This window comes from Heyndrickxia sporothermodurans, from assembly GCF_003055045.1.
GTDB classification, from domain to species: Bacteria; Bacillota; Bacilli; order Bacillales; family Bacillaceae_C; genus Heyndrickxia; species Heyndrickxia sporothermodurans.
In genome coordinates this window covers 57,672-115,342 of the sequence record NZ_NAZB01000023.1, presented here as the reverse complement: position 1 = coordinate 115,342, position 57,671 = coordinate 57,672, and the positions used below count along the sequence as shown (strand labels likewise).

Genomic DNA, 57,671 nt, shown 5'->3' with positions numbered 1-57,671 from the left:
TGTTGTACACGCCCAAATTTCTTCTTCGGTAATGACGTCTCCGATAAGATTTGGAGAATAATTTAAAGCAGCAGCTGATTCTTCTGCCCCTTGTCCAGCACTTGCTAATGCAATTTGATTTCCTTTTGTATTAGAAAATGCGAAAGTTGGTACCCACGGTTGTTTCGATGTTACTGCCGCACCATGATTCGTTAAATGATCCCTTAATTTAATTATTAAATCCATTGGGGATAGCATTTTTCCTGTCCCTGTTGCCGGACACATATTTGTACAACGTCCACATTCCACACAAGCATATAAATCAATCAATTGTAATTGGGAGAAGTCTTCGATCTTTCCTACACCGAATGATTCTTGGGACTCATCTTCAAAATCAATTGAATTCAGTTTTCCTGCACCATCTAAACGATTAAAGTACACATTTGCTGGTCCGGCAATTAAATGTGCATGCTTCGATTGTGGTACATAAACAAGGAATGAGAGTAGGAAAATTAAATGGATCCACCAAGCGATATAGAAAATAACGATCGATGCTGTTTCACCTATCCACCCAAATGCTTGTGCGATAAGTGATGCAATTGGCTCCGTCCACGATACTTCTTCACCGTGCCAAATTATTCCCATCCCATTTCCTATTAGCACAGATACCATTAAACCACCAATAAATAAAAGAACAAGTCCAGATTTGAAGCCTCTTTTTAAACGAACTAATTTCTCAATATAACGACGGTAAAATGCCCAAACTACTGCAACTAAGATGACGAGTGTGACAATTTCCTGGAAGAATGTAAATCCTGCATATAATGGACCTAACGGTAAGTGTGATTCAGGTGCAAGACCCTTCCAAATAAAATCAATTGCCCCAAATTGTACAAGAATAAAGCCATAGAAGAACATCACATGGATCGCGCCACTTTTCTTATCCTTCAAAAGCTTTTTCTGACCAAACACATTGACCCAAATCTTTTGTAGACGTTCTTTGACCCGATTATCGAATTCAACTTTTTTGCCTAGCTTAATATATTGAATTCTAGTCTTTACTACATAAACAAATAACGAGATTGCGTAAACGGTTACAAATAGAAAAGCAATCCAATTTACCCAAAGTAACCAAGACATATAATAAACTCTCCCCTCCAAAGAATAACTTTAGGATTTAAAACCCCTAATTTTCTGAATGTTACTTACTTACATTATATAATGAATGAGCATTCAGTCAATGACTTTATTCAAAGTTTTTTGACTTTTGCAATGTAATTTTTTCTTTTTATGTATAAGAGCGATGATATTCCCTTATTTTATTATACGCCGTGAAATTTGAATTTTTCAAAAATATTATAAATCGGCTATTTTTTATGTTTCTCTAAATTATGGAGATACTATTGAAACATTATTTTTTTGTTAGGGAGGAACTTATGCTGACATGGCTTTGGATAGTGTTTCTATTCATTCTACTTATCATCGCTTTATGTACAGCTGACTATGTTTTTGGGAAAAGAAGTTATTTACGTCATTGTAAAAAAAGAGAATATCCTAAACGAATGGGAGAAATTCATCTAATTACTAGGGGAGATGACTTATTTAATTTATTTTACTCCGACATTAAAGCAGCTAAATCAAGCATTCATATTCTTTTTTATATTGTCAAAGGCGACCAATTTAGCAAAAACTTTTTAGAATTACTGGCACAAAAGGCACTTGAAGGTGTAGAAGTTCGCTTATTAATGGATTGGATGGGAAGTTATAGTGTATCCAAAACATTAATAAAGGAATTAAAAAGTATTGGAGCGAAAGTTGAGTTTTGCAATCGGCCCCGTTTTCCTTTTTTATTTTTCACCCTTCAACAAAGAAATCACCGAAAATGTTCGGTGATTGACGGAAAAATTGGATATGTGGGTGGTTATAATATCGGCAAAGAATATATTGATAAAGATCCGGTTCTGTCTCCTTGGAGAGATTATTGCTTTCGCTATATAGGTGAAAGTGTTAAAGATATTCAGGAGGAATTTTCCATCAATTGGGAAAGAGCAACGAAACAGCCTTTATCATTACAGTATTCCCCTGAAGCAGTGAACGGAACGATGATACACAAGTTCTTTCCAACAGAAGGGAAATATTTTGAGGAAGTAATATGCGGTTTAATTGATCGCGCAAATGAAATGATCTATATTGGAACTCCTTATTTCATACCTTCACACGAAATTTTAGAAAGGCTTCTTGCTGCTTTAAAAAGAGGGGTTACGTTAAAAATCCTCGTACCTGAAAAAGCTGATCATATTTTAGTGAAAGAAGCGTCGTTTCGTTATTTTCGGAAGTTAATGTCTAACGGTGGAGAAGTGTACCAATATATGAACGGCTTTTATCATGCGAAAGTGATGATTATTGATCAGTCAATATGTCAAACCGGGACAGCTAATTTTGATCGGAGAAGCTTTTTCCTTAATCATGAATTGAATTGTTATATTTATGATCGCGACTTTATTGAAAGAATAACGAAAGTAGTTGAAAAAGATCTATTAGATTCACATCAGCTTGCCATTGAAGAACTTCATAACACTTCTTTCGGCACTAAAATAAAAGAACTGTGTGCAAATGCAATAGCAAATATTTTATAGTTTAAAAAAATCCAATTCATAGGAATTGGATTTTTTGATGTTACATTTTTTCCGGTGCCGATACGCCAATCAATGCTAATGCATTTTTTAATGTGATTTGTACGGATTTAATTAAAGCAAGGCGTGCCTTTGTTAATTCCACATTGTCTTTATCCAATACTTTTTCCGCGTTATAAAAGCTGTGGAAGGTAGATGCAAGATCATTAATATAATTTGTGATTCTGTGTGGTATCCGCTTTTCGGCTGCTTCAGCAATCACCGCTGGGAAATCACCGATTTTCTTTAATACTTCAATCTCTTTTTCCGCTTTAATTAAATCATATTTTGCATTTTTTTCTACCGTAAATCCTTGTTCTTCACCTTGGCGTAAAATACTGCAAATCCTCGCATGTGCATATTGTGCATAATAAACAGGGTTTTCATTTGATTGTGAAACCGCAAGATCTAAATCAAAATCTAAATGTGTATCCGCACTTCTCATTGCAAAGAAGTAACGAACCCCATCAAGGCCAACTTCTTCGATCAAGTCACGCATCGTTACAGCTTTCCCTGTACGTTTGCTCATTTTCATTTTTTCGCCATCTTTATATAAATGAACAAGCTGAATAATTTCTACTTCAAGATTATCCGGATTGTATCCTAAAGCTTCCATTGCTGCTTTCATCCGCGGGATATATCCGTGATGATCGGCTCCCCATACATTAATTAACTTATCAAAGCCGCGTTCAAATTTATCATTATGATAGGCAATATCTGGTGTTAAGTACGTATATGAGCCATCATTTTTAATCAACACGCGATCCTTATCATCACCAAATGCAGTCGATCTAAACCAAGTAGCCCCATCTAATTCGTACACATGGCCTCTTTCACGAAGAGTCTTTAACATGGCATCAATTTTTCCATTTTTATAAAGTGATGTTTCTGAGTACCAAACATCGAACGGAACACGAAAGTTTTCTAAGTCGGTTTTCAGTTTTTCCATTTCATAGTCCAAACCATATTGACGGAAAAATTCAAAGCGTTCTTCTTCGCTCTTTTTCGTGTACTCATCACCGAATTGTTCGGCAATCTTCTTGCCAATACCGACAATATCTTGACCATGGTACCCATCTTCAGGCATTTCCTTCTCCAATCCAAGGGCTTGATAATACCGTGCTTCAACAGAACGTGCCAAATTATTTATTTGATTACCAGCGTCGTTAATATAATATTCACGACTAACATCATAACCCGCTTTTTCGAGAATATTACATAAAGAATCGCCTACTGCCGCCCCACGAGCATGTCCTAAATGCAAATCTCCAGTTGGATTGGCAGATACGAATTCAACTTGAATTTTTTGACCTTTCCCTGCATCTGTTTGTCCGTACTGATCACCGGCTTCAATAACTGTCGGAATCAGATCTGTTAAATAACTATTATTCATGTAAAAATTTATGAATCCTGGACCGGCGATTTCAATTTTTTCAATAGAGGCTTTAGATGTATCAAAATGGGAAACAATTTCTTCTGCAATCATTCGGGGGGCTTTCTTTGCTATCCGCGCTAGTTGCATCGCCGTATTCGTTGCATAATCTCCATGTGATTTATCTTTTGGTGTTTCTAGAATAATTGCGGGAATTTGTTCTTCTTCTGCTAAACCAGCCTTTAATACGGCATTTTTAATTTCATTTTTGATATTCATTTGAATTTGTTCAACTATATTCATTTATTATGCCTCCTTATAGTTTATCGACATTTCGTATTTACCTGATGAGGAGCCCTGCATAAGAAGATCGTATGCTAGATTAATTAGTCCCTCATTCTTCGTCGTTTTTATATGTTCAATTTTTTCTGTTTTCGTTGAAAGTAAAAGTGTGCCAAATGTACTTTCATAGGAACCATTTTTTTCTACATCCATATGGAAACTTAGGCGCATTTTAATGGCGCCGCTTCGCAAAATAACCGCGTTGTTATCTGCTATCTTAACAATGGTATGTACCGTTCCTTCCTCAACCTCTTCATCGTATTTTAAAAAGAATGCATTTCCTTTTTGATAAAAATTTCCGAAAAGCATTAATTCATAGCTTTCACTTTCTGTATCCTGTTTAATAACTGTCTTTAGGTGAATTTTGACAGGTGTTTGCTGGGTCATTTCTTCTGTCAAATGATTCACATCCTTTTTCTTATGGGCTGTTTGCAATAAACATTGTTGTTTTTGGGAACATAGACCGTTACTTTCCACTACAGGAACCTGCTTTCCGCGGGGAGGAAGTCGAGCCTCCTCGGCTTGCGCCTGTGGGGTCTCGACCTTTCCTCTATATCCCGCAGGAGTCAGGTTCCTTTCGCTCCAATCCACTCTGCGTTTTCATATTTATTAAATATATATAGGCTTTCAAAGCGAAAGCCAGTCCTTTCCATTATAACCTTTTAAGTATAAAAATAAATCTCGGGAAAATCAATGGTTATACGATGAGGATCAATGCGCTAACTGCTGGTGTTAAGATCATTGCTGTTTTCAAAATTCCTTTAGGAACAAGATTTGTAAATTTTGCACCTAGGTATGCGCCAAGCATCGTTCCTATTAATACTTGAATGAGTAATGTGACATCTAGAAATCCTTCTGATGAAAAGCCGACTCCGCCCCCGATTGCTATCGGAACAATCACGAGCATGGTTGTCCCAACTGATTGGCGAAGGGAAAGTCCCAAAAATGTGAGAAGGCCTAATTGAATAAACGGTGTGGAGCCAATTCCAAACGTACCCGAAAGAATCCCTGTAACGATTCCTAATATGGCAGCTTTCATTAATAGTTTCGCATTTAGTGTCCATGCTTCACTAGCTACTTCTTTCTTTTTCATAAAAAATAAGCGAATAACTAATAAAATTGCTGAAAGAAAGAGCATTCCACCAGTTAAATAGTGCATATCATCCGTTGGAATAAATGAAGCAATCTTTGAGCCCACAAACGCTCCAACCGCTCCAAAACCACCTACTAAAAGTCCTGCCTTCACAGAAATATTTCCTTCACGATAGTGGCTAAACGCTCCTGATAGACTAGTGAATGCCATTGCCGTTAAAGAGGTAGCTAATGCGACATGAATCGGAATCTTAAATACAAGTGTAAGAATGGCTATGATAAATCCAGAACCACCTGCGCCAATAAACCCCAGTATTGCTCCTAGTACAAGCATCGTTAACACAATTGCCATTCTTGCCACTCCTATCACGTTTAAAATACTTTAAATTATCCTTATGATTACTAGAATATTATACCTTATTTCCTTTTGCGAACTAAAGCCGTTTTTGGAAAGGACTTTTTCATACATGGATGGAATAGTATTTATATAATTTCATTTAACATAGGGGGACGAAGGATTGCTATTTTTCAAATATCTTTTTATGGTAGGTGTACTATGTTTTACAATTATACGCACATTCATTCGGGATCCTGAAAAAGAAACAGAGGATTACGATCCGAAGAAACTTTTAAGCTTAAGTCGCTTCTTATCTTTAAGTTTTTTTAACTGTTCAATTGCTTGGATCATCTTTAAAGTTGATTCTTTTTTATGGTTAGCCTTTTTTTCTTTAGTTTGTCAAATTATATTAACAACATCTGAAAAAACCAAAAATGCTTGGCTGATAAAGTCAGTAATTATATGTATTTGCCTAATTTTCATTTCCATCCTCCGTGTACCTAAAGATGATGATTCTTTCATTAACTATCTAGATCATAAAGGGACATATCACTGCCCCTTACGTTATGAATGTGTAAAAATAACAACCCCCGTAAATAAAAAAGATGAAATACATACAATAGCGGAGATCATTCCTATAGATGATTCCTCATTTAATTGGTATGTTCTTTTTTCAAAAGGAGCTATTCGTTTCAAAGAAAAGGGCGGAAAAATAGACGAAATTAGAGGACTAAATATTGCAGGCTGGTGGATTATCACCGAAGAAAAAGGATCCTCGCCATGAGGATCCTTATTTCACCCATCCTAAAATCATTTCACGAATCAACTTACTTGCTGTATTAGCTGTTTGTTCTGACGAATCATAGATAGGAGCTACTTCTACTAAATCTCCACCAACGACCTTCACTTGTGAATGTGCAATTTCATGGATCGATGCAAGTAATTCTTTTGAAGTAATCCCGCCACAATCAACTGTTCCCGTTCCAGGTGCATGTGCAGGGTCTAGAACATCAATGTCAATTGTTACGTAAACTGGACGACCGGCAAGCTTCGGTAGAACTTCCTTCAATGGCTCAAGTACTTCGAACTTTGAAATATGCATTCCATTTTCTTTTGCCCATTCGAACTCCTCTTTCATTCCGGAACGAATGCCGAAAGAATATACATTTCTAGGACCAATTAATTCAGCCACTTTTCTAATCGGTGTGGAATGGGAAAGTGGCTCTCCTTCATATTCAGAACGCAAATCTGTATGTGCATCCATATGAATAATCGCGAGATCTGGATATTTTTTGTACATCGCCTTCATAACCGGCCATGAAACGAGATGTTCCCCACCCATTCCTAATGGAAATTTATTATCTTTTAAAAGACCATCAATGTATTCCTCGATAAGATCAATACTGCGTTGCGGGTTTCCGAAAGGCAATGGAATATCTCCTGCATCGAAGTATTTCACTTCTTCTAATTCACGGTCTAAATATGGGCTATACTCTTCTAAGCCAATTGAGACCTCTCTTATACGCCCTGGACCGAAGCGTGAGCCTGGTCGGTAACTTACCGTCCAATCCATTGGCATCCCATAAATGACTGCTTGGCTATCCTCATAGGTAGGATGGCTTTTTATAAATACATTGCCAGAATAAGCTTCATCAAATCGCATATGTGTACCTCCTCTTCCTTATTCAGTTAAATCTTTAACAAACTTAGGCAGTACAAATGCCGCTTTATGAAGTTCTTTCGTATAGTATTTTGTTTCAATATCATGGAAGCGATCTTCACTTACTTCAAGTGGATCATATTTTTTTGATCCAACTGTGAATGTCCACATCCCACTTGGATATGTTGGAACATTAGCGATATACAGACGAGTGATTGGGAAAATTTCTTTTACATCCTTTTGTACCTCACGAATTAAGTCAGCTTTGAACCAAGGATTATCTGTTTGAGCAACGAAAATACCGTCTTCTTTTAATGCTTTTGAGATACCTGCATAAAAGCCTTTTGTAAACAAATTAACTGCTGGTCCAACTGGTTCTGTTGAATCAACCATAATTACGTCATATTGATTTTCACTTTTTGCAATATGCATGAAACCATCATCGACTTGAACATCAACACGAGGATTTTCTAGTTCACCTGCGATTTCGGGCAAAAATTTCTTGGAATACTCAATCACTTTGCCATCAATATCTACAAGTGTTGCTTTTTTCACGCTTGGATGTTTTAATATTTCACGTATAACTCCTCCGTCACCGCCGCCTACAACAAGAACATTTTCTGGATTTGGATGAGTAAACAACGGAACATGTGCCACCATTTCATGATAGACAAACTCATCTTTTTGCGAAGTCATCACCATATCATCCAAAAGAAGCATATTGCCCCATTCAGCTGTTTCTACCATATCTAGTTTTTGAAATTCCGTTTGCTCTGTATGTAAAGTTTGCTTGATCTCCATTGTAATTCCGAAATGCTCAGTTTGTTTTTCAGTAAACCATAATCCACCCATTTCCATCTTCCTTCCTATTATAAATATTAGCGTCCTTGAATTACGTACTTCTAACTCATTTTTCCCTAAGACACTAAATACAAACATGAGAAAAAGTATAGTGAATTCTGGCAAAATTGCAAGAAAAATTTTCACTCATATATTAAAAATATTTCTACTAAAAAATTATTTTTTGCATGTTTAAAATAGGGTCTGTTTTTTCATACTGATACAATAGGCATTTTTAGAAGCTTGAGGTGAGCGTCATGGAAACAATGACAAATCCAAAAATTAAAAAATCAAAACGTTTTTTAAGGTTATCATTATTTGCCTTACTTATTGTTCTTACTATAACGATTATTTCTATAGCTGGAATTTTAATATATGCAAAAATATTAGGTCCTCCCCCTCTTTCTGTCCCGCAATCTACTCTATATTATTCAAATGATGGTACTCTTATCGGAGAAAGTAGTAACGGAGATAAAAGATACTGGGTTGATTTAGACGATGTAGCAGGAGACTTGATCCATGCGACAATATCCATTGAGGATCAAAACTTCTACTCACACCACGGATTTGATTACAAACGAATTGCAGGTGCATTTTTAGCAGATATAAAAGCGATGGAAAAGGTGCAAGGTGCTAGTACGATTTCGCAACAATATGCAAGAAACCTTTTTTTAACGCTTGATAAAACATGGAAGCGGAAAATTTCTGAAGCCTTTTATACGCTTCGACTAGAGATGAATTATGATAAAAAAGAGATTTTAGAGGGCTATTTAAACACAATAAATTATGGTAATAAAGCATATGGAATCGAAGCCGCCAGCCAATTTTATTTCGGAAAAAAAGCGAAAGATCTCAGTCTAGCAGAGTCGGCCATGTTAGCAGGAATACCAAAAGGGCCAAATATTTATTCACCTATTGGTCATTTTGATCGAGCAAAATTAAGACAAAAGATTATTCTACAATCAATGGTTCAAAATGGCTATATAACACAAAAAGAAGCTGATAAGGCAGCAAGCAAGAAGCTCAAAATTATCGGTGAACATTCCTATTCGCAAACACAGGTTGCCCCTTATTTTCAAGATACGGTGAAACATCTTTTAAAAACTAAAATTGGGCTTGACGATCGAACCATTGATTTAGGCGGTCTTCGTGTGTACACAACATTGAATACCGAACAACAAGAAATTGCCGAAAAGGTGATTGACGAAACCATTTCCGAGGATTCTAAAATCCAAGTAGGATTTACAGCTATGGACCCTAATACAGGCTTTGTATCTGCATTAGTTGGTGGGAGGAAATACGAGGCTAGTCAGTTTAATCGGGCTGTACAAGCTATTCGCCAACCAGGCTCCACCATTAAACCATTACTATACTATGCAGCTTTAGAAAAAGGATTTACGCCAACAACAATGATGAAAAGCGAACCGACTACTTTCCGTTTTGATGATGGTAGGAAGGATTATACTCCACATAATTTTAATAGTAAATACGCGAATGATGAAATTACTATGGCACAAGCACTCGCACTTTCTGATAATGTATTTGCAGTGAAAACACATTTATTTTTAGGGGAAGACGTTTTAGTACAAACAGCCAAACAATTTGGAATCGAGACAAAAATGTCTAAAGTTCCTTCTTTAGCTTTAGGAACATCCGGTGTCCGTGTCATTGATATGGTCAATGCCTATAGCCTTTTAGCAAATGGCGGTAAACAAGTGGAGCCAGTCTTTATTACGAGGGTAGAGGATTATCAAGGGAAGGTTATATATCAGTATGAACCTCCTAAGAAGCAAGTACTTGATTCAAAACTTGCCTTTATAATGGATCAAATGATGACAGGAATGTTTGATAAAAAGTTAAATGGGTATTCGAGTGTCACAGGGTCAACGATTGCTAGTCAAATAACAAGACAATATGCAGGTAAATCCGGGTCAACCGATACGGACAGCTGGATGATTGGATTCACTCCACAGCTTACTGCGGGAATATGGACGGGATATGATCAGGGGAACCAGATTACACTAAATGCAGATAAACTATATGCCAAAAACATCTGGGTGCGCTTTATGGAAAAGTCCCTTGAAGATCAGCCAATCAAAACATTTAAACAACCAAAAGGTGTAATTGCTGTACCAATCGACCCGGAAAGTGGAAAAATTGCAACCGATGACTGTCCAGTTTCTCGATTAACATATTTCATCGAGGGAACAGAGCCTACTGATTATTGTGATAAACACATTAATGAAGAAAATCTTTGGAAGCACGATAAAAGACATGAAAAAGAGAACAAAAATTGGCTTAAAAGGTTATTTAAATGGTTTTAAAGATCAAATGCGGAAGCGCCTTGGTCAGCCCCGACAAGCAAATAACCTTTCACCAATGANNTCATTGGTGAAAGGTTATTTGACCTCGAGGGGCTAGGCGCTGGAGCTGGACGTAGACTTCACCAGTAGGAAAGTTATTCACAATCGATTATTTTATAGTTTCCCAAACGTTGAAAAAACTCGGGGTGTGCGTCCCCGAGTTTTTTCGTGTCCTAGTTTGTATATGCAAACCATCAATTCTAGTTTACTTATTTTCCATGGAATCAGCAAGTAGCTGCAAATAAATTCAAACAAATGTCACGATTTATTCACATTTACTTTATTCCGCTGCCAAGCCTTTTTTTAACTCTTCACTAGACAGCTCCCACATTTTTTCATCGTGACTTTTCAAGAAGTCTGCCAATATTTTTTTAGATTTTGCATCCATATGGTCAACAATAATATGGCGCTTTAATGATTTATCTAAACGATTTACGTGCTCTGGCAATGATTTATACCCACGTCTTGCTTCTTTATTAACAGTCATTTCACAAGCTGTCACACCCGCAAAATATGGTCCTTCCTCTTTTCTGTCGATCGTCACCCAAACTAACCAATAAGGCTTAGCCCCTTCTGGAACATCCTCACGATTAGGTAAAAATTTCACCCTTTTCTCAACAGAACTTCGTGCATGCATAGCACCAATATCAACAAAGGCTTCTCCTTCATTTACATCTACAAATACCGGTGATACATTCTCTAAACTTAATGATCCGATTCCGAATCCTCGATGCCCATCGGTAGGATCGTTTTTAATAATATTGAATTCTAGCTTTTTCTTCCCTTCCATTACGAAACCTCCTGACTACATAAACATTGAAAAAATTGTTTGAAAGCTAGATAGAAAAAAGTTACTAACTTTTTGCATCAGCGGAAAAATGGTGTATTCATCTAATGGTGTTACAATAATAATTAGAAATACTAAAATACTATATTGTTCAAATTGAGTCATTTTTGCCCGTACGGTAGGGCTCACTAAGTCCTCCACAATTCTATACCCGTCTAGCGGCGGAAGTGGAATTAAATTGAAGACAAATAACATCATGTTTAGTTGGACAAAAATATTTAAAAAATCCATGATGAAGCTTGATGCATTCGTCCATGAACCTGAAGAAATTAAAAAATAGAAAACCCCATATCCGATAAATGCCAATAATAAATTACTTAACGGACCCATAATCGAAACTAAAATTCCTGCAGCTCTCGGGTTTTTAAAATGGCGCCGATTGACGGGTACAGGACGTGCCCAACCAAAACCAGCAATCAAAATAAGAATCGTTCCAAATGGGTCAAGATGCTGAATCGGATTTAATGTTAATCGACCTTGATCTTTAGCTGTTGGATCGCCAAATTTATATGCCGTATACGCATGGGCAAATTCATGCACAGTAAAAGCAATTAATAAGGTAATAACTACAAACGGAAGTTGTTCAATTGGATATTTCAAAATACCAGACAAAAAATTATTCAGTTGATCCACAAGCAAACCCCTTTTTCAATCATTCTATTCATTCTAACTATTAGTATACAACAATCCAATGATAAATTCCTTGTAGTGAAGCTCTTTTTATTAATATCCCCTTGCATGCCCTTTCATAAAGCAATACACTTTGATTGTAAATACTATTTTTCGTAAAAGGAGATGTCAATTGAATGCCATACATTACAGTAAAAATGTTAGAAGGTCGTACAGAGGAACAGAAAAAGGCTTTAGTAGAAAAGGTAACAGAAGCTGTTAGTGAAACTGCTGGTGCACCAAAGGAAAATATCGTCGTTTTTATTGAAGAAATGTCAAAAAATCATTATGCAGTAGGCGGAAAAAGATTAAGTGATAAGTAAAAAGAGCCGGGCTTGCCCGGTTCTTCTTGGATTAATATGGAGCATTATATATAAAATCACTAAAAGGCCTTAAAAATTGGTAGTTTCCTGTTCAATCGGGTCTCTTTTGTTTCTTGCGGTACCATTGGCGGTGGTGCTCCTGCTCTATCGGATCGCTTCCGTCTCTTCAGGTACCATTGGCGGTGGTGCTCCTGCTCTATCGGTTCGCTTCCGTCTCTTCAGGTACCATTGACGTTCGTGCTCCTGCTCTATCGGTTCGCTTCCGTCTCTTCAGGTACCATTGACGTTCGTGCTCCTGCTCTATCGGTTCGCTTTTGCCTCTTCCAGTACCATTAGCGTTCGTGCTCCTGCTCTATCGGTTCGCTTTTGCCTCTTGCAGTACCATTGGCGGTGGTGTTCCTGCTCTATCGGATCGCTTCCGTCTCTTCAGGTACCATAGGTGGCGGGACGCCTGCCCTATCGAATTGATCCTTCATTCTATTAATTCCTTACTTTTTAATTAAAACAAACAGCTAAGCCTATTCCTGTGGCTTAGCTATTTTTTTCAATGACTCAATATATTTATAAGCTTCATCAATTTCAGCTGCACTATAATTCTGTTTTGCTTTAACAGTTCGGATTTTTTCGATGACCTCTTGCTGAGGAAGATTATCAAAATAAAGAACCGTAGATACCAACTCTAGAAAACGAGAGTTTTGTTCGTTCATATTGACTAAACATTCATCTAAATGTGGAACCTTCGTTTCATACATACTTAAAAACTCTTTACCACTATCAGTGATTGTATAGCGATATTGAAAGTATCCACCTTTTTTTTCTTTCACTTCTTCAATAAAACCTAAATTAGTAAGTTCCTCTACCCGAAGAGTTAACTCCTCTGAATAAGGACCATAAAAGTGAAATTGAAATCTTTCTTGAAAAGGAAAATCTAACTTTTTCGATATATAGATCATCTTTTGTAACTTCTTTCGTCCAATAATCTCTCCTGAAGCTGCAAGTGCCCCCATCAATCTAACATGATCATTTAACAAAGAAACTCATCTCCCGCTTAATAAAAACTAAAAACTTATCAATCGTGATTCATCTATATACTCTCTAGTATGGAGCGAATCTTCTGCTTTGTTTCGCTATTCATCGTGTCATCATGAATAAAGTCAGCTGGATAATATAATTTATGATCCGTTCTGCGTTTTCCTGAAATTGCATCGACAATATCGGATGCCCTCGATAATTCTCGTAATTCACCATTTGACTTTAATAAATGAATAGGAAGTCTTTCCTCTTCTTCACCTGGACGATAAAAATCATATGGAAGGTCAGATGAAGAATCAACCACTAAATAATAGTTAGGATCTATTCCTGCTTCTTTAAAAAGATTTTCTAATTTACTATGTACTTTGAATTGCTTTGCTGGATCAAAGTCAACATATTTAAATAAGTTTCTATTCACAAATCTTGTACACAAATCACTTAAAATCGAATCATCTTCGTCCTGCCACATTTGAAAATAATATAATATGACATTTTCATCTAATTTTAAATAGTCTTCTAATGTCATTTCATCCTCAAAAAGGGAATAAAAATGAACCGGATGCTGTTTAAAGGAGTAATATTCATCATGTAACTGCTTTGCCCGATGCAAGATTTTCGTTAAGATTACTTCTGCACTGCGGGTGACTGGATGAAAATAAATTTGCCAGTACATTTGATAGCGACTCATAATATAATCTTCGACCGCATGCATTCCGCTATATTTAAACACTACCTGTTCTTCACGCGGTCGCATTACTCGCAATAGCCTTTCTATATCAAAATGGCCATAACTAACTCCTGTAAAATAGGCATCCCTAAGCAGGTAATCCATTCGATCGGCATCAAGTTGACTCGATATTAAACTAACGATCAATTTATTTTCATAAGTTTTAGCAATGACTTCCGCTACTTTCTTCGGAAAATCAGGACCAACTTTAGCCAATACTTTGTTCACTTCAGTATTTCCAACAATAATTTTCTGTGTAAATTCCTCATGATCAAGTTGAAAAACCTTTTCAAAGGAATGTGAAAATGGACCATGTCCTAAATCATGTAAAAGAGCCGCACATAAGGTAAGAAGACGATCCTCTCGATTCCAATCTTTTCTTCCATCAAAAACATCATCAATAATTCTTCTAATAATTTCGTAAACACCTAGGGAATGATTAAACCGACTATGTTCTGCACCGTGAAATGTAAAATAAGTGGTTCCGAGCTGACGAATTCGACGCAGACGTTGAAATTCTTTTGTAGCTACTAAATCCCATATGACCCTATCTCTTACATGGACGTAGCGGTGAACAGGATCTTTAAAAACCTTTTCCTCGCTTAACTTCTGTTTAGAATATTCCATGTCTAACCCTCTTCCCAGACTATCTTTTTTATATTATAGCGTTCTTTTTTTGAATATGAAAGACGTTGAATATTGCTCTTATTTTACAAACCCAACATGCTAATTTGAGAAACTATTATATTTTTTACAATATTGGTATAAAAGAGGTCCGTTTTGTCCATCCTTTGAATATTGGGGAAAGTTAATTATGAATATGGGAGTTGAGAAGTATGAAAGAGCGCCAAGATGCTTGGACAGAAGAAAATGATTTACAATTAGCAGAAACTGTTTTGCGACATGTACGTGAAGGAAGTACCCAGTTAAACGCATTTGAAGAAGTGGGAGACAAATTAAATCGAACATCTGCAGCATGTGGTTTTCGTTGGAATGCCGTTGTTCGACATGATTATGAACAAGCTTTGCAACTTGCAAAAAAACAACGTAAACAAAGACAGCGTTTACTTGGGAAAGATCAGGGTGGTAAGAAAAAACTACTCTATCAACCACCTACGCCATCCTTTGAGGAAGTGGAAGGTACACCTTTAGAAACTATTAATCAAGAATTTGCTGAAGAGATGGATGCTGTTAAAACACCAAGTGCAACGAATTCCGCGCCGATTAGTAACAACAATGGTGAATTAAATCTTCAAAAAGTAATTAGTTATTTACAGTACCTAAATAGCACCCAGTTCCAATCAACCATTTTAAAAAGTGAGAATGCAAGATTAAAACGCGAAAACTCAGAATTAAAGCAACAAAACGAAGAACTTCAAAAACGAATTCGTGATTTAGAAAAGAACTCTGTTACAATGCAAGAAGATTATGAAACGATGATGAAAATCATGAACAGGGCGAGAAAGCTTGTCCTATTCGAAGAAGACGAACCTTCCACTTCAACATTTAAAATGGACAGAAACGGAAACTTGGAGAAACTGGCGGAATGAAATAGAAAAGCACAACTTTTCCTAATGAGAAGTTGTGCTTTTTATATACTATCGGTTAACCAACCTTTTTCATTTGTTGAAGCTGATACATTTGATAATATTTTCCTTTTAGCTCCATTAATTCTTCATGATTGCCTTTTTCCACTATTTCTCCTTTATCTAAAACAAGAACTTGATCTGCATTACGGATTGTTGATAAACGATGGGCAATAATAAAGGTCGTTCTGCCTTTTTTCAACACATCCATTGCCTTTTGAATAATTGCCTCCGTTTCCGTGTCAATATTAGAAGTCGCTTCATCCAATATGAGAATCGCTGGATTAAAGGCGAGTGCGCGTGCAAATGAGATCAACTGTCTTTGCCCGGATGAAAGGGTGCTTCCCTTTTCAACAACGGGTTCATCGATTCCATTTTCCAAGTTTTTCAACACTTTATCCGCCCCAACATCCTTCAGCGCCTTTTCTACTACTTCACGTGATATGTGTGGATCACCAAGACTGACATTCGAAGCAATCGTTCCAGTAAACAAATATGGATCCTGTAGAACGATGGCCATGTGCTCTCTTAAACTTTGAGTAGACATATCTTTTATATTGACACCATCAATCCTTATTTCCCCTCTTGTGCAATCATAGAATCGGAATAATAGGTTCATAATTGAGCTTTTGCCTGAACCGGTATGCCCCACTAATGCAACCGTTTCACCACACTTTGCATCGAAAGTAATGTCTTTTAACACATCGTTATTTTCTTTGTAGCCAAAGTGCACATGATCAAAAGTCACATTCCCTTGATAGCGTGGAATTCTTTGATCATTTACTGCTGTACCCTTTTCATCAAGCAATTCGAAAACCCGTTCACCGGCGACCAATGCTTGCTCCAATTTCGCCAATTGATTCACAACTCCTGTAACCGGCTGGAACAAGCGATTAATATAATCAACGAAAGCATACAAAACACCAAGTGTAACAAATGAACCAACTCCAATGGAACCTCCTCCAAAGTACCAAATGAACGCGACAAATGTAATATTCCTTAACACGCCAACAAGATTATGTGAAGTAAGGGCATCTAGACTAAGCATCTTATTTTGATACTGAAAATGTGTCTGATTAAGCACCTCAAATTCTTCTTTCATTTTCTCTTCACGGCGGAATGCTTGGATAATATTCATCCCTTGAATAGATTCATTGATCGTTGCATTAATTTCGCTTACTTTCGAACGAATAACATGATTATATTTCGATGCATATTTACGATAGATAATGATCCAAAGATAAAGCAATGGCAACAACAATAAACAAATCGCTGCTAATTTTACATTTAAAATAAATAATGCGATGTAAATTCCGGTAATATATATCGTACTCGTAAAAAACGTCGCTAAAACCGTTACATAAAGCTCTCGAATCGCTTCGGTATCATTTGTAATACGCGAAACAACTTTTCCAGCGGGTAAATTATCAAAATAGCGAATCGGTAGACGTTGAATATGCCCAAAAATATCGGTTCGCATTTTTTGAATAATTCGGTTCGCTGCCTTTTGCAAATAATAATGCTGTCCATACTGGAATAACGAAGCACTTAGTAATAAACCGAAATAGAAAAGAATGAGTCGAACGATTCTTGGTATCTCAGGATTGTAAAACTTTAATAGCTGAGGAGACGATATTTTCTGTACACTTATTTTTTGTGTATCATCACCCTTTTTAATCGTGACTACTCCATTTCGATACGTTCGTTCCCCATCAAATTGAATGGCATCATCGGTAAAATAAAAACCTTTCCCAACTTGTAGAATTCGAACCTCTTTCCCTTTTGTTTCGCCTTTTTTAAAATATTTCTCCCGTTTATAATACTTTCCATTATATAGAATAGCATCTTTCCCCTTTCCCGTTTCAAACCAAGGGGACTCGATTCCTAAAACATGTGAGTCAATCATTTTTTTTGCGATAAATGGGCCTGTAAGTTCCGCACCTACAGAAAAGGTAAGCATGAGGAGAGCAATGATAATGAATTTTTTATACGTCATCGCATATTGTACTAATCTCTTTCCTACCTTCATAAAACCATCTCCTTGCTTTCCGAAGACTCTAACTGTTGGCGCTCGTATTGTTCAAGATACCAACCTTCTTCTTTGACTAATTTATTATGTGTTCCCTCTTGAATGATTTCTCCATCATCTAAAACGAGAATCCAATCGGCATGCTCTACTGCTGAAAGACGATGAGTGGTAATAATCGTTGTTTTCCCACTTCGCTCCTTTTGAATATTTTCAATAATATTTGTTTCCGTTTTTGCATCAACAGCTGATAAGGAATCATCCAAAATTAAGATCTCCGGATTTTTAATTAGTGCCCGCGCAATCGAAATTCGTTGCTTTTGTCCTCCAGAAAGGGCGACACCTTTTTCACCTACTAACGTTTCTAACCCTTCCGGCAAAAGCTCTAAATCTTTACGAAAATAAGCTAAGTCAATGGCTTCTTGAATTTCCTTGTCACCGGCTTCTGGATGACCAAATAATATATTTTCTTTAATTGTCCGTGAGAAAAGAACATGATCTTGCGGGACATAGCCGATCCAATCGCGTACTTGCTCCTTCGTTTGTTGGCTAATTTCAACTCCTGAAAAGGAAAACTTGCCATCCCCTTCTTTGTATTCTCTAAGAAGCTGCTTAATAAGCGTCGTTTTTCCACTTCCCGTTTTCCCGACAATACCTAGTGTCTTTCCACGGCTTAGATCTAAATGAATATTTTTTAAATTTTTCACTGTAGAGGTTGGATATTGGAAATCATAATGGTTAAATTCAATCGAGTTTGGTCGATCCACCTTAATTGGATTTTCAGGATTTGTCACATCTTCTTTGGTACTTAATGTTTCCTCCACTCGATCTAAAGAAGCACTACCTCTTTGCATTAAGTTCATCAATTCGCCGATTGCAAACATTGGCCAAATGAGCATTCCTAAATAGACATTAAAAGACACAAGGTCCCCAAGTGTAATTGCTTGATGAAACACAAGATAAGCTCCATAACCTAAACCAATTAAATAACTCATTCCAGTTAACACTTTAATCGTTGGATCAAATAAAGAATCTATTTTTGCTACTTTCATATTTTTTGAATAAACATCTTCTGTCATTTGGTGGAATCGGTTTTCATCAGCCCGTTCTTGAACGTAAGCACGAATCACTCTTACACCGGCGACTGATTCTAATACTTTATCATTTAAATCACCGAACGAATCTTGCGCTTCGATAAAGCGTTCATGAATTTTCTTTCCATAAATGGTCATTAACACAGCCATTATTGGTAGCGGCAAAATGGCCGCTAGTGTGAGCTTCCAGCTAATTAGTACACTCATCGTAAATAAGATCGTGAGCATAAAGACAGTGGAATCGATTAATGTTAAAATGCCGAATCCCGCCGTGATCGAAACAGCCTTCAAATCGTTCGTTGCACGAGCCATTAAATCACCAGTTCGATTTCTTTCATAAAACGCAGGAGTCATCCTAAAAAAATGGCCCATTAAACGTGAACGCAATTTTCTTTCTACCAGGTATGCCCCGCCAAACAACTGGTACATCCACACATAAGTAATACCGTAAGACACGACGGTAATCAGGAATAAATAAAATAAATAACGAAGGATCCCGCTCCAAGTTAAATTTCCTAGATGGATATTATCAATCGCCATCCCAACTAGCTTCGGTGGGATTACATCTAATATTCCAACGATAATTAATAAAAGTACTGCAATTACATACCGCTTCCACTGTTCTTTGAAGAACCAGCGAAGCTTCCATAAAACACGAAACATCCCATCACCATCCCATTTGTTCGAAATAAAAATAGGCAGCTGCACTAAGCAGCTGCCCACTATATACTACAGCACGTAAAAACACTGTAGAAAGACAACAAAAAAGCACAGAAAACGATACGCCTCCTGTGCTTATTACTATCAAAAATAATAAACGTCCCGTTCAATAAATCCTATGCAGCGGGCAGGTTGCGTCATGTATGAAATTAGTTAATTCTTTGTTGAGTAAATCCATATATATCATCATCACAATTCCTCCCTTGCTTTCGAATTTATTTGGTAATACTTTGTTAGATTACCATCATTTAAATTGTGTGTCAATTGCTAATAATTTTAATTTGCTTTATTTAATTATTTAGTGAAGTCGAGAATTCATATCATACAAGACCTATTTAAATTTTCGATCAATTCCCTTAGTGATTTTCTAACTTATCTAATTCTTTTCGAACTAATTCAATATAGTCTTCCCTTTTATATAATTTAAACACAAGTAACGCTTTATTATATGCTTTTCTTGCTAATATTATCCGTCCCTTCAACCTAAGAACTAATCCTTTTTGAAAGTAAAGATCTCCAAGTGCATACATTAAATCAAATTTAAAACATGCGCTAATTCCCCGTTCGCAAATTTTAATAGCTTTTTCGTAGTTTTGAGTTAACCGAAGAATCCTAGAATAATTATAACAAGTTCTAATATACAGTTTTTCCATGCCCCTTTCGTGATAATTCGTTAACTTTTCATAGATATTTTGATATATTATTTCCGCCTTACTGTACATTTTACTATCCATCAATATATTAGCCTTACTAATCATAATTTCTAACTTTGTTCGACTAAAAAATTCAGAGTCGTCCTCCAACTCAATTGCGTAATCAATATTTTTTATTGAATCACTTATATTTCCTTCGTTGTAAAAGACTACGATACCCTTATGCCAATAGTAAAATTGAGTTAACGGTTTATTTTTAAAGAAATTTGTTTTTTCATTTTCAAGAATTTCCTCTATCAATTTATACTCTCGTCTAGCTACGGCCTCACGAACTTGTTCTAACATTTCTTGTATGTACAGTTCTTTTTCGTCAGTTTTCAATAAAAAAGATAAGTCTACACCTAATCTCCTAGCAAGTTCATCAAGGACATATGCGGAAGGAGAAGTTTGTCCTTTTTCTATATTACTTAAATATGATTGTGTGCAAATGCCGTTACTTAAAATTGCTTGTGTGAGATTTTGCTCTTTTCTTAAAAATTTTATTTTTTCACCAAGCAATCGTAATGTCTTCTCCACTATCCTTCCTCCTAATACGTAAGAATCACAAAATATCACTATATTTATATTTTATCATAAAAAACCTTATTTATTATCCATAAATGTGGGGTTTTATATCTTAATTGACTTAAATAGGAAATAAGTGAGTATTTTTAAAATGGTATTTTTATATGGAAGAGTTAGGGGGGAAATAATGAAAAAGTTTAATAGACTCATTGTTTTATGTGTATTGGTCACAGGAGTTATTTTTATAGGTAATAAAAATGATTCTACTAATCATAATTCATTTCAGCAGAATGTTTTATCCATTTCAATTAAAAAAAACGGGGATGATACAGGATCTTTACACTAAATTTTAGATAGTGAAATTTGAATATGTTATTACCATTACGTTGATTCATAAGGGGGTGTCTTGAATGAAATAACCTAAATATTCCATTTTATCATTAAATTTGTAATAAAAGGGGAAACAGGCCACAAAATTAAAGAATTATAGTAAGTGAAAGTTAATTAGCATCTTATACAAAAAATAACTAGATGTATTAAATGGGGGGAAACGAATTGAAAAGTTCTTTTAAAAACTCTATTTTTGCGATATTTACTTTAATCCTTGTTATTAGTTTAAGTTTTTCCACTCAAAGCTTTGCTAATACTGATGTTTCTGAAAATGATGAAGATAAAGGAGAAACATCTGAATTTTATTTAAAAATTCGAGGGGAATTACAGAAATATCTTCGTGAACTTGAGGATGAAATTATTACCGAAGAAGAATTTGAACAAAAAGTCAAAGAAAATATCACTCCTCAATTACAAACTGAGAAAGATGAAGACATGCTAATTGAAAGTGAAAGTAAAAGCAAAGAAATCCAGCCTCTAGGTCTTGATAAATTTTATGATTTCGGAGCCTTTGGCTATAAAGCTACTGAAATTGCTTTGTTCGCTAAACATCCAATTAAAGCAAGTAAAGCTAAAAAACTAGCTGAACAGGCATTAGACAGTGCTAAATATCGTTATAAGGATTACACTCTTTGGCAAGGAAACTGAGATGCCTATAGACACGCCTTTTGGTCGGCCTTGATGACAGTGCATATTGACAGAGATTTTGCTTATGAAGCTGGCTATGCACATGAAGGTTATAAGCCTGGAGCATCTATTAAAAGCCTGGATGTAAAAATGGATATATCGAATAATTACTCTGGGAGAAAAGATGGCACATACGGAGAAGGAAAAAAATATAGCGATAAACAACTAGCTGAATATATACTAGATACAGTGTCAGCAGGAAAAAAAGTTAGAATACGGACATATACATCTGGAAAAGCCGATGATTATTTGGACGGAGTTCCTACTAAATATACGGGGAAATATGTCCCTACTACAGATGGTGGGAGAGTCCATTAGGCTTAGACTTATCTAATGGAGGAACGATATGAAAAAAGTTTTAGCGTCTATGTTTTTGCTGATTGCAAGCATCGTATATTTGATTTGGAGAATAACTAAAAATACAATTTTCCTTTCTGATGTTTCATTGGAAGCCAAAAACCCTGTAAGTTTCCATTGGTTGTATCTTCAAATTGATACTAATTTAATTCAACATAGCGAAAAATCCTTGTACACTATATCTCTTGTTCCAATGTACTTAATGATAATAATTGCTATAGTTCTAGTGGCTATCTTTATCAAAAAGCGGAGATAAAAACTTTTAACAATGCAGACCTTTTCTAGAGTCGTTATGGGATATTTTTTGATTCAAAAAACAAACAGGGCTTTTGTTTGAAAAGCCCTCTCAGCTAAAACTTTTGTTTCCGTTTTAAAAAGTCTATTTTTTGTTCGAGAAAAGATACACTTTTTCAACCTCACTAAAAGTTTCACAAGAAATTTTTTTCTTTATTTTAACAATGCACATTTACACATTTAAAATAAACACTTTTATCCAATATTAAACAAACCTCTCATTTCTTTCGACAATCCGCTTGTAATAATCCTCATACCACACAAGCTCGTCCCCTCTTAAAGGTTCAGCAAATATTTCACCACTCATATTTTTAAGTGTGTTAAGAAAACGGAGCATAACATCTTGTACCGTCATTTGCGTTTTTAATAGTTCTGATAGTGATGCCATTACTTCTGGTTGAATCGTAGGGTAGACCCATTTCGTTTCTATCCCTTTTCTAGCTTTTTCATAAAACTGCTGAACTAGTTTTGCGCGTTCTTGTCCATTTCCCGAAACACAAAGATAGATTTGAACAGCTACTCCTTTTCGAATACGGCGTTGAGAAATACCAGCAAATTTTTTCCCATTTATGCTTAAATCATAGCTGCCTGGACAATAGGAACCGACAATTTCTCTCGCTTCAATGCTTGCATCATAGTCTGAAAACATATGCTTGATTAATGCCCACATTGCCTCATAGCCTTTATTAATATCGATTCCCTTTTCAGTATCCGGAATAATGAGGGATAGATTAAGCACTCCTTCATCCAAAACAACTGCTAATCCTCCAGAATTGCGCACAATATAACGGTAGCCTTGTTCCTCTACATAGGCTAATCCATCCTCTAAAAAAGGAAGTCTCGTATCTTGAATTCCTAAAACGATTGTTTGATGATGGACCCACGCCCTCGCTGTTGGAGCTGAATATCCAGAACCAACGGAAGTACAGAGAGTATCATCCATTGCAAATGACTGCAAAGCCTCAAACTGGGGACCTAAGCTGGATTGATCAATAATCCGCCATCTATCTTGTTTTAATAATGTTAATGCCTGCTCCATTCTCCTTCTCCTTCATTCAATGCTTTAATCTACCTTCATTTTACAATACTTGGGCAGCAGTAATAAGGGCAAGCTTATAAACATCCTCTGCATTGCACCCTCTTGAAAGGTCATTAACCGGAGCATTTAATCCTTGTAATATTGGACCAACTGCTTCAAATCCACCTAAACGTTGAGCAATTTTGTAACCAATATTACCCGCTTCAAGACTTGGGAAGATGAAAACATTCGCATCTCCTTTAATAACCGAATCTGGAGCTTTTTTCTGTGCTACTGATGGAACAAAGGCTGCATCAAATTGAAATTCTCCGTCCAGCACAAGGTTTGGTTCACGTTCTTTCGCAATCTGTACCGCTTCCGTTACTTTTTCTGTTTCTGGTGATTTAGCTGATCCTTTCGTAGAGAAGCTTAGCATCGCTACTTTTGGTTCAATATTAAACATTTTTGCCGTTTTTGCACTTTCAATAGCAATTTCAGCTAAATCTTGATTGTCAGGTGCTATATTAATCGCACAATCAGCAAAAACGTATTTTTCATCATCCCGAACCATAATGAAAACACCTGAAGTTTTTTGAACTCCTTCCTTCGTCTTAATAATTTGTAAGGCAGGTCGCACCGTATCTGCAGTTGAATGTGCGGCACCACTAACTAATCCATCTGCTTTTTTCATATAGACAAGCATCGTTCCAAAGTAATTTTCATCTAATAATATTTTACGTGCGTCTTCCTCTGTCGCCTTCCCTTTTCTTCGTTCAACAAAGGAACGGACCATTTCATCCATTTCTGAATATGTATTTGGATTGAGAATTTCCACTCCATCTAGGGAAATATTTCGCTTATCCGCTTCTGCATTTATTTCATTTTCATCCCCTAGCAAAATGGGGTTGATGATTTTTTCATTTGCCAATCGGCCGGCGGCAGTTAGAATTCTTTCATCCATACCTTCAGGGAAAACGATAGACAAACCCTTTCCTTGTAATTTTCCTTTTAAGTCCGTGAACAAATCACTCATGATAACTCCTCCTATACATTTTTTATTAGCATAACCAAATGTATCATATTTTTTGAAAGCAAAAAAATTCCTTGTCTCACTTCACAAAATAGTAAATCGTTCTTGACGGATTTTCAACAATTGAGGTTGAAAATAAGTGATTTGGAAAAACTATGCTATAGTAATGGTGGAGATAAGAAAAGTGGAAGTGCCTTGCGGGGCGCTGAAGCTGAACATATAAATTAAAATAGGAGTGATCTAGATGAGTGAAGCAGCTCAAACTTTAGATGGTTGGTATTCCTTACATGATTTAAGAGCGATGAACTGGACAGCTTGGAAAGAACTTTCTAGTGATGAAAGACAAGCAGCAATCCAAGAATTTCACCAATTTCTTAATAAATTGAATGAAACTCAAGAGAAAAAAGAAGGAAGTCATGCATTATATACAATTGTTGGGCAAAAGGCAGATTTCATCCTATGGATGCTTCGTCCAACAATGGAAGAGCTAAACGACTTAGAAAATGAATTTAATAAACTTGCAATTGCAGAATATACAATCCCTACATATTCATATGTATCAGTTGTAGAGCTAAGTAATTATGTCGGTGGCGGGAATTCTGATGAAAACCCTTATGAAAATCCATATGTAAAGTCTAGACTGTATCCGATACTCCCTAAATCTAAATATATTTGCTTCTATCCAATGGACAAACGTAGAGAAGGAAATGATAATTGGTATATGTTATCTATGGATGAACGCCGAGAATTAATGAGAAGTCACGGAATGATCGGACGCAAATATGCAGGAAAAGTAAAACAGATTATTACTGGATCAGTTGGTTTAGATGATTACGAATGGGGTGTCACTCTATTCTCAGATGACATGCTTCAATTTAAAAAGCTTGTCTATGAAATGCGCTTTGATGAAGTAAGTGCACGTTATGGTGAATTCGGCTCCTTCTTTGTCGGAAATCTTTTAGAAGATGATAAAATTGCAAAGTTTCTACATGTAAATTAATTCAATTTATGACCCTGTGGCGAAAAGCTATAGGGTCTTTTATTTTAAATATTAGAAAAGCCTACACATTCCCTGCATATCTTTCCTCCCTCTTACATACATATGAAATGTAAAAGCCTAATCTTTAATCATTCATCATACACTTTATGAAAGTATTGGCAAAGTGAGGTGAAGGATAGGCAGTTTATGCCTTTAATAGAGGATTTCCTATTTTCTTGCTACTTGTTTCAAGCATTTATTAGCATATTTTAAGGAGGGAGAAGATTGTCTAAATCAAATTATAATCCACCTTACGGGTATCAAGCCCCACAAGGTGGTGCAGGTTCACAAGGTTTTTATGGAGGATACCCGCCACAATACGGAGCGCAGCAACAAGTTCCGCCTGCCGTTCCTTTTTCACCGCCTCAAGGCGGAGGATCAAATGCAACAGGACCAAATGTTCCTGGAATGTTACCGCCTGAACAATCTTATATTGAAAACATTCTACGCCTGAACAAAGGAAAACTGGTTACACTCCATGCCACATTTGAAAACAATCGGGAATGGAATGCGAAAATATTTAAAGGCATCATTGAAGCAGCAGGTCGGGATCATGTCATTTTAAGTGACCCACAAACTGGCGAACGTAATTTAATTCCTATGGTTTATGTTGATTACATTACATTTAGCGAAGAAATTGATTACGAATATCCATTTGGAGCCGCACCAAATTTATCTACTTATTCTCCAAGATGATTAAGAAAAGCGGAAGCGCCTTGCTCATCGACGTAAAAACTGGAAGGACTTTGACTTATCGTAGGGAAAAGTCCTGAAGTTTTCTAGTCGATAGGCGCTGGAGCTAGACAAAGCAGATATTTATTAGGAACATTAACCTAAAAAAATTTATGCTTTCTTACCTTCAAAACCGAAAAGGGATCCTTCGATTTGAAGGACCCCTATTACATTTTATTTTATAGATGTTTTACAGCTGCAACAACTACGAGAATCCAAGCAGCTAAGAACGCTACTCCTCCTATTGGAGTAATCGCACCTAATATACCAATTTTCGTCACGCTTAATACATATAAACTACCTGAAAATAAAATAATACCGATAAACATTAACCAACCTGACCAAGTCATTAATGATGATCCTTGAATATACCCTGCAAGTATTCCAATCGCAAGTATTCCTAATGCGTGGAACATTTGATAAGTAACACCGGTCTTCCAAATATCTAAGTATTTCGGTTCTAATTTATCTTCCAAACCATGTGCACCAAAGGCACCGAGCGCAACTGCTAAGAACGCATTGATTGCCCCTATAATGATAAAAGCTTTCAAAAAAATACACTCCTTCTTTTGTCCATCCCTTTATATTTTCAAACTATCTCCTTCATTTTAAGAAAAACCCGTCTAGAAATCAAAAATTGACTCTCCGTTTGCGCCATCATCCGTTTTTAAAGGCTCTGCTTTTCCTACTGACATCATTGGTTTACTTTGGGATACTGAATGTTCTGCTTCAACTTTTTTCGGGATTTCATATGAAGTTGATAAGCTTTGCCCTTCCGCTAAGATTAATTCACAAAGGGTTTTTACTGAATAAATATGATTTTTTAACACACTATCCTGTTCTGCTTTCTTCGCATAGTTTATTTCTTGTTCGATTTTATTTAATAGCGAATGAATTGATATACTCATTACTTCATCTCCTAGTCGCTTCAATTTCTGCATACCTCGATTCTATCATATTTATTTCAAATCTAATATTTAGTTAGTCTTCACATTTCGACATGTTTCACGTGAAACATGTTAAATTTTGTCATCTTCTGTTCTAACAATATAAATGTTTAACGATTAAAATAGCGGATATATAAATACTAGATTCGAGGTGTAAGTTACCTCTCAAATACAAGGAGGAGATTTTTCAATGTACAAAGTAAACGTAGTTGAAAATGGCCTAGAAGCATCAAATCTAATTAGTGAGTTACAAAACGAAGGATACTTAAAAAGTGAAATTTATATATTTGCACACGGAAAAGAAAGATCAAAAGATATAACAGAAGCAACTGAAACAGGAAAAGTCGGTATTGAAGAACAAGGGGTACTTAATACATTAGGCAATGTTTTCAAAAAGAGAGGAGACGAATTAAGAACAAAGATGGCATCGCTAGGACTATCAGACCACCAAGCAGCGGAATATGAGAAGGAACTCGATCAAGGAAGACTTGTGGTGATTGCTTCAAGAGAAGCACCAAATGAATATCTAACAGAAAATCCATTAAACTAATATTTATAAATAGGGAATACTAGCCTCACTTTTCCAGTGAGGCTATACTTTATTCATCCAATAAATGAATAATATATTTTCTTTGCCTTTACCGGATCATTCGTACCGTGAATTAATGCACGACCATCTTTAAACATGATCATTCGTACATCATCTTTATGGACAGAAACTAAATAAGGGTTTTGTTTAACTTGATATCCCGCTAGTTCCCATCGTGAACAAAGCTGTCCTATTGATGGAGAAAAAGTTTGTGAAGGTCGAATTTGTACGGTATTTCTCCCACAAAGTAGCGCTGTTTTTGTTTGTGCCTCATATGATAGAAATGGATAGGTTCTTTCCTCGCCACAAGTTGTACATGCTTTGTTTTTTATCGCATCATTTGATTTTACCGATAAGTGTTGATTTTCCCAAAGGTCGAATGTTATATACGTTTTACGAATAGCATCCATTTTTCCGCTTAAAATTTTTAATGCTTCAGCGACTTGATAAGCCGTCACCATTTGAACAGTAGGAGCGATAATCCCCACAGTATCACATGTCTGTCCTTGCATTGGGATATTTTTCAGCAAGCACTGTAAACAAGGTGTTTGATTAGGGATAATGGTATAAGTCGAACCAAAGCTTCCTACACATGAGCCGAATAGAAATGGAACCGTAAATTTATGTGCGATATCATTTAAAATAAATCTTATGTCAAAATTATCCGTACCATCAATGATTAAATCTATTTTTGGAGCAAAGTTCTCTAACGTTTGGACATCTGCTTCTCCCACAATTGCTTCTATATTAACTTCCCGATTAATATCAGCTAATCTCTTTTTTGCCGCAATCACTTTTGGGAGCTTTTCTTTCGCATCTCTTTCGGAAAATAGTTGTTGTCGTTGTAGATTACTAGTTTCTACGTAGTCACGGTCAATTAAAGTTAATTTCCCTACCCCCGCTCTTGTCAGCATTTCTGAAACGCTTGAGCCTAAGGCACCTACTCCTACCACTAACACATGCTTTTCGCCAATACTTTGCTGACCTTGTTTACCGATCGGTGAGAACAAGATTTGTCTAGAATATCGATCATTCATATTTCACCCTCCACTTACCGGCGGAATAAGTGCGATAATATCCCCTTCATAAACCATTGTTTCATCATGGCAAAACTCTTCATTAACTGCTGTCATGATAGAATCCAAATTGTTCAGCGAATGGTTGATTTGTAAGTATTCCTTTAATTCTTTAACTGTCCCTTTAAACGAATTAATTTCAATTTCACCCGTGCCGATTTGTTCTCGCAAATGTGCAAAAAGCATAACCTTAACCATCCAAATCTTCCTCCCCCGGTTTTCCTTCGAGATATTCTTTTGTCCCTAACTGATCCCCTATCCACTTCTCGCCATCTTCCCAATGTTCCTTTTTCCAAATCGGAACGATTTCTTTAATCCGTTCAATCGCATACCGATTTGCTTCGTAGCTTTCTGCACGATGGGGAGTAGAAGTAGCAATTACAACAGCGATGTCCGTTATTCCCAATCGCCCAATCCGATGGGTAATCGCTGTTTTGGTTCCCGGCCACCGTTCACTAATTTCTTGACCAATTTGTTCAAATTTTTTAACTGCCATAGATATATATGCTTCATATTCCAGATACAAGGTTCTTTTACCGTTTGTTAATTCTCTTACTGTACCGATAAAAGTTGTAATTGCACCTGCTTCACGTTGCACAACTTTCCTGACAACAGATTCTATACTAATCGGCTCCTCAATAATTTCAAAAATCATTATGACCCCCTAAGTGCTTTAGTGCTTTCTGGTAATCGTCCATTGTGTTCATGTTCCAGAAACATGTCCCCCAAATATTTTGTAAATATTCTGGAGCATCTTTTTGCTCGACTAATTTCACATTTAATTGATCAATTAAATCGGTCATTCTTCTTTTTTGATCTAATAAGCAAGTTCTTATAATTGGTTGGATTTTCTTGTGATAGGCACCAAACAGTGGATGAATTCTGCCTTCCGAAACTGGAATAACTGCATCGAAATTGCCGTTTGTAAGCTCATCGATCAACCATTTCCCCACTTGCTTTGAGGTGAACGGCATGTCACAAGCAATAATTAAGCATTCTTGGGAAGTAGCGTTTTTTAATCCAATCTCCATCCCAGCTAATGGTCCTTGTCCCTTAAATTCCGGTTCATCCGTCAGTATATTTATATTTATAGATTGGTATTCGGAAGGATGGTTCGAAACTAAGAACATCCTTCGAGTTATAGGAGAAAATTCATTAATTAACCGATCGATAACTCTCTCATTCCCCAAAGGTAAAAGTGCTTTATTTTGTCCCATGCGACTTGATTTTCCGCCTGCTAAAATGATCGTATCCATTATCCCGCCTCTTCTGTTGGTGCGACTACTTCTACTTTAATTCTATCGGGATCCTCAAAATATAAAGCATAATGATTTTGACCACCTGCATATGGATAACGTTCAGAATATAGAATAGTCATGCCTCTTTCTTTTATCTCAAGAGCCAGTTCATCGACTTGTTTTCGGGATTGTGCCTGGAACGCTAAATGATTTAAACCGACACGACAGCGATGATAAGGAGCCGAAAGAAATTCTTCCTTCGCCTGAACAAAAACAAGATAGGTTGATTGATATTTCCAACTTATACCTTGGTCCCATTTTTGAAACTGGTGGTAACCGAGCTTCGTTAAAAACCATTCCCAAAATTCAGTGGATTTTTTTAGATTGGAGACATATATTTCAAGATGGTGAAGCAATTAAACTCCCCCTATTCAACATAATATGAAATTTATCTTATATTATCATCAAATTAATACTATGTGCTTTTGAAATTTCCTTTGAAACCCAATAATTCATTTGGTTGCTGGTCTTTCGTGCACTTTGTTTCAAAAGCGCAGACTTCAAGTGCACTAAAGAGCCGCATTCGAGCACTTTATTACAAGAATGTATGCCTTATCTTCCCGAATAAACCGCATTCGAGCACTTCACATGAAATTACTGAGTTCGTTCTTCCCGAATGAGCCGGATGCGTGCACTTCACACGAAATTGCTGTATTCATCTTCCCGAATAGACTGCATTCATGTAAAAGAGAAAAACAGTCCCCGCAAAAAGGACTGCCATTTACATAATTACTTTCTATTCTTTTTTTGACCATTTGTGAGTTGTTTCATCCTCGCTTTTTCAGCTAGTTTTGCTTGTCGATTTTCTTTTCGTTCTAAAAAGGCCAATTCCTTCTGAAGCTTAACATAGCTTGCGTATCTACTTTTATCTAATGTACCTTCTAAAATCGACAGCTGAATAGCGCATCCCGGTTCCTTGGAATGTGAACAATCTCTAAAACGGCAACTTTCAGCCAGCTCCTCTATGTCAGAGAAGCCTTGGCTTAAACCATCATCTGCATCCCAAAGCTGCAATTCTCGCATTCCAGGAGTATCAATCAAAATTCCTCCACTTTCTAAAACAATTAATTCTCGATGGGTCGTTGTATGTCGTCCCCGTCCATCATCCTCTCGAATCGTACGAACCTCTTGCTTTAAACTTCCAAATAAAGCATTCGTTAATGTCGACTTTCCAACTCCTGACGAACCTAGTAATGCGATCGTTTGCCCTTCAAAAACATATGAGGCTAATTGCTCCAATCCAATATTTTGTTCGGCGCTGATGGCATGGATCGGTACACCAAAGGCAATGGATTCTACTTCTTGGATTTTTTCTTCAACATTTTCACATAAATCGGCTTTACTTAGAATGATGACAGGATTTGCTCCACTTTCCCAAGCAGTCAATACATATCTTTCGATCCGTCGGATATTAAAATCAGAATTTAATGCATTCACAAGAAAAACGATATCAACATTTGTCGCAACTATTTGTTCATCCATTTTTAGACCAGCTGCTTTTCGTGAAAATTTACTTTTGCGAGGCAAAATAGCATGAATCGTCGCTTTTTGTTCCTCTACTCTCGGACTGATGACAACCCAATCCCCGACTGCTGGATAGTCTTGTCGTTCAAATGCTTGAAACCTCAGTTTACCTGATACTTCAGAAAGCAGCTCGCCATGTTCAGTTGCTACTCTATATATTTTTTTATGCTCTAAAGTGACTCTTCCCACTTCATAACCTTGCTGTTTATATTCTTCAAAATGTTCTTCAAAATAAGTATTCCAACCTAATGTTTGTAAATTCAAATGTAATTCCTCCAATATTTGTGTATAAATAAAAAACCATCGACTGAAATGGCAGTCCATGGTTGAATACACAAAATTAATTAGAGAAAATTTTACAATTGATTTTTAATTAATTGGTTTTGTCTTTTCCCATGGACTGCAATATGAAATTAACGTTAGATTTATAAGTAATTTGTTCATATTACATACCTCCCACCATGGAAATTTATTAATTGCTACTTCAATAGTATATCCACTCATCCAAAAAGTAAAGAGTTTTCACAAAATTATATTTCTTTCAAACTTCCATGTATAGTCTTAGAGAATTTGTCCATAATAAATAAAGACGATGATCCCCCCTTTTAATAGCTTATCTACTATGGTAGATAAGCTTTTTTATTTCTGAGTATGGAAATCTATTTACTATTGGTATATTCTAAAATAGAGATTTTTTGAATATTACTCACTTTCGCTGATAGAGGAGGATTTGTTTATGACTTTGAAGAAGACTTTAACCCTTGCCGGATCAGATTCAAGTGGCGGTGCGGGAATTCAAGCTGATTTAAAAACATTCCAAGAACTTGGCGTTTATGGAATGACTGCGCTAACTTCCATCGTTGCAATGGATCCAAAAAATGATTGGCACCATAATGTGTTCCCTATTGATGTAAAAACGGTCGAACCACAATTAGAAACGATTCTATCTGTGAATATCGATGCGATGAAAACGGGGATGCTAGGCTCAGTTGATATTATTGAGTTAGCCGCTCGTAAAATAGACGAACATAAATTAGATAAAGTGGTTATTGACCCCGTTATGGTTTGTAAAGGTGAAGATGAAGTATTACAGCCAGAAAACACAGATGCAATGCGCGAGTTATTAGTCCCACGCGCTACAATTGTCACTCCAAATCTATTTGAAGCTGGGCAATTAGCAAAATCCGGACCTATTAAAACAATCGATGATATGAAGGCAGCAGCTGTGAAAATACATGATCTAGGTGCAAAAAATGTCGTTATTAAGGGCGGTAAACAGCTACAACATGAAAAAGCAGTCGATTTGTTCTATGACGGCAGCGATTTTACACTTTTAGAAAGTGAAAAATTTGATACTACTTTCAATCACGGTGCAGGCTGTACGTTTGCTGCAGCGATTACAGCTGAACTTGCAAAAGGAAGCTCAGTTAAAGAAGCTGTAGCTGTTGCGAAAAAATTTGTATCAGCAGCTATCGAGCATGGATTTAAGTTAAATCAATATGTCGGTCCGGTTATGCACGGAGCGTATACACGTTTTGTTACGAATAAATAATTCTGGGGAGTGGATTTCATCCGCTCCTTTTTTATTTTGTAACGCCAGTAAGCAATCTCTTCGCTTTCCACTACTATTTTTAGTAAAATAATCACATACTTTAGTTATCGTTTCAAAAAAAGGAGGGTTCTACGTGGAGCCTATACAAATCTCTGCTGTTCAGGAGAAAATTAATAAGTTTGCGAATAAAACCGTATATATACATTTGGAAACAACAAATGGTGCATATGCTTCCCATTTTAATGAAGGTTTCTTTTCAGCTGGAGCATACATACGGAATGCCCAAGTCAATTATGAACACGGAAAAATTATTGGGGATGGTCCGTTTCGAGTTGGCTTAAAACTAGCAATTGGTTGGATTTATGCCGAGGGCTTAACCCATTTTGAAGAAGATGACCTTGGCCGCTTACTTCTTGCAGGGCATGGATACGATGGAAAACTAGCGGTGGCACTTGAGATTAGTGAAACACCATTTGAATAATGTGGTGAAGAAAGGAGCGTTTTTTCTATGGAAAAAGAACGTCAAGTTTTAGTTATTTTCCCTCACCCGGATGATGAAGCATTTGGGGTGTCAGGCACCATTGCAACTCACGTAAAAAACGGGACACCAGTAACTTATGCATGCCTAACTCTTGGAGAAATGGGGAGAAATTTAGGAAATCCACCATTTGCTACAAGAGAATCGCTGCCGAAGATTCGCAAAAAGGAGCTGCAAAAGGCGGCAGCAGTGATGGGAATTCAAGATTTACGGATGATGGGCTTACGCGATAAAACAGTAGAATTTGAAGATGATGAAAAATTAACTCAGATGGTTACCGGTTTGATTAACGAACTTGATCCATCGCTGATTATTACTTTCTATCCGGGATATTCCGTCCATCCTGACCATGAAGCAACAGGAAGAGCCGTAGTTCGTGCAGTTAGGCGTATTCCTGAAGAAAAAAGACCGAAGCTTCATTGTGTAGCATTTTCAAATAATCACGAATCAGAAATTGGACCTCCGGACGTAATCAATGATGTAAGTGCGGTTATCGATCAAAAAATTGGTGCGATGAAAGCACATATTTCGCAAACGGGCTGGATGATAGCCGATCGTGAAGAAAAATTAAAACAAAAAGATCCTGAAACCCTTGCTTGGTTACAAAACGAAAGATTTTGGAATTACCAATGGGAGAACGATCGGGTTAAATAAATGTGGAAGGGCTGTAATTTCAATTACGGCTCTTTATTTTTTTAAAAGGGGTGAGTATTCACTCACTTTGTGATTGACAAATACTCCATGGCGTTTTATCATAAAGTGAGTAATCACTCATTTTATTAATAGGAGGTCGTAAAATGAATCATGCTATTCATATTCACAAAGTAACGAAGACCTTTGGTAAAAAGACTGTTTTAAAGGATATTGATTTATCGATAAGTGCAGGCCAAATCTATGGTCTTATCGGACCTTCAGGGTCTGGAAAAACAACATTAATCAAAATTATTGTCGGAATGGATACTCCTTCTAAAGGTGATGTTCAAGTATTAAATACACGAATACCTAATCTAAAGGCATTGCAAAATATTGGCTATATGGCTCAATCCGATGCTCTTTATCCAGAGCTAACTGGAGCAGAAAACATGGCTTTCTTCGCCTCCCTATTCAAATTGAAGAAGCCCGAACAAAAAGAAAGAATAGCTTATGCCGCGAATCTTGTCGATCTTAGCTCACATTTATCCAAGAAAGTAGGAACCTATTCTGGTGGTATGAAACGGAGGCTGTCACTAGCAATTGCTTTAATCCATGATCCACAAATATTAATTTTAGATGAACCAACTGTCGGGATCGATCCTGAACTGCGGTTATCAATATGGAATGAATTAATTCGCTTGAAGGAAGAAGGAAAAACTATTCTAGTCACTACACATGTCATGGATGAAGCAGAAAAGTGTGATTATCTCAGTATGGTGCGTGATGGAATGATTTTAACAAGTGGCTCTCCTTCAACATTAAAAGCGCAATTTAATGTAAGCAATTTAGAAGAGGTATTTTTAAAAGCTGGGGGTACGAACTCATGAAAATTGGTGCATTAATAAAAAGAATTTGCAGGCAAATGATAAGAGATAAACGGACACTTGCATTAATGATGATTGCCCCACTCATCATTTTAACCCTTATTCATTTTCTCTTTACGAGCGATTCCGATGATACTAGAATTGGTGTCATAAACGTAGACTCTTCCCTAGTTAAACAATTGAAAAACCAAGATATTCACGTCATAATATACGATACATTAAAGGATCCAAAAAAAGTTATTGTAAAAGATGAATTAGATGGAATCTTTCAGTTGAAAGACAATCAGCCTAGGCTTACATTAAAAAACGATGATCCTACTGTATCAAAAGCGTTACAAATGAAAATTCAACAAATATTTTTCGCACATGTATCACAAATGAATAGTCATAGTGTCTTAAAGGACTTCCCTAAGATTGAAACTTCTTATATATATGGTAATAAAGATACAACGTTTTTTGATGTGTTAAATCCGATACTAATTGGATTCTTTGTCTTTTTTTTCGTCTTTCTTATTTCAGGAATTGCTCTTTTAAGGGAACGGACGACTGGCACTCTTGAAAGACTTGTAGCAACCCCTATAAAAAGAAGCCAGATCGTTTTCGGCTATTTATTCGGTTATGGTATTTTTGCGGTTATTCAAACAATTATTGTCGTATTTTACGCAATTAAAGTGTTAGATATACAGTTAGTTGGTTCTATATGGAATGTGCTCCTTATTAATCTTTTATTAGCCTTGGTTGCGTTATCATTAGGGACTCTATTATCTGCATTTGCAAACACTGAATTTCAAATGATGCAATTTATTCCGATTATTGTTGTTCCTCAAGTATTTTTTGCCGGAATTTTCCCGGTTGATGGAATGGCAAATTGGTTGCAAATTATCGCTAAATTTATGCCGATGTATTATGGTGGGGATGCATTGCGAGGCATTATGTATAAAGGATTAGGACTTCAAGATATTTATTTAGATCTACTTTTACTTTTCGGTTTTGCACTTTTCTTTATTGTTTTAAACGTGTTTGCTTTAAAGAAATATCGTAAAATATAATAGATGTCCATATAGATCGGAGAGAATGCAATGCCCAAACGAGATAATGTTCTTGACATACTTTTTGAAAACCAAGAGATGACCGAAAAGCAAAAAAAAATTCTTGAAGCTGCCGTAGAAATCTTTTCAGAAAAAGGTTATTCTGCTACTTCTACGAATGAAATCGCCAAAAAGGCAGGGGTCGCTGAAGGTACCATTTTCCGTCATTATAAAACGAAAAAAGATCTATTATTATCGATTATTGCCCCAACGATGGCAAAATTTATTGCTCCTTTTTTTATACGAGATTTTAACAAAGTTTTGTTATCCGAATATCAAAGCTTTGAGGATTTTTTAAGGGCTGTGATCATCAACCGTATGGAGTTTGCAAAAAAAAATTTTCCTATGATTAAAATATTGTTTCAAGAAATACCTTTTCACCCTGAATTAAAAGAACAATTTAAGGAACATATTATCAATCATGTAATTAAACGGTTGAAACTAATTGTAGAAGAGTATCAAAAAAAAGGTGAAATTATAGATATGCCACCTCAAACGGTCATTCGGCTTACAGTATCATCCATTCTTGGTTTTGTTATTGGAAGATATTTAATGTTTCCCGAAGCAAAGTGGGATGATGAAGCAGAGATAGAAAGAACCATTCAATTCATTCTCCATGGACTTTCTACTCGCAGTAAAGAATAAAGGGCAGCGAAAATAATCGCTACCCTTCTTTTATTTTGTAGGTTGACCAGTCAATACTTGGTAAATAGCTTTTCCTACACCATCTTCATCATTCTTCACTGTATGATTAGCGATTACCTTTTTAATTTCGGGCACTGCATTGCCCATTGCTACGGGATGTCCTACTATTTTCAACATAGAAAGATCATTAAAATTATCCCCGATAGCCATTGTTTCTTTGAGTGTAATTCCTTTTGATTTTACAAAGTTTTCAAGGGCTATCCCTTTTTGTGCATTGATATGATTAATTTCTAGATTATTGTGTCCTGATGATGTAATCTTTATCTCTTTTAAAGCTTTTAATGAGGCATTAGCCATTGTTAATTGTTCATGGTCTTTTGAAAAAACGATAATCTTATAAACGACACAGTCCGGATCGGAAAGAATTTCCCCGTAATCATTTACAGTTTGGATAAAGCCTTTTACAAATCTATCTTTAATAGTTGAACGAATCTCTTCTGCAGGTATTTCGGGATTAGCAGTATGAAAAATGTCAACAATTACACTAATACTTTTCTCATAGTCCTCAGTATATTTCCCTTTACTCGTATACACCTCGAGATAAATATCTAATTTGCTAAGTAAATTGATGATAGTTGCTGCATGTTCCCTGCCAATTCCCATTGTACCGACTATTTCACCTTGAATATTTCTTATTTCGGCTCCATTCGCTGCAATGATAGGACAGTTGATTCCTGAACTTTCCAAAACACCATTTGCTTCATCATATGAACGTCCTGTAGCGATGACAAATTCAATTCCTTGCTCCTTCGCGAAAAGAATCGCCTCACGATTTAACTCACTAATTTCCTGCCTTGAATTTAATAACGTACCGTCCATATCGGATGCGATGCATTTAATCATTAAAAATAACTTCCTTTCTATCCGTACTTTAATTTGATTACAATATTGTACCATTTGTCGTTCTTATGCTCCAAATAAAGTAACTCACCAACCAAACCCCACCTTTTTACTACTCGCTATTTTAAAGAAGGAATATCAGTTAATAAATTAGAATTTATTATAGAAAGGCTCTTTTCGCTTTCTATATTCAATACGAAAAAAGTCCACTAACAAACAAGGGGGAGATTGTATTGAAAGTATTAATTAATTTTTCAAATCGTCTAATGCAACGTTATTTGCCTGATCCGTACTTATTTGTAGTATTACTTTCATTAGTCGTATTTATTTTAGGTTTGATTTTCACCAAAAGTTCGCCTATTGATATGATTCAATTTTGGGGAGATGGGTTTTGGGGATTATTAGAATTTTCGATGCAAATGGTTCTTGTCCTTGTCACAGGGCACGTGTTAGCGAGTAGCCCTGTTTTTAAAAAACTATTAGGTGGATTAGCAAGTACTGCAAAATCCCCAGGTTCCGCCATTATTATTGTTACTGTAGTATCTGTAATAGCGAGTTGGATAAATTGGGGATTTGGCTTGGTAATTGGTGCACTTTTTGCAAAAGAACTAGCAAAAAGAATTGCAAATGTAGATTATCGCCTTTTAATCGCAAGCGCTTACTCTGGCTTCCTTGTCTGGCATGGTGGAATTTCCGGTTCCATCCCTTTATCCATTGCAACAGCGAAACATCCTTTTGAAGATAAAATTGGTGTCATTCCAACAAGTGAAACCATTTTTTCAACGTATAATATTGCAATCGTTGTCGCTTTATTTATTATCCTACCACTATTAAATCGATTTATGATGCCGTCGAAAGATCAAACGATCACAGTAGATCCTGCTATTCTACAAGAAGGAACCAGCTTACATGCTGCCGCACTAGATAAAGAGAGCATCACTCCAGCAACAAGATTGGAAAACAGCTTCATTACTTCATTAATAATTGGCATACTAGGTCTCATCTTTATAGCCTATTACTTTGTTAACAATGGATTTAACCTTAATTTAAATATTGTTAATTTTACCTTTTTATTTTTGGGGATATTATTCCACTGGACACCTAAACGATTTTTAGATGCGGTAGCAGACGCTGTGAAGGGTGCTGCCGGAATTATTATTCAATTTCCTTTTTACGCTGGAATCATGGGGATGATGACGGTATCTGGATTAGCAGCTGTTATGTCTGAATGGTTTATTTCCATTTCTAATGACTTTACTTTTTATTGCTTTGCGTTTTTAAGTGGAGGACTTGTCAACTTCTTTGTTCCATCTGGTGGTGGACAGTGGGCTGTTCAAGCTCCTATTATGCTTGACGCTGCACAAGCAATGGGGGCATCAACTGCAAAAACAGCAATGGCTATTGCCTGGGGCGATGCATGGACAAATATGATTCAACCGTTTTGGGCCCTTCCAGCATTAGCGATTGCAGGATTGAAAGCCAAGGATATTATGGGCTTTTGTGTAATTGTCCTCATTGTAAGTGGAATAATTATTAGTTTAGGTATGCTTTTCTTATAGGAAATTGTTTATAAAAATGGATGGGTAACCCCATCCATTTTTATACTTTTTGCTCTTTTCCCCTTTGTAGAAATGCTCTTATCATAAAAAAGCTAATTTCCTCCGGGAGTAACTGTTTAATAGGCGTCAATCTTTGTGAATCCACTTCATTTACTGCTTCCTTTATTAATTCTTCATACTGTGCGGGGATAAATTGATTCCAGTCAATTGAAATGCCATCTTCCGAACATTTGATTAAATGTCCTTCAATTGTTCGTACCGTCATATTTCGTTTAGCGGCAATTTCTTCGATGGTTAAGCCTTGTTGAAGGAAGGAGAAGGTTATATGATGGCTTTTCTCTTTATCATCCTTTGCTGTTTCGCTTCTAGCCATAATAAAATGATCATGCTTTTCTACAGCAATCCCATTTTCTTCACAATAAGATGTGATAACTGTGATAAATGCATCTCCGTATTGTTCTAGTTTCCGCTCCCCTACTCCTTTAATTTGTAATAATTCATTTTTCGAAGTTGGCAGCTTTGCACTCATTTCCTTCAAGGATTGATCGGAAAAAATAATATATGGTGGTACTTTTTCCGTATCCGCGATTTCTTTCCGTAACAGCCTTAATTGTTCAAACAGCTGATTATCTTCAATGAGTTGTTTCACTTTTACTCTTTCTTTTCTTAATACTGTACTTTCCCCACGCAAAACTTCAACCGCTTGATTAGTCAACATTAAGACGGGATATTGTCCATCTGTTGGGCGCAAGTACCCCTCGGCTGTTAAAAAATCGATTAGTTCATTCACTTCTTTTTGTGTTCGCTCTTTCATAATTCCGTACGTTGATAATTTATTAAATCCAAAGCTTTTAATCTTTTTATCTGATGAGCCTGTCAGTACTTTCGTAATAAATGTTTTTCCAAATCTTTCATTCATTCTTTTTATACATGACAACACCATTTGCGCTTCTTTAGTGACATCTACTTGAATTCGATCATCTGTACAATTCCCGCATTTTTGGCATACAGTCGCGTTTTCTTCACCGAAATACTCTAAAATATATTGTTGAAAACATGATTCCGTATGGCAATAACTTATCATTTTCCGAAGCTTACCATATTCGTTTTCTTTCCGCTCATCATCCATTTCAGATTGATCAATTAAAAACTTTTGGATGTGAACATCTTGGGGTGCAAACATTAAAATACATTCGCTTTCTACCCCATCTCGGCCCGCACGACCAGCTTCTTGATAATAAGATTCCATATTTCTAGGAATATGATAATGCAAGACATAGCGCACATTTGATTTATTAATCCCCATCCCAAATGCACTAGTTGCTACCATTACTTGGATATTATCATACAAAAATTGTTCTTGATTCTCGTTACGATCCTTTTCGGACATCCCAGCATGATATTTCCCTGCTTGAATTCCCCTTTTCTTTAATAAAAGATAAATTCGTTCTACCTCTTTTCTTGTTGCCGCATAAATAATCCCCGATTGGAGGTTATTTTTCTTAATGTATTCCTCCATAAACAAATCGCGGTCTTGGCCTTTTACGACTTTGAATATTAAATTTTCTCTTCCAAAGCCCGTAATAACGACATTTTGTAAAGGAATATCGAGTAAGGCGCAAATATCGTCCTTCACTTGAGGAGTGGCAGTTGCTGTTAAAGCTAAAATAACTGGTTTAGGCTGAATATATTGGATAAACTTTTTGATCAATAAATAACTTGGCCGAAAATCGTGCCCCCATTGTGATATACAATGTGCCTCATCAATAGCGATCATTGAAACTTCAATTTGGTTTAACATTTCTATGAAAGACGGAGCCTCTAGCCTTTCCGGCGCAATATACAAAAGTTTATAATCATTGGACATGATTCCTTGCAACCGTTCCTGCATTTCACTATTGCTTATGGAGCTATTAATAAACGTTGCAGGTATTCCCGCATTAATTAATGCATCCACTTGATCTTTCATTAATGAAATTAAAGGGGAAATAACAATTGTGACACCCGGAAGTATCATTGCGGGGACTTGATAACAAATAGATTTCCCTCCACCAGTCGGCATAATCGCTACAGTATCCTTACCTTCTAGTACTTGTTCGATAATTGTATTTTGCCCGCTGCGAAAGTCCTCATATCCGTAATAATCTTGGAGAATTTTCTTTGCTTGATTGAGCAATTTAGTAACCTCCTTTAATGTTATGTTGGGAATTTTTATGGAGTAGGCTCTGTTAAACAAGATTGTTTATTTCCGCTGCAGATACTCGCCTTCCGCCCAATCAACATGGTGTCAATATCCAACAGTGAACTTTAACAAAGCCATGAAGTAAAAAAGGAAAACGGGGCAGAGGTAAGTGAATGCCCCGAAAAGTTATTAACCTAGTGGAAATGTCATTGTAACCTTTGTACCAACATTTTCAGTACTTTGAAAATCAATCGTTCCTCGATGTTCTTGTATAATTTTGTGGCTTATCGTAAGGCCTAAGCCCATTCCTTTTTCTTTTAAAGTAAAAAATGGCTCTCCTATTTTCTTTAACCTTTCAGGTGGGATTCCTACTCCTTGGTCAGATATAGAGATAAACGCCTTATTCCCAATAATTTCACTACTAATGGTTATAATGCCACCTTCCGGCATTGCATCCATTGAATTTTTGAAAAGATTAATAAATACTTGGATAAGACCATTTCTATCCCCTTCAATTTGACAATGCTCAGCACCTTTAAATTCTAGTTCTACCCCTCTTAATAAGGCCTCAGGTTCCATAATATTCATTACATAACGTAGAATATCTGTTAATGCCACTTGATTGTGCTTCCTTGATTGGGGTTTAGAAAGTGCAAGTAATTCGCTTGCAATTTGGTTAATGCGATCAATTTCGGAAATCATCACCTTGACATATTCATCTGTAACGTTTTGTGATTCATGCATTAACTGTGTTAAACCTTTTATACTTGTCAACGGATTTCGAATTTCGTGTGCAATCCCTGCAGCCAATTCGCCAACTACAGACAGCTTTTCTCTTTTTAGGAGCATAGATTCTGCCGTTTTTTGCTGTGAAATATCTCTTCCAATCGTTAATAATCCTTTTCGCTTGCCATTTGGATAAAAAAGAGGAATTTTTAACACATCAAAACTTTTAATATCTCCGGATGGAATCGCGAATGATTCTTCTACCCGCAAAAGCGTCCCCTTATTCCAAGCATTTTCATCAGAGGTATAGCAGGAGTTAAAATCATTTTTGAAAAATGGACTTAGTTCTCCAAGTTCCAAATCAGTTTTCCCATAATAATCGATATTTTCCAGTTGGTACAATTTCCTACCAAATTCATTTACCTTTATCCATTTACCTTGTCCATCTTTAAAACAAACAAAATCAGGCATAAAGTGAATTAGCGCAGACCATTGTTCCTCTTCTTCTTCTAGTTTACAAAACTCTTTATAAAAGAGTGAGATTCGATAAACGAAAAAGATTAGCATACCTATGGACAGGATTAGCAAAGCAATACTCAAAAGCTTATCCCAATCGAACATCATTACTAATAATGACAAGCTTAAAAAGGCAAATAACAATAGTATATATACAATCCAAAAACGATTTGATCTTAAATTTTTTATATTTGTCATGAAAGTCACTTGTTCCTTCATCATCTTTTATTACTATTTTATCATGAAGAGACCAGGAAATATATCCCGAAAGTTTTTTCACTGTTCTAATAATATCCCTCTTATTATAACAAAAAAATATAAAAGGCAATGGTTTTTCACCATCACCTCTATATTATTAATTAAGTTTTCGTTTTAATTTCTCAAGCATATCGATTGTCATTTTTTCTAGATTATATTCTGCTTTGAAACCCCATTCTTCTTTAGCAGCTGTTGCATCAATTGAATTTGGCCAACTATTTGCGATTGCCTGTCTTACGGGATCAACATTATAGCTTATTTCAAATTCCGGAATATGTTTTTTAATCTCAGCAGCAATTTCTTCAGGGGCAAAACTCATCGCTGTTATATTGAATGCATTGCGATGTTTTAATTTTGTTGAATCTGCTTCCATTAAATCGATGATCGCATTCAAGGCGTCCGGCATATACATCATATCCATATATGTTCCTTTATCAATATAGGAAGTAAACCGTTTATTTTTAACCGCTTCATAATAAATTTCTACAGCATAGTCCGTTGTTCCGCCACCAGGTTCTGCAACGTATGAGATTAAACCAGGAAAACGCACCCCACGTGTATCGACTCCAAACTTAGTAAAATAGTAATCACAAAGAAGCTCTCCGGACACTTTATTTACCCCATACATTGTCGTTGGGCGTTGAATCGTATCTTGCGGTGTGTTGTCCTTTGGAGTTGAAGGGCCGAATGCCCCAATTGAGCTCGGTGTGAAAAACTGACAGTTCAATTCTCTAGCCGTTTCCAATGCATTTACTAACCCACCCATATTCAAATTCCATGCGAGCAATGGCTTTTTCTCCGCTGTTGCAGATAATAATGCGGCTAAGTGAATAATCGTATCTACTTCATATTTTTTCGCTAAATCGTACATCTTCGTTGCATCTGTTACGTCTAATATTTCAAATGGACCAGCTTTCACGACTTCACTGCCATTATCTCGTATATCAGTGGCAACGACATGATCTGTCCCATAAATACTTCTCATTTTTGTTACTAACTCACTGCCAATTTGACCTAATGATCCAGTCACAAGAATCTTTTTCACTAGTATTCCTCCTGATTATGTCGCCATCTCTATGTTGTCTAAATTAAGCCCATTTCTTTTCCGACTTTTTCGTAGATTGAAATCGCTTGATCAAGCATTTCTTTCGTATGTGCAGCCGTAGGCATATTTCTTACACGACCAGTACCTTGTGGAACAGTTGGGAATACGATCGATTTAGCATAAACCCCCTCTTCATAAAGTCGTTTACTGAAGAGTTGTGTTGTCTTTTCTTCACCAATGATGCACGGTGTAATTGGTGTTTCACTTTCGCCAATATTAAACCCAAGTTGTTTCAAGCCGTTTTTCAAGTAGTTTCCATTTTCCCATAGGCGGTCATTTAATTCCGTACTACTCATTAAGATTTCGATGGCTTTCGTCGCGGCTACAGCATCAGCTGGAGTGACAGCCGTTGAAAACAAGAACGGACGGGAACGGACTTTTAACCAATCAATAAGATTTTTCTTCCCTGCAACATAACCTCCAACAACACCTATTGCTTTAGAAAGTGTACCTATTTGAAAATCGACTTTATCAGCAAGACCAAAGTGTTTAACAGTACCGGCACCTTTACCAGTTACACCAGATCCATGGGCATCATCTACATATGTGATAAGATCAAATTCCTCAGCAATTTCAATGATTCCCGGAAGGTTAGCAATATCTCCATCCATTGAAAAAACACCGTCAGTGATGACCATAATCTTATTGTATAATCCCGATTCTTTTGCTTCTTTTGCCTTTTTTCTTAAGTCATCCATATCTGAATGGTTCACGCGAATAATTTTTGCCTTTGACAAACGACAACCATCAATGATGGAGGCGTGGTTTAATTCATCCGATAGGATTGCATCATTTTTATCCATAACAGCGGAAATAGCAGCCATATTGCAGTTAAAACCAGATTGATACGCAATTGCCGCTTCAGTTCCTTTAAACTTCGCTAATGTTTTTTCTAGTTGAATGTGGATATCTAAAGTCCCGTTAATCGTACGAACCGCTCCAGCGCCGACACCCCATTCGTTTATTGCGTTAATTGCTACTTCCTTCAAGCGCTCGTCTGTCGCTAATCCTAAATAGTTGTTGGATGAAAGATTGATTAGTTCTTTCCCACCTATTTTTATAACCGGGCCATTCGCACTTTCTACAACATCGATTTCGTTATATAAACCTTTACTTCTTAAATCCTCAAGGTTTTCATTTAAAAAATGATCTAATGCGTTACTGCTCATTTTCATCCCTCCACGGTAAATGTAAGCGTTTCACAAACAAGTGTCCATCCAGTGTGAACAAAACAAATTATTCATTGCTTTAATACCAATATTCTATCACATATATTATTTTTTGTTTATATGTAGTGGACATTTAAAACCGTAATTTCACTTTAAATATTGTTTCCTAAAACGTAAAAAAACTATCCCATCAACATGAGATAGTTTCCTTCTGACTAGATCCAACAAATTTTAAATTTTTTCCCGCCTTTTATATACTTCAAAAGTGGAATATCTTCTTCAACGACTCTGCCAATTACATTTACTTTCTCATCCGCATCTAAGTTCGTTTTTGTAATTTGAATTTCCCCTTGATAGCGTCCGTAATTTTTATTATCAACAGTAATTGAGCCAATGCTTCGCTTAATCGTATGAAACGGCTCAACGGGATTCGTTCCGATCAATCCATACTCCCTAGATTCCATTGATCGGATGCAATCCCTTGCTGAATCTAAGCGGTTGGTTTGTATCTTTTCGAAAACATTTAGCATTTCTTTATTTTCGGTATATGACTTCGCTCGAATAAGAAAATATCCATCACGATGAAGGGCAGAAAATTGTTCCAATACGAAATCGCTTAATTCAAAATCCCCTACTAAAATTTTATCAACTTTTTCCTTGAATTTTAAATCACAAAAGGCGACAAAAGGAGATAGTGCCCGATGATCCTCTAAGGTTGGCAAACCTTTGAAAAGTGGACCGCGGCGTTTTTTATCTCCGGGAATAAAGGCCATTACTTTCAGACCTTCTGATTTTAGCCATTGATTCTGCTCGTGGAACTCTTCACGCGCTAGACCAGTTTCCGGCCGTGGATAAAAATTGTGCCACGCTTCAACTGAAGAGGTATTTAATCCATAGGATTTTAAACGATTTAATGATTCTTCTGTAATCGTGCTTGCATTTAAAGCGATTTTCATTTTATTCGACTGTTGGGCAATGATGTTTTCTTCCACACCGTAGTCGATTCGTAAACCTGTCAATCCCCAAGTGAGCAATTGATCGGCTGTTTCCCATGTATATCCTAAATAATGAAGGGATTTCGGTGAAATGTCGGCGATTAACTCCATATTATTCTGTTTTGCAATCGCGCCCAGTTCGATAAGTCTTCCTTTAAAGAGGTCTGGATTGTCCTCTGGAATATGTAACGATGTGAAAATCGATTGAAATCCTTTATCTGAAAGCTTTTGAATATATTCACGTTGATTCTCGATTGGTTCAGATAAGTAAACTGAAATACCTAGCAAACGTACCACTCCTAGTTCATTAAGCTCTGTTAAACTTGGTTGTTGATTTCCGCTGCAGGTACTCGCTTTTTCGCGGTTCTGCGATGAGCCTCCTCATCGCTTCGCTCCCCGCGGTGTCTCATCTGTCCAGCTGATCCCGCAGGAGTCTCGTACCTTCCGCTCCAATCAACATGGCGTCAATACCAACATTGAATTTTAACAAAGCCTTTCATTAAATGATAAAAGGGAGGAAAAGCCCCCCCTTGTGTTTCCTTAAATATCTTCAGCCATTTCTTCTTTAAATCCAAATAGATAGGTAAAGAGGAAACCAAATGCATAGGCAATGACAATACCAATTATATATAATATATACTTATTTTCAGCAATTAGCATTGTAAGAGAAAGACCGGATACTCCGATACTTTTCGCTGCAACATGGAAAACCGCTTGAAATGCTCCACCAACCGCAGCACCTAAACACGCAGTGATGAACGGTCGACCAAGTGGAAGAGTAACCCCATACAAGAGTGGTTCACCAATTCCTAAGAATCCTGCTGGTAGACCCCCTTTAATAATATTACGTAATCTTTTATTCTTTGTTTTTACGAAAATAGCAATTGCTGCACCTACTTGACCAGCACCTGCCATCGCTAATACCGGTAAAAGTGGTGTATTACCATATTGAGAAATAAATTCTAAATGAATTGGCGTTAACCCTTGATGTAGACCAACCATTACTAGCGGTAAGAAGAATCCCGCTAAAATCGCCCCGGCTACAACACCACCGATATCTAGAATCGCTTTAATTCCACTTGTGATTCCATCTGTTAACACTCCTGCTACAGGCATAACAACAAATAATGATAAAATAGCAACTATTAAAATCGTAATAAGAGGAGTTAAAATAATATCAACAGAGTTTGGAATAATTTTTCTAACCTGCTTCTCGATCACAACCATTAACCATGCGGCAAATATGACACCAAATAATCCGCCACGCCCAGGAATCAATGCATCACCAAAAATATGAATTTCTGCTAATCCCGGATTAAATAAGAACATCCCTGCAATGGCACCTAATACTGGTGTTCCGCCAAATTCCTTTGCTGTATTCCAACCGACTAAAACGGCAAGATAAGTAAAAATACAGCTACCTAATACTAATAGAATTTGCATGATTGTTGTTTTTTCATCAACACCTGCATTTTTGGCAAAATTGGCCGCTCCATTTATTAATCCTGAGGCAACTAATCCCGGAATAAGCGGAATAAAGATATTCCCTATTTTTCTTAAAAAGTTTTTCAAAGGTGTATTGTTTTTCTTTTTAATATTTGCTTTCTTTAGTTGTGCTTTTTCTTCGAATGATAAATCGTCGGCATCGGCAACTTCCCCGATTTTTAATCCTGTCATTGTACTTAACACATCAGAAACTTTATTTACTGTTCCGGGACCAACAACGATTTGCAATGTTTCATCGTCAATAACGCCCATAACCCCATCGACTTTTTTTAATGAAGCGATATTGACTTTGTCACTATCTTTTAGCTGAAGGCGAACACGCGTCATACAATGGGCAAGTTGTCTAATATTTTCTTTACCACCTACATGTTCGAGAATTCCTTCTGCGATGACTTGTTCTTTTTTCATGGTTTCTCCCCCTTACATGCGACTATAATGTTTTTCTAATATATCCATTTGCATTTTTAAGACTTTCTAAAGCCTTTTCATAAGAGCATTGTAATAAAATCATTACAATAGCTACTTTTACATTGTGATGTGACTCTTCAAAATAATCAGCCGCCGTATCATAGTCTACATCTGTCGCCTGCATAATAATGCGTTTAGAACGTTCGACAAGCTTTTTATTTGTTGATTGAACGTCAACCATTAAATTTTTATAAACCTTGCCAATTCCAATCATCGATGCAGTGGATATCATATTTAATATTAACTTTTGCGCTGTGCCCGCTTTTAAACGAGTTGAGCCGGTTAATACTTCAGGGCCTGTTTCAACTTCGATTTTGACTTTCGCGTATTTACTCATTTCAGCGTTTTTATTACAGCTGATGCTTACTGTTTTTGCACCGATTTTACTTGTGTATTTTAATGCACCAATGACATATGGTGTACGGCCACTTGCCGCGATCCCAATTACAGTATCTTTTTCCGAAAGCTTAATACTTGCTAAATCCTTCTCACCTTGGTTTTCATCATCTTCGGCACCTTCAACCGCCTCCGTAAACGCTTTCATTCCACCCGCAAGAAATCCTTGAACCATTTCAGGTGGAGAACCAAAAGTTGGCTTACATTCGACGGCATCCAAGATTCCAAGTCTACCACTTGTACCTGCACCAATATAAATTAATCGACCTCCTTCTTGAAAGGATTGGATAACATATTGAACGGCTTTTTCAATACTATGAAGTTCCATAGCAATGGCTTGAGGTACTGTTTGGTCTTCTCGATTCATCGTTTCTAGTATTTCCTGAATCGACATGACGTCCAAGTTCATCGTTGTCTCATTACGTTTTTCTGTCGTCAGTTTTTCAAGCATAATACCATCCTTTTAAATTTTATTTCTTACTTTTATTTTATATAACAGAAATTAAATGTCAATAAAATATATAAATTTAATGAATTAAAATTTCATTTGTCGAAAAATAATCTCCATTTCTTTTTATGTACAAAAAACTTGGCACAGTTGCCAAGTTTTCAATCCTTATCGTCGTAATCGAACCGCTTCATTTCTCGCCTCATGATATTGTTCCAACACATTTTCACCAATATTATTAAATACACTCAAATACAAAGTATCAATAATGTTTAATTGTGTCATACGGGATGAGATTGTTCCAATACGGACATCTCCCTCAACAATCGGTGTACAAAGGCGAATATCTGCTTCTTTATACAAGGGGGAGTTATCAATATTTGTGATCGATATTAAAGTTGCCCCTTTCTTTTTAGCAAATCTCGCCAGTTCAAGCACATCCTTTGTTTTCCCTGACATACTAATCGCAACGAACACATCGTCCTCAGTAAGATACGGAATTAGCGAGATCATAAAATGGAAATCTAAAGTCGTTATGGAATGGTAGCCTAGTTTTGAGAATTTATAATGTCCATCAAAAGCAGCTGTTGCCGATCCCCCTACTCCATAGAAAATAATTTTTTTTGCCTTTTTAATTAACTCAACTGCTTTTTCTAACTCACTTTTATCAAGTGAGGATAAGGTGGAGTCAATGGCCGCCTTATTTACATAGGTTACTTTATGGAATAAATCATAAGGTGAGTCTTTTTTTTGCAATATCGAAAAATCGGTAATATTGTTTTGTGATAAAGTTATGTTTTTTACTAGCTCCAACTTAAACGTTTTAAAACTACGAATTCCAATCGATTTACAAAATCGGACAACACTCGCTTCGCTTACACCGCTTTTCTTTGATAATTCCTTCGTTGTCATATTGGGGATAAGTTCTGGATTTTTTATAATATATTCGCCAATTTTCCGCTCTGCATCGGAAAGCTTACTTAACTCCTTTTCGATTCTAGTTAGTAATGAATTCAACCATTCGTCCTCCATCTCAAAACTGTTTCATGTATACGATGAACAGCTGTTTCTAGCCGCTCTCTCGGACAAGCTATATTCATGCGTAAAAAAGCATCCCCACTACTACCGAACTTATAGCCTTCATCGAATTTGATTTTCGCTTCTGTTAAAAAATACTGGAATAACTCTTCCCCTTGCATTCCCAATTTACTGCAATCTAACCAAATAAGGTGCGTAGCTTCTGGTCTGATAGGGACAATTTCAGGTATATTTGATTTAAAAAAGTTTAAAACATATTCAACATTCTCTTCTAAATATATTAGTAACTCCTCAAGCCAATATTCACTTGATTCATAAGCGGCAATCGTTGCCTCCACTCCAAATGCATTTGGCCGCATTAAACCATATTGAAAAAGTTTTTCGTTATATTTTTCTCGTAACTCCTTATTAGGTATCATAATAATCGATGTTTGCAAACCTGCTACATTAAATGTTTTACTAGGTGCCGCACACAAAATACTTCTTTGTTTAATTTCGGGATGAATGCTAAATAGAGGGTGATGTTGCTTGCCTTTATACACGAGGTCCCCATGCATCTCATCAGAAATAATCCATACATTGTGCCTTAAACAGATGTCAGCCACCTTTGCTAATTCATCTTCAGTCCAAGCTCGTCCAACCGGATTATGCGGACTGCATAAAATCAAGACTTTTGCTTTCGGATCGCTTGCCTTTGTTTCTAAATCTGCAAAATCCATTTCGTATGTACCATTTTTGTAAACCAGTGAATTATGAACGATCGTGCAATGATGGTTTTCAATACTGCTATAGAATGGATAATACACGGGCTCTTGAACAATAACTTGATCCCCGGGTTTTGTTAAAATTTGAAGTAAAAGATTAATTCCAGGAATAATCCCGGGACTAAAGGAAATCCATTCCTTATCAATATTCATATTGAATCTTCTCTTCCACCACCCAATAATTGAACGATAATAACGATCGCAAAAAGTCGTGTACCCATAAATACCATGCTCTGCCTTCTTCTTCATTGCCTCGATTATTTCCGGAGCAACTTGAAAGTCCATATCAGCAATACACATCGGAATAATTTCATCCGGCGCAGTTGACCATTTTACTGAATGTGTATGTGTACGTACAATACAATCATTCCAATTCATTCTAAAACCCTCCGTTATTAAACATCTTAATTACTACTTTAATATAATTGCTGCGAAATGGAAAACTAAAATAGGACTACCATCAAGTTAGTAGTTCCGATCACGTGGAGAAAAATTAAAACCGGAGCACAAATAACATAAGATTTCGTAGCATTTGAGCAACAATATAATTTGCACACAAAAGCTTGGGGTTTTTACCAAAGCTTTTGTGTGCTAATTAATGGAGAAGTTGTACAGGTTCATTAAACGCTAAATTGAGTTTGATAATAAGCGGAGAAAATCCTCTTAATTAAGAAATTGCACTGAAAATACCTTTAAATATCCGGAAAAATTCCGACTATTAACTCGAAAAACGTGAAAATGAGCAAATTTGCTTTGCTTAAGCGGAAAAACTCCGCTTAAATCTCACGAAACTAGCTCTATTCTGCTGTATAACCGTAAAATATCCGCTTATTTTGATTATCTTTAGGACATCATTTACCTACTTAAGTAAAAAACATAGTAATTAGCATGTTGACAAGTCAAGATATTTGTTAGGCTACTATTAATTAAAGTATATAAGAAAATAATAGACCAAATCATATGCGATTTAGTCCGCTAATTAGAGTGCTATTTGAAATCTTTATTCATAAATAAGGAACTACTTACCCATCAAGGATAACCCTAATCATATGAAAGTTTACTTTCTAAATGAATAATCTCATTATTTATCTCTTCATAAATTCGATCTATGATTGTAAAGTCCATTGCTTCAACATAGTATTTTTCCAGTTCGTCATGCAAGGTTTTTGCTTTTGCTAAATAAGCAGTACCTTCTTTCATCTTATCTTTATAGCGTTTATGCGCTTCATCAATTTCAATGCTATATTTTTCATCTGTTCCGGGTGTTACCGCCGCTAAGTAAAGATCGACAATTTCATCCCCATCCCGATCCGGAAAGTATTCATGTGGATCCGTACTATCAAAAATCGCAAAACTCAATTCTCTTACGACAACCATATCAATACTATTAGGATCGAATCCACAATGATAAATTTCCGTATCAAATCCTCTTTCTTCTGCGGCTGCGGCAATCTTTTTCAATAATGTAGACTTACCTGTACCTGCTCGCCCCTTTAAAAAATATCTTTTTTGTAAGCCGTCCGTAATATTTGGTATGAAATCAGCTGCACCTTCCGGGGTTGCTGCACCTAAAAAACGATGCCGAACATCCGCCTGTTTGGAGAGCTTTTCCTCTGGAAAAATTTGCTGAATCAATTCGTTCGTTAGCTGATTTGCTTTTGCAAAATCCATTTCTTTAAAATAGATTTCCTCTAATTGATCATGTTCCTCCAGCCCTTTTGCAAATGTGTCATATGCGAGCTGAAACGCATTGGAAACTTCATGATGAAGGGAAATAATTCTCTCTTTATGTTGTTGTAATTTTTCACTGTCCCACGCTCTACCTACATTCACATACTCCTCAATTGCACCCGGGGCGGTTGGTTCAATGATGTGGGGTGCAGTACCGTCAACGATTCCAAATTTTAATTTTGGGATAACCACACCATCTATAGAACCATTGTCTGATGAACAATGAATAATTTCTAAGTCATAACCTTTATGTCCCCATTCATCAGTCAGTCTCTTCATCATGCTCGACTTACCAGTTCCAGGTCCCCCTTTAAGGATAAATAAGCGTTCCAATCCCTTCAAATTCGAGTCGAAAAGATTATAGAATCCTCGGCCCGTATTTCCGCCCGCATAATAATTAAGTACCTTCCCTGCCATGTAAAACACTCCTCTTACAGTGGGATTTATCATTTACTCTACTCACTAGCCTATGCATTTCATCCTAATAGGTGAACACCTACTTCCTACTTGTACTTTTATTTTATAAATATTTAGGGAAAACAAAAATAAGAAACTTTTGAAGTCATGAAGTTCGTATTCTATACTTATGTAGTAATCGAGTTATAAAGAAGGAGTTCATTGAAGTGATTTTAAAACGTACGTTCATGCGAATGATGGTTGCACTCCTATTAATTATAGGATTGTCACTGTTATTGCTGCACCATACAAGTTCAAATAAAAATTCTCCCCCAAACGAGAATAGGATTCCAACCATTTTTGTCCATGGGTTTAAGGGGACTTCTAAATCATTTAACACGATGCTAAATCGGTTTGAAAATAATTACTTTTGGGGAAGAAAGACAATGGTTTGTCGGGTTAGTCATAATGGACATGTTTTTATTTCCGGAGGCATCCCCAAAAATCAAAAGCACCCTTTTATTCAAATTATTTTTGAAAATAATCGATCCACAATACAAAACACAACAGATGAATTAAAGAATGTAATGAAGGTTTTAAAACATAGATACGGGATTAATGATACGTATGCTGTTGGGCATTCCATGGGTGGCCTTGTTTTAACAAACTATATCGAACAGACCAGCAATAAAAAGCGTTATCCAATAATCAAAAAACTAATTACGATTGGAAGTCCATTCAAAGGGATTGAACGAAAATCCTATTATAAAAATCCAAATAATACGGGACCGGCAGTTAAAGATTTAAAACCTAATTCCGGCGCTTTACAAGCACTTGTTGAACATAAAGAATCATTTGATGCAAACATTAAAGTACTATCCATTGCAGGTGTCATTTTGGACTCCAAACATGGTGATGGGGTTGTTTCACAGCCAAGTGCATTAGGCATTCAAGACATCGTCCACTCAAACCAATTAAAGACAAAAATTGTAAATGATATTAATGCTACACATAGCGGACTTCACGAGCATCAAACAGTGGATCGATATATTGGGGAATTTTTGTGGAATATTAAAGATTGATTACATGTAAAAGGCTTGTAGAAAATGAACTTTTCTCTACAAGCCTTTTATTAAGCGGACATGGTGTCCATCAAGCTTTACTTCACACTTTCTTTTAATCTATTCATACTCTTTTGGATTCTATTTTCCGTTTCCACGTTTAAATCCTTCTCATACACATAAAAAACTAACACATTGTTTACCTCATAATATTTATAAGAAACTGTATTAGAATTCTCCGTTTTTTTACGGAAATCTTCCATTCCCTTCCTACGCTCTTTAGCCGAAGGATAGATATATATTAGCAATTTTTTGCCATCTAAAGCATATGAAGATGGTCTTGCTCCATTCAGCTTCATTCCAAGAAGATCATCATTACTTGATTTTGCTTCTTTGATTGTTAGTTGCTGTTCTTTCAAGGCAGACAAGACTTGATTTAATGTAATTGCGGAGGCATCTGAACTAGTTGATTTACAAGCGGCCAATAAAAAAATAATCAATACTAATAATGTTGATTTCTTCATTTTCCCCCTGCTTTCTCCTTTTAGGTGCTCCACCTTTTTAGATTAAATTATTATCTTAATCAAGCTTTGCTAACTGTTCATTTAATAATTTTAACTCTTTTTCTATCCCTTCTAGCTGGAGTTCCAGTGGGGATAAATTCCCTTTAACAAACTCAAGCTTTTCCAAGTCATGCTGAAGACGTACATAATCCGCCTTTAAGTCTTGAATTTTATATTCTATCTCTTTTCGATTCATGTTGGACACCTCATTTTTTTACTTTACTCTTATTTTAACGTACCATGCATTCATTGGGAATCTATTAGAACTTAAACATTTTTCCATACATTCAACTAAATAATCGTGTGTGATATACTTGAAGTGAAATGTAATATAGGAAGGTGAAATCTAGCATGGATCATCATACTGTTTCATCCATTATGGAAGTTATCCAAGAGTTTGTTCCAAAAGATACTTCAATTGCGATAGCTAACGATAAACAATATATTTATTATCAACCAAGCAAACAAATCGATTTAAAGATAAAACCAGGCGATCAAATCCGAGAAGGGACTGCTACCTTTAAAGCCTTAAAAGTTAAGCAAAAAATTTCCGATTATATTGATAAAAACATACTCGGTGTCTCGTATTTCGGTATGTCCGTTCCTATTGTAAAAGGGAATCAATTAAAAGGTTGTGTTACGGCTATTTTACCAAGAAAGCCAATCACATTCCCTACTTCCTTTCTAACCGTGAAGTCAAATGATCGATGGCTCCCATTGCCTTTTAATCAAATTATGTTTTTAGAAGCACAAAGTAGAAAAACCAACGTCCATTCTTCTTCATTAGTGGGAACACATAAATTTAACTTAACAGAACTAGAGTTCTTTTTACCTTCTGATCTATTTATTCGATGTCATCGTTCGTATATTATTAATATCAATTTTATTGCAGAAATTCATCCTGACTCACATTCCACTTTCTTACTAATTATGAAAGACGGGGCAAAAATTCCTGTAAGTCAAACATATGCGAGTCAATTTCGAAAAATATTATGCTTTTAACAACTTGCCGATGATGCAAGTTGTTTTTTTATTCAAGCAATAATGCTCCTTTATGTATAAAAAACACCTCTTTATTCCTAAATAAAGCCCTTTCATTCCAATTCTAGTGAAGAGTCATCCAATTATTGATAGAATATTTCAAAAAGAAACAAAGGGTGACGTTAATGGAAAACAATACAATGAAATATATTAGAGACCCTCGTTTAACGGACCGAGTTGTAACAGCGAAAGATGCTGCATCCTGGATAAAGGACGGCATGACATTAGGATTAAGTGGATTCACACGAGCGGGAGATGCTAAGGCTGTACCTACTGCATTGATCGAACGGACAAAGAAGGAAAGTTTAAAGGTAAATGTTTATACAGGTGCTTCCTTAGGATCTGATATTGATAAATTAATGGCTGAAGCAGGAATGATTCATAAGCGTATGCCATTTCAAGCGGATCCTACAATGCGCAAAAAAATCAACCAAGGAGAAATGCTATTTGTCGATCAGCATTTGTCCCACATGGCGGAAGCAATTCGTGCGGATGTACTTTGCCCGATTGATTTCGCAATTGTGGAAGCGGTTGCAATCGACGAAAACGGCATGATTATTCCGACAACATCTGTCGGAAACTCTTCTATTTTTGTTGAAAAATCAAAACATGTAATTGTCGAAATTAACACTGCACAGCCAATCGAACTAGAAGGACTTCATGATATTTATGAGACTGGCATGCAAGGAAAGCGTGATCCCATACTACTTAAAAATGTACAAGATCGAATAGGTACAATAGGTATTCCGGTAGACAGTGAGAAAATTATTGGCATCGTGTTCACCCATCAATTGGATTCGGCTTCTACTATTGTGCAACCTGATGAAGAGACACAAATCATGGCCAATCATTTAATTGATTTCTTAAAAAGGGAAGTAAAGGCGGGGAGATTAACAAATCAGCTTGCACCATTACAGTCTGGAATAGGTTCTGTTGCAAACGCGGTATTACATGGACTTATAGATTCAGAGTTTACTGACTTGGAAGTATACTCCGAAGTTCTCCAAGATGCTGTCTTTGACTTAATTGATGCGGGGAAAGTACGATTTGCTTCTTGCTGCTCTATTACATTGTCCGATGAAAAAATGAAGCATGTATATGCCAATCTTGAAAAATATAAGGAACGTCTTATTCTCAGACCACAGGAAATATCGAACCATCCGGAAATTATCCGTCGTTTAGGATTGATTTCAATTAATACGGCATTAGAAGTGGATATTTATGGAAACGTAAACTCTACACATGTACGTGGAACACATATGATGAATGGCATTGGTGGCTCGGGGGATTTTGCAAGAAATGCACGCCTAGCTATATTTGTTACGAAATCAATTGCAAAAAATGGAGACATCTCCAGTATCGTCCCATTCGTATCACATGTAGATCATACCGAACATGATGTGGATGTTATCGTAACTGAACAAGGCTATGCCGATTTACGAGGCTTGGCACCTATTGAGCGTGCACCACTCATTATCCAAAATTGTGTTCATCCATCCTATCGTGAGCAGCTGCTTGAATACTTTGAAGAGGCACGACACAAAGGGGGACAAACACCACATGTATTGGAAAAGGCATTTTCCTGGCATATTAATTATGAAAAAAATGGAACGATGCGTCAGCATGTAAA

Annotated in this window: 57 protein-coding genes and 1 pseudogene (2 of these 58 cut by a window edge); 22 read left to right on the top strand and 36 right to left on the bottom strand. The window is 36.4% G+C overall.

From position 1 onward, the window contains the following. On the bottom strand, nucleotides 1-1,119 hold the 5' portion of the coding sequence (locus B5V89_RS11745; RefSeq protein WP_066235159.1) for a 4Fe-4S dicluster domain-containing protein. 996 nt of this gene lie to the left of the window's left edge; 1,119 of the gene's 2,115 nt are visible here — the first part of the coding sequence; the start codon lies at nucleotides 1,117-1,119; its stop codon lies off the left edge, out of view. A gap of 296 nt (nucleotides 1,120-1,415) precedes the next feature. Between B5V89_RS11745 and cls the strand changes: the two genes are divergently transcribed. Next, nucleotides 1,416-2,615 (top strand): cardiolipin synthase, encoded by a 1,200-nt coding sequence (gene cls / locus B5V89_RS11740; RefSeq protein WP_108072163.1) that lies wholly within the window; start codon nucleotides 1,416-1,418, stop codon nucleotides 2,613-2,615. 40 nt (nucleotides 2,616-2,655) lie between these two features. On the opposite strand, the gene argS is transcribed toward cls, so the two are convergent. The 3 genes from argS to B5V89_RS11725 all read right to left on the bottom strand — a co-directional run bounded on the left by argS (nucleotide 2,656) and on the right by B5V89_RS11725 (nucleotide 5,809). Then, complete coding sequence (argS, locus tag B5V89_RS11735; RefSeq protein ID WP_066235163.1) at nucleotides 2,656-4,326, bottom strand: arginine--tRNA ligase; 1,671 nt, start codon at nucleotides 4,324-4,326, stop codon at nucleotides 2,656-2,658. Nucleotides 4,327-4,329: 3 nt separating this feature from the next. Next, nucleotides 4,330-4,842 carry a YwiB family protein gene (locus B5V89_RS11730; protein WP_244913490.1) on the bottom strand — a complete coding sequence of 171 codons (513 nt, stop codon included), beginning with the start codon at nucleotides 4,840-4,842 and terminating at the stop codon, nucleotides 4,330-4,332. Between the two features lie 220 nt (nucleotides 4,843-5,062). Further along, nucleotides 5,063-5,809 (bottom strand): sulfite exporter TauE/SafE family protein, encoded by a 747-nt coding sequence (locus tag B5V89_RS11725; RefSeq protein WP_108072161.1) that lies wholly within the window; start codon nucleotides 5,807-5,809, stop codon nucleotides 5,063-5,065. 166 nt (nucleotides 5,810-5,975) lie between these two features. On the opposite strand from B5V89_RS11725, the gene B5V89_RS11720 reads away from it, so the two are divergent. Beyond that, complete coding sequence (locus tag B5V89_RS11720) at nucleotides 5,976-6,578, top strand: hypothetical protein (RefSeq protein WP_108072159.1); 603 nt, start codon at nucleotides 5,976-5,978, stop codon at nucleotides 6,576-6,578. A 6-nt stretch (nucleotides 6,579-6,584) separates the two neighbouring features. On the opposite strand, the gene speB is transcribed toward B5V89_RS11720, so the two are convergent. Further along, nucleotides 6,585-7,457, bottom strand: coding sequence for an agmatinase (gene speB / locus B5V89_RS11715; RefSeq protein ID WP_108072157.1), 873 nt, complete (start codon nucleotides 7,455-7,457; stop codon nucleotides 6,585-6,587). Nucleotides 7,458-7,475: 18 nt separating this feature from the next. Beyond that, a complete protein-coding gene (gene speE, locus B5V89_RS11710; RefSeq protein ID WP_181294659.1) occupies nucleotides 7,476-8,306 on the bottom strand; it encodes a spermidine synthase in 831 nt (276 codons plus the stop codon). Between the two features lie 245 nt (nucleotides 8,307-8,551). Between speE and B5V89_RS11705 the strand changes: the two genes are divergently transcribed. Continuing rightward, nucleotides 8,552-10,618, top strand: coding sequence for a transglycosylase domain-containing protein (locus B5V89_RS11705; RefSeq protein ID WP_108072153.1), 2,067 nt, complete (start codon nucleotides 8,552-8,554; stop codon nucleotides 10,616-10,618). Between the two features lie 319 nt (nucleotides 10,619-10,937). On the opposite strand, the gene B5V89_RS11700 is transcribed toward B5V89_RS11705, so the two are convergent. Together B5V89_RS11700 and B5V89_RS11695 are read right to left on the bottom strand one after the other, a co-directional pair. Then, on the bottom strand, nucleotides 10,938-11,447 hold the full coding sequence (locus B5V89_RS11700) for a YwhD family protein (protein ID WP_066235197.1): 510 nt from the start codon (nucleotides 11,445-11,447) through the stop codon (nucleotides 10,938-10,940). Nucleotides 11,448-11,462: 15 nt separating this feature from the next. Beyond that, nucleotides 11,463-12,137 carry a site-2 protease family protein gene (locus B5V89_RS11695; RefSeq protein WP_108072151.1) on the bottom strand — a complete coding sequence of 225 codons (675 nt, stop codon included), beginning with the start codon at nucleotides 12,135-12,137 and terminating at the stop codon, nucleotides 11,463-11,465. 173 nt (nucleotides 12,138-12,310) lie between these two features. Between B5V89_RS11695 and B5V89_RS11690 the strand changes: the two genes are divergently transcribed. Continuing rightward, nucleotides 12,311-12,496: a 2-hydroxymuconate tautomerase gene (locus B5V89_RS11690; protein WP_107920458.1), complete on the top strand. Its 186-nt coding sequence runs from the start codon at nucleotides 12,311-12,313 to the stop codon at nucleotides 12,494-12,496. A gap of 518 nt (nucleotides 12,497-13,014) precedes the next feature. Here B5V89_RS11690 and B5V89_RS11685 read toward each other — a convergent pair. Both B5V89_RS11685 and B5V89_RS11680 read right to left on the bottom strand, forming a co-directional pair. Then, the gene (locus B5V89_RS11685) at nucleotides 13,015-13,527 is read right to left on the bottom strand and encodes a YwgA family protein (RefSeq protein ID WP_108072149.1); all 513 of its coding nucleotides are present in this window, start codon (nucleotides 13,525-13,527) and stop codon (nucleotides 13,015-13,017) included. Nucleotides 13,528-13,580: 53 nt separating this feature from the next. Next, nucleotides 13,581-14,882 carry an HD domain-containing protein gene (locus B5V89_RS11680; protein WP_108072147.1) on the bottom strand — a complete coding sequence of 434 codons (1,302 nt, stop codon included), beginning with the start codon at nucleotides 14,880-14,882 and terminating at the stop codon, nucleotides 13,581-13,583. 209 nt (nucleotides 14,883-15,091) lie between these two features. On the opposite strand from B5V89_RS11680, the gene B5V89_RS11675 reads away from it, so the two are divergent. Continuing rightward, nucleotides 15,092-15,805 (top strand): RsfA family transcriptional regulator, encoded by a 714-nt coding sequence (locus tag B5V89_RS11675; protein WP_107920456.1) that lies wholly within the window; start codon nucleotides 15,092-15,094, stop codon nucleotides 15,803-15,805. A 55-nt stretch (nucleotides 15,806-15,860) separates the two neighbouring features. On the opposite strand, the gene B5V89_RS11670 is transcribed toward B5V89_RS11675, so the two are convergent. The 3 genes from B5V89_RS11670 to B5V89_RS11660 all read right to left on the bottom strand — a co-directional run bounded on the left by B5V89_RS11670 (nucleotide 15,861) and on the right by B5V89_RS11660 (nucleotide 20,910). After that, the gene (locus B5V89_RS11670; protein WP_108072145.1) at nucleotides 15,861-17,870 is read right to left on the bottom strand and encodes an ABC transporter ATP-binding protein; all 2,010 of its coding nucleotides are present in this window, start codon (nucleotides 17,868-17,870) and stop codon (nucleotides 15,861-15,863) included. After that, nucleotides 17,867-19,624 carry an ABC transporter ATP-binding protein gene (locus tag B5V89_RS11665; RefSeq protein ID WP_108072233.1) on the bottom strand — a complete coding sequence of 586 codons (1,758 nt, stop codon included), beginning with the start codon at nucleotides 19,622-19,624 and terminating at the stop codon, nucleotides 17,867-17,869. The genes B5V89_RS11670 and B5V89_RS11665 overlap by 4 nt, the downstream gene beginning before the upstream one ends. A gap of 413 nt (nucleotides 19,625-20,037) precedes the next feature. After that, entirely contained in the window at nucleotides 20,038-20,910 is an 873-nt protein-coding gene (locus B5V89_RS11660; RefSeq protein ID WP_142406523.1) for a helix-turn-helix domain-containing protein, read from the bottom strand. Nucleotides 20,911-21,085: 175 nt separating this feature from the next. Here B5V89_RS11660 and B5V89_RS20105 point away from each other — a divergent pair, with 175 nt between their 5' ends. From B5V89_RS20105 to B5V89_RS11645, 4 genes and pseudogenes are all read left to right on the top strand, one after another. Further along, on the top strand, nucleotides 21,086-21,244 hold the full coding sequence (locus B5V89_RS20105; protein WP_181294658.1) for a hypothetical protein: 159 nt from the start codon (nucleotides 21,086-21,088) through the stop codon (nucleotides 21,242-21,244). A gap of 209 nt (nucleotides 21,245-21,453) precedes the next feature. Beyond that, the gene (locus B5V89_RS11655; protein ID WP_108072141.1) at nucleotides 21,454-21,936 is read left to right on the top strand and encodes a hypothetical protein; all 483 of its coding nucleotides are present in this window, start codon (nucleotides 21,454-21,456) and stop codon (nucleotides 21,934-21,936) included. Between the two features lie 12 nt (nucleotides 21,937-21,948). Continuing rightward, nucleotides 21,949-22,293, top strand: a pseudogene (locus tag B5V89_RS11650) (DUF6973 domain-containing protein); the annotation flags it as partial. A 28-nt stretch (nucleotides 22,294-22,321) separates the two neighbouring features. Continuing rightward, on the top strand, nucleotides 22,322-22,588 hold the full coding sequence (locus B5V89_RS11645) for a hypothetical protein (RefSeq protein WP_108072137.1): 267 nt from the start codon (nucleotides 22,322-22,324) through the stop codon (nucleotides 22,586-22,588). Between the two features lie 243 nt (nucleotides 22,589-22,831). On the opposite strand, the gene lipL is transcribed toward B5V89_RS11645, so the two are convergent. Together lipL and pta are read right to left on the bottom strand one after the other, a co-directional pair. Then, nucleotides 22,832-23,665, bottom strand: coding sequence for an octanoyl-[GcvH]:protein N-octanoyltransferase (gene lipL / locus B5V89_RS11640; protein WP_108072135.1), 834 nt, complete (start codon nucleotides 23,663-23,665; stop codon nucleotides 22,832-22,834). A 40-nt stretch (nucleotides 23,666-23,705) separates the two neighbouring features. Then, nucleotides 23,706-24,677, bottom strand: a complete 972-nt coding sequence (gene pta, locus B5V89_RS11635) for a phosphate acetyltransferase (RefSeq protein ID WP_066235216.1) — start codon at nucleotides 24,675-24,677, stop codon at nucleotides 23,706-23,708. A gap of 241 nt (nucleotides 24,678-24,918) precedes the next feature. Here pta and hemQ point away from each other — a divergent pair, with 241 nt between their 5' ends. Further along, complete coding sequence (gene hemQ / locus B5V89_RS11630; RefSeq protein WP_066235218.1) at nucleotides 24,919-25,674, top strand: hydrogen peroxide-dependent heme synthase; 756 nt, start codon at nucleotides 24,919-24,921, stop codon at nucleotides 25,672-25,674. A gap of 264 nt (nucleotides 25,675-25,938) precedes the next feature. After that, nucleotides 25,939-26,409 carry a spore coat protein GerQ gene (gene gerQ, locus B5V89_RS20460; protein WP_244913489.1) on the top strand — a complete coding sequence of 157 codons (471 nt, stop codon included), beginning with the start codon at nucleotides 25,939-25,941 and terminating at the stop codon, nucleotides 26,407-26,409. Nucleotides 26,410-26,624: 215 nt separating this feature from the next. Here gerQ and B5V89_RS11620 read toward each other — a convergent pair whose 3' ends face one another. Then, entirely contained in the window at nucleotides 26,625-26,996 is a 372-nt protein-coding gene (locus tag B5V89_RS11620; protein WP_108072133.1) for a DUF423 domain-containing protein, read from the bottom strand. Between the two features lie 72 nt (nucleotides 26,997-27,068). After that, nucleotides 27,069-27,353 carry a YwdI family protein gene (locus B5V89_RS11615; protein ID WP_066235223.1) on the bottom strand — a complete coding sequence of 95 codons (285 nt, stop codon included), beginning with the start codon at nucleotides 27,351-27,353 and terminating at the stop codon, nucleotides 27,069-27,071. 229 nt (nucleotides 27,354-27,582) lie between these two features. On the opposite strand from B5V89_RS11615, the gene B5V89_RS11610 reads away from it, so the two are divergent. Continuing rightward, nucleotides 27,583-27,942, top strand: a complete 360-nt coding sequence (locus tag B5V89_RS11610; protein WP_066235225.1) for a YflT domain-containing protein — start codon at nucleotides 27,583-27,585, stop codon at nucleotides 27,940-27,942. A gap of 53 nt (nucleotides 27,943-27,995) precedes the next feature. Here the strand turns inward: B5V89_RS11610 and B5V89_RS11605 are convergent, their stop codons facing one another. The 6 genes from B5V89_RS11605 to rsgA all read right to left on the bottom strand — a co-directional run bounded on the left by B5V89_RS11605 (nucleotide 27,996) and on the right by rsgA (nucleotide 32,143). Then, a complete protein-coding gene (locus B5V89_RS11605; RefSeq protein WP_108072131.1) occupies nucleotides 27,996-29,018 on the bottom strand; it encodes a ThiF family adenylyltransferase in 1,023 nt (340 codons plus the stop codon). A gap of 3 nt (nucleotides 29,019-29,021) precedes the next feature. Continuing rightward, nucleotides 29,022-29,255, bottom strand: coding sequence for a molybdopterin converting factor subunit 1 (gene moaD / locus B5V89_RS11600; RefSeq protein ID WP_108072129.1), 234 nt, complete (start codon nucleotides 29,253-29,255; stop codon nucleotides 29,022-29,024). After that, nucleotides 29,248-29,712, bottom strand: a complete 465-nt coding sequence (locus B5V89_RS11595) for a molybdenum cofactor biosynthesis protein MoaE (protein WP_108072127.1) — start codon at nucleotides 29,710-29,712, stop codon at nucleotides 29,248-29,250. The genes moaD and B5V89_RS11595 overlap by 8 nt, the downstream gene beginning before the upstream one ends. Beyond that, nucleotides 29,702-30,313 carry a molybdenum cofactor guanylyltransferase gene (mobA, locus tag B5V89_RS11590; protein ID WP_108072125.1) on the bottom strand — a complete coding sequence of 204 codons (612 nt, stop codon included), beginning with the start codon at nucleotides 30,311-30,313 and terminating at the stop codon, nucleotides 29,702-29,704. The genes B5V89_RS11595 and mobA overlap by 11 nt, the downstream gene beginning before the upstream one ends. Then, nucleotides 30,313-30,711, bottom strand: coding sequence for a VOC family protein (locus tag B5V89_RS11585; RefSeq protein WP_108072123.1), 399 nt, complete (start codon nucleotides 30,709-30,711; stop codon nucleotides 30,313-30,315). The genes mobA and B5V89_RS11585 overlap by 1 nt, the downstream gene beginning before the upstream one ends. A 373-nt stretch (nucleotides 30,712-31,084) precedes the next feature. Beyond that, on the bottom strand, nucleotides 31,085-32,143 hold the full coding sequence (gene rsgA, locus B5V89_RS11580) for a ribosome small subunit-dependent GTPase A (protein WP_244913488.1): 1,059 nt from the start codon (nucleotides 32,141-32,143) through the stop codon (nucleotides 31,085-31,087). Nucleotides 32,144-32,615: 472 nt separating this feature from the next. Here rsgA and pdxK point away from each other — a divergent pair, with 472 nt between their 5' ends. The 6 genes from pdxK (at nucleotide 32,616) to B5V89_RS11550 (ending at nucleotide 37,219) form a co-directional block, all read left to right on the top strand. After that, nucleotides 32,616-33,431, top strand: a complete 816-nt coding sequence (gene pdxK / locus B5V89_RS11575; RefSeq protein WP_066230492.1) for a pyridoxine/pyridoxal/pyridoxamine kinase — start codon at nucleotides 32,616-32,618, stop codon at nucleotides 33,429-33,431. Between the two features lie 133 nt (nucleotides 33,432-33,564). After that, nucleotides 33,565-33,912, top strand: coding sequence for a YojF family protein (locus B5V89_RS11570; RefSeq protein ID WP_066230495.1), 348 nt, complete (start codon nucleotides 33,565-33,567; stop codon nucleotides 33,910-33,912). Nucleotides 33,913-33,939: 27 nt separating this feature from the next. Then, nucleotides 33,940-34,623, top strand: coding sequence for a bacillithiol biosynthesis deacetylase BshB2 (bshB2, locus tag B5V89_RS11565; RefSeq protein WP_107921222.1), 684 nt, complete (start codon nucleotides 33,940-33,942; stop codon nucleotides 34,621-34,623). A gap of 143 nt (nucleotides 34,624-34,766) precedes the next feature. Continuing rightward, nucleotides 34,767-35,489, top strand: a complete 723-nt coding sequence (locus B5V89_RS11560; RefSeq protein ID WP_108072119.1) for an ABC transporter ATP-binding protein — start codon at nucleotides 34,767-34,769, stop codon at nucleotides 35,487-35,489. Next, nucleotides 35,486-36,535 (top strand): ABC transporter permease, encoded by a 1,050-nt coding sequence (locus tag B5V89_RS11555; RefSeq protein WP_108072117.1) that lies wholly within the window; start codon nucleotides 35,486-35,488, stop codon nucleotides 36,533-36,535. The genes B5V89_RS11560 and B5V89_RS11555 overlap by 4 nt, the downstream gene beginning before the upstream one ends. Before the next feature lie 30 nt (nucleotides 36,536-36,565). Then, a complete protein-coding gene (locus tag B5V89_RS11550; protein ID WP_108072115.1) occupies nucleotides 36,566-37,219 on the top strand; it encodes a TetR/AcrR family transcriptional regulator in 654 nt (217 codons plus the stop codon). Nucleotides 37,220-37,249: 30 nt separating this feature from the next. Here B5V89_RS11550 and B5V89_RS11545 read toward each other — a convergent pair whose 3' ends face one another. Then, entirely contained in the window at nucleotides 37,250-38,122 is an 873-nt protein-coding gene (locus tag B5V89_RS11545) for a Cof-type HAD-IIB family hydrolase (protein ID WP_108072113.1), read from the bottom strand. Nucleotides 38,123-38,352: 230 nt separating this feature from the next. Between B5V89_RS11545 and B5V89_RS11540 the strand changes: the two genes are divergently transcribed. After that, nucleotides 38,353-39,678: a short-chain fatty acid transporter gene (locus tag B5V89_RS11540; RefSeq protein ID WP_108072111.1), complete on the top strand. Its 1,326-nt coding sequence runs from the start codon at nucleotides 38,353-38,355 to the stop codon at nucleotides 39,676-39,678. A gap of 40 nt (nucleotides 39,679-39,718) precedes the next feature. Here the strand turns inward: B5V89_RS11540 and recQ are convergent, their stop codons facing one another. From recQ to B5V89_RS11490, 10 genes are all read right to left on the bottom strand, one after another. Beyond that, nucleotides 39,719-41,854: a DNA helicase RecQ gene (gene recQ, locus B5V89_RS11535; RefSeq protein WP_108072109.1), complete on the bottom strand. Its 2,136-nt coding sequence runs from the start codon at nucleotides 41,852-41,854 to the stop codon at nucleotides 39,719-39,721. 195 nt (nucleotides 41,855-42,049) lie between these two features. Further along, entirely contained in the window at nucleotides 42,050-43,300 is a 1,251-nt protein-coding gene (locus B5V89_RS11530; protein ID WP_066230512.1) for an ATP-binding protein, read from the bottom strand. A 157-nt stretch (nucleotides 43,301-43,457) separates the two neighbouring features. Then, the gene (locus B5V89_RS11525; protein WP_108072108.1) at nucleotides 43,458-44,405 is read right to left on the bottom strand and encodes an L-threonine 3-dehydrogenase; all 948 of its coding nucleotides are present in this window, start codon (nucleotides 44,403-44,405) and stop codon (nucleotides 43,458-43,460) included. Between the two features lie 38 nt (nucleotides 44,406-44,443). Next, complete coding sequence (locus B5V89_RS11520; RefSeq protein ID WP_108072106.1) at nucleotides 44,444-45,634, bottom strand: glycine C-acetyltransferase; 1,191 nt, start codon at nucleotides 45,632-45,634, stop codon at nucleotides 44,444-44,446. A gap of 215 nt (nucleotides 45,635-45,849) precedes the next feature. Next, complete coding sequence (locus B5V89_RS11515; protein ID WP_325949577.1) at nucleotides 45,850-46,926, bottom strand: DUF871 domain-containing protein; 1,077 nt, start codon at nucleotides 46,924-46,926, stop codon at nucleotides 45,850-45,852. A gap of 243 nt (nucleotides 46,927-47,169) precedes the next feature. Beyond that, nucleotides 47,170-48,543: a PTS transporter subunit EIIC gene (locus tag B5V89_RS11510; RefSeq protein ID WP_108072103.1), complete on the bottom strand. Its 1,374-nt coding sequence runs from the start codon at nucleotides 48,541-48,543 to the stop codon at nucleotides 47,170-47,172. A 22-nt stretch (nucleotides 48,544-48,565) separates the two neighbouring features. Then, a complete protein-coding gene (gene murQ, locus B5V89_RS11505) occupies nucleotides 48,566-49,450 on the bottom strand; it encodes an N-acetylmuramic acid 6-phosphate etherase (protein WP_066230528.1) in 885 nt (294 codons plus the stop codon). Nucleotides 49,451-49,615: 165 nt separating this feature from the next. After that, on the bottom strand, nucleotides 49,616-50,464 hold the full coding sequence (locus B5V89_RS11500; RefSeq protein ID WP_084347573.1) for a MurR/RpiR family transcriptional regulator: 849 nt from the start codon (nucleotides 50,462-50,464) through the stop codon (nucleotides 49,616-49,618). After that, nucleotides 50,461-51,627, bottom strand: a complete 1,167-nt coding sequence (locus B5V89_RS11495; protein WP_108072101.1) for a MalY/PatB family protein — start codon at nucleotides 51,625-51,627, stop codon at nucleotides 50,461-50,463. Before B5V89_RS11495 ends, B5V89_RS11500 begins: the two co-directional genes overlap by 4 nt. 663 nt (nucleotides 51,628-52,290) lie before the next feature. Further along, a complete protein-coding gene (locus B5V89_RS11490) occupies nucleotides 52,291-53,397 on the bottom strand; it encodes a PRK06851 family protein (RefSeq protein ID WP_108072099.1) in 1,107 nt (368 codons plus the stop codon). A gap of 206 nt (nucleotides 53,398-53,603) precedes the next feature. Between B5V89_RS11490 and B5V89_RS11485 the strand changes: the two genes are divergently transcribed. Then, complete coding sequence (locus B5V89_RS11485; protein WP_108072098.1) at nucleotides 53,604-54,458, top strand: alpha/beta fold hydrolase; 855 nt, start codon at nucleotides 53,604-53,606, stop codon at nucleotides 54,456-54,458. A gap of 77 nt (nucleotides 54,459-54,535) precedes the next feature. Here B5V89_RS11485 and B5V89_RS11480 read toward each other — a convergent pair whose 3' ends face one another. Together B5V89_RS11480 and B5V89_RS11475 are read right to left on the bottom strand one after the other, a co-directional pair. Then, a complete protein-coding gene (locus tag B5V89_RS11480; protein WP_108072096.1) occupies nucleotides 54,536-54,961 on the bottom strand; it encodes a hypothetical protein in 426 nt (141 codons plus the stop codon). Nucleotides 54,962-55,016: 55 nt separating this feature from the next. Then, nucleotides 55,017-55,196 (bottom strand): SE1832 family protein, encoded by a 180-nt coding sequence (locus tag B5V89_RS11475; protein ID WP_108072094.1) that lies wholly within the window; start codon nucleotides 55,194-55,196, stop codon nucleotides 55,017-55,019. 155 nt (nucleotides 55,197-55,351) lie between these two features. Here B5V89_RS11475 and B5V89_RS11470 point away from each other — a divergent pair, with 155 nt between their 5' ends. Next, nucleotides 55,352-56,002 (top strand): LytTR family DNA-binding domain-containing protein, encoded by a 651-nt coding sequence (locus B5V89_RS11470; RefSeq protein ID WP_108072093.1) that lies wholly within the window; start codon nucleotides 55,352-55,354, stop codon nucleotides 56,000-56,002. Between the two features lie 164 nt (nucleotides 56,003-56,166). Further along, on the top strand, nucleotides 56,167-57,671 hold the 5' portion of the coding sequence (locus B5V89_RS11465; protein WP_108072091.1) for a succinyl-CoA:acetate CoA-transferase ScpC. The gene runs 10 nt beyond the window's last position; the window shows 1,505 of its 1,515 coding nt (coding positions 1-1,505); the start codon lies at nucleotides 56,167-56,169; its stop codon lies beyond the right edge, outside the window.

Excerpts from the sequence above, each read along its gene's own strand:
- cls (WP_108072163.1), top strand. The coding sequence starts at position 1,416 with ATGCTGACATGGCTTTGGATAGTGTTTCTATTCATTCTACTTATCATC.
- argS (WP_066235163.1), bottom strand. The coding sequence starts at position 4,326 with ATGAATATAGTTGAACAAATTCAAATGAATATCAAAAATGAAATTAAA.
- B5V89_RS11725 (WP_108072161.1), bottom strand. The coding sequence starts at position 5,809 with ATGGCAATTGTGTTAACGATGCTTGTACTAGGAGCAATACTGGGGTTT.
- speB (WP_108072157.1), bottom strand. The coding sequence starts at position 7,457 with ATGCGATTTGATGAAGCTTATTCTGGCAATGTATTTATAAAAAGCCAT.
- speE (WP_181294659.1), bottom strand. The coding sequence starts at position 8,306 with ATGGGTGGATTATGGTTTACTGAAAAACAAACTGAGCATTTCGGAATT.
- B5V89_RS11705 (WP_108072153.1), top strand. The coding sequence starts at position 8,552 with ATGGAAACAATGACAAATCCAAAAATTAAAAAATCAAAACGTTTTTTA.
- B5V89_RS11700 (WP_066235197.1), bottom strand. The coding sequence starts at position 11,447 with ATGGAAGGGAAGAAAAAGCTAGAATTCAATATTATTAAAAACGATCCT.
- B5V89_RS11690 (WP_107920458.1), top strand. The coding sequence starts at position 12,311 with ATGCCATACATTACAGTAAAAATGTTAGAAGGTCGTACAGAGGAACAG.
- B5V89_RS11680 (WP_108072147.1), bottom strand. The coding sequence starts at position 14,882 with ATGGAATATTCTAAACAGAAGTTAAGCGAGGAAAAGGTTTTTAAAGAT.
- B5V89_RS11675 (WP_107920456.1), top strand. The coding sequence starts at position 15,092 with ATGAAAGAGCGCCAAGATGCTTGGACAGAAGAAAATGATTTACAATTA.
- B5V89_RS11670 (WP_108072145.1), bottom strand. The coding sequence starts at position 17,870 with ATGAAGGTAGGAAAGAGATTAGTACAATATGCGATGACGTATAAAAAA.
- B5V89_RS11665 (WP_108072233.1), bottom strand. The coding sequence starts at position 19,624 with ATGTTTCGTGTTTTATGGAAGCTTCGCTGGTTCTTCAAAGAACAGTGG.
- B5V89_RS20105 (WP_181294658.1), top strand. The coding sequence starts at position 21,086 with ATGAAAAAGTTTAATAGACTCATTGTTTTATGTGTATTGGTCACAGGA.
- B5V89_RS11645 (WP_108072137.1), top strand. The coding sequence starts at position 22,322 with ATGAAAAAAGTTTTAGCGTCTATGTTTTTGCTGATTGCAAGCATCGTA.
- lipL (WP_108072135.1), bottom strand. The coding sequence starts at position 23,665 with ATGGAGCAGGCATTAACATTATTAAAACAAGATAGATGGCGGATTATT.
- pta (WP_066235216.1), bottom strand. The coding sequence starts at position 24,677 with ATGAGTGATTTGTTCACGGACTTAAAAGGAAAATTACAAGGAAAGGGT.
- hemQ (WP_066235218.1), top strand. The coding sequence starts at position 24,919 with ATGAGTGAAGCAGCTCAAACTTTAGATGGTTGGTATTCCTTACATGAT.
- B5V89_RS11615 (WP_066235223.1), bottom strand. The coding sequence starts at position 27,353 with ATGAGTATATCAATTCATTCGCTATTAAATAAAATCGAACAAGAAATA.
- B5V89_RS11610 (WP_066235225.1), top strand. The coding sequence starts at position 27,583 with ATGTACAAAGTAAACGTAGTTGAAAATGGCCTAGAAGCATCAAATCTA.
- B5V89_RS11605 (WP_108072131.1), bottom strand. The coding sequence starts at position 29,018 with ATGAATGATCGATATTCTAGACAAATCTTGTTCTCACCGATCGGTAAA.
- moaD (WP_108072129.1), bottom strand. The coding sequence starts at position 29,255 with ATGGTTAAGGTTATGCTTTTTGCACATTTGCGAGAACAAATCGGCACG.
- B5V89_RS11595 (WP_108072127.1), bottom strand. The coding sequence starts at position 29,712 with ATGATTTTTGAAATTATTGAGGAGCCGATTAGTATAGAATCTGTTGTC.
- mobA (WP_108072125.1), bottom strand. The coding sequence starts at position 30,313 with ATGGATACGATCATTTTAGCAGGCGGAAAATCAAGTCGCATGGGACAA.
- pdxK (WP_066230492.1), top strand. The coding sequence starts at position 32,616 with ATGACTTTGAAGAAGACTTTAACCCTTGCCGGATCAGATTCAAGTGGC.
- bshB2 (WP_107921222.1), top strand. The coding sequence starts at position 33,940 with ATGGAAAAAGAACGTCAAGTTTTAGTTATTTTCCCTCACCCGGATGAT.
- B5V89_RS11560 (WP_108072119.1), top strand. The coding sequence starts at position 34,767 with ATGAATCATGCTATTCATATTCACAAAGTAACGAAGACCTTTGGTAAA.
- B5V89_RS11555 (WP_108072117.1), top strand. The coding sequence starts at position 35,486 with ATGAAAATTGGTGCATTAATAAAAAGAATTTGCAGGCAAATGATAAGA.
- B5V89_RS11550 (WP_108072115.1), top strand. The coding sequence starts at position 36,566 with ATGCCCAAACGAGATAATGTTCTTGACATACTTTTTGAAAACCAAGAG.
- B5V89_RS11545 (WP_108072113.1), bottom strand. The coding sequence starts at position 38,122 with ATGATTAAATGCATCGCATCCGATATGGACGGTACGTTATTAAATTCA.
- B5V89_RS11530 (WP_066230512.1), bottom strand. The coding sequence starts at position 43,300 with ATGACAAATATAAAAAATTTAAGATCAAATCGTTTTTGGATTGTATAT.
- B5V89_RS11520 (WP_108072106.1), bottom strand. The coding sequence starts at position 45,634 with ATGAGCAGTAACGCATTAGATCATTTTTTAAATGAAAACCTTGAGGAT.
- B5V89_RS11510 (WP_108072103.1), bottom strand. The coding sequence starts at position 48,543 with ATGAAAAAAGAACAAGTCATCGCAGAAGGAATTCTCGAACATGTAGGT.
- murQ (WP_066230528.1), bottom strand. The coding sequence starts at position 49,450 with ATGCTTGAAAAACTGACGACAGAAAAACGTAATGAGACAACGATGAAC.
- B5V89_RS11495 (WP_108072101.1), bottom strand. The coding sequence starts at position 51,627 with ATGAATTGGAATGATTGTATTGTACGTACACATACACATTCAGTAAAA.
- B5V89_RS11490 (WP_108072099.1), bottom strand. The coding sequence starts at position 53,397 with ATGGCAGGGAAGGTACTTAATTATTATGCGGGCGGAAATACGGGCCGA.
- B5V89_RS11480 (WP_108072096.1), bottom strand. The coding sequence starts at position 54,961 with ATGAAGAAATCAACATTATTAGTATTGATTATTTTTTTATTGGCCGCT.
- B5V89_RS11475 (WP_108072094.1), bottom strand. The coding sequence starts at position 55,196 with ATGAATCGAAAAGAGATAGAATATAAAATTCAAGACTTAAAGGCGGAT.
- B5V89_RS11470 (WP_108072093.1), top strand. The coding sequence starts at position 55,352 with ATGGATCATCATACTGTTTCATCCATTATGGAAGTTATCCAAGAGTTT.